Raw genomic sequence first — 56,343 nt, forward strand, 5'->3', positions numbered from 1 at the left:
GCCCATCACTTGCCTCGCATCAGTCTGGGTGGCTGGATTAATGCGCCAGCGACCGGAATGTTTCACGCAGGTGGCGAATACCCGCGATGCCCGTCAGCTTCATCATCAATGCTCCAAAGAACGGAACTTCTCGCGCAAGTGGTTGCGGATGCCGATGGCCGTCAGGTTGAGGCCGACGATCACCGTCACCAGCAGGAAGGAGGTGGCATAGACCAGGGGACGCGCCGCCTCGACGTTCGGACTCTGGAAGCCCACATCATAGATGTGGAAGCCAAGGTGCATGAACTTGCGCTCCACGTGCAGGTACGGGAAGTTGCCGTCCATCGGCAGGGTCGGCGCCAGTTTCACCACCCCCACCAGCATCAGGGGCGCCACTTCACCGGCCGCACGGGCGATGGCCAGGATAAGGCCGGTCATGATGGCCGGGCTCGCCATGGGCAGCACGATACGCCACAGGGTCTCGGCCTGGGTGGCCCCCAGAGCCAGCGAGCCCTGGCGAATGGTGCTCGGGATCCGGGCCAGCCCCTCTTCGGTGGAGACGATCACCACCGGCAGGGTCAGGATGGCCAGGGTCAGGGCCGACCAGATGACGCCGGGGGAGCCGAAGGTGGGGCTCGGCAGCGCTTCCGGATAGAAGAGTCGGTCCAGCGATCCCCCCAGGGTATAGACGAAGAAGCCCAGGCCGAACACGCCGTACACAATGGAGGGCACGCCCGCCAGGTTGATCACCGCGATGCGGATGATCTTGGTCAGGCTGTTCTTGCCCGCGTACTCGTGCAGGTAGACCGCCGCCACCACCCCGAGCGGCGTCACTATGATGGCCATCAGGATCACCATGAAGACGGTGCCGAAGATGGCCGGGAACACGCCCCCTTCGGTGTTGGCCTCGCGGGGCTCATCGGAGACGAACTTGCCGATCTGGTGGAACCAGTGCCCCATCTTGACCATCAGGCTCATGTCGTTGGGCCAGACCACGTCCAGCACCCTGGACATGGGCATGGTCACCAGCTCGCCACGCATGTCCTTGACCGTGATGCTGTCTCTGTCCGCCTGGCTGCGCAGGGAGAAGAGCTCCTTCTCCAGCACCAGGTAGCGATCGTTCAGGGCCTGGCGCTCGCTCGCCAGCTGGGCCTTGAGCTCGTCGGTCAGCTTGTCGTCCAGCTCCGCCTTGCGCTCTTTGAGGCGCAGCCGCTCCAGCTGGTAGTTGATGCTGCCGATATCGCCCTTCTGCAGCTCGTTGGCCTGGCTTGAGAGGTCGTTGGCGCGGGCCAGCACCCGTTGCAGCGCGGGATGCAGATCCTGGGTCAGCTCGCGGCCATCCTCCTTCACTCCCACTATGTAGCCGTAGAAGTTGCCGTTGGTGGCGCGCTCCACCATGGCGAGCTCCGCCGGCTGGGTGCGCGATACGATGTCGGTCTCCAGTACCCAGCGGAAGTCCAGATCGACGAACTCCCGGTTGCCGGTCTTGACCAGGTAACGGGTCAGCTCCTCGCGCTCCTCCCCTGCAAGCTGAAGACCGGAGGCCCGCAGCCGCTCCACCGGCACCAGCTCGCGATCGTTGATCTCGCCGATCAGCACGCTCTTGTTGCCGTTTGCATCGCTCAACTGCCACTCATAGATGGGGTGCGGCCAGAAATAGACCAGACCACGCCAGCCGATCAGCAACAACAGACCCAGTACGGCCACCAGACTCAGGCTGACGGCGCCCCCCGTCATCCAGATCCAGGGGGCCCCCGATTTAAACCACTTACCCATTGTCGATTCCTTAGTCCTTACAGAGAGCTGTACTTTTCACGCAACCGCTGGCGGACGAATTCGGCCAGGGTATTGAACATGAAGGTGAACACAAACAGCACGAAGGCGGCGAGGAAGAGCACGCGGTAGTGGGAGCTGCCCACTTCCGATTCCGGCATCTCCACCGCGATGTTCGCCGCCAGGGTGCGCAGCCCCTGGAACATGGAGAAGTCCATGATGGGGGTGTTGCCGGTGGCCATCAGCACTATCATTGTCTCGCCCACGGCGCGGCCCAGGCCCATCATCACCGCCGAGAAGATGCCCGGGCTCGCGGTCAGGATCACGACGCGGCTCAGGGTCTGCCACGGGGTGGCGCCCAGCGCCAGGGAGCCCTGGGTCAGGTGCTTGGGCACCGAGAAGACGGCGTCTTCGGCGATGGAGAAGATGGTGGGGATCACCGCAAAGCCCATGGCGATGCCGACCACCAGGGAGTTGCGCTGGTCGAACTTGATGCCCATGTCGTGGGTCAGCCAGATGCGGGAATCCCCGTGCATGAAGGCGTTCTCTATGATGGGGCTCAAGGCGAAGGCCCCCCAGCCGATGAACAGCAGCACCGGAATGAGCAGGATGGCGTGCCAGCCTTCCGGCAGCCAGGTACGGCCACGCTCCGGCAGATAGTTCCAGACCAGCGCCGTCAGCAGCATACCCATGGGCAGCAGGATCAGCAGCAGGATCACCCCGGGCAGGGCCCCCTCTATGATGGGCGCGAGCCAGAGACCCGCCAGGAAGCCGAGGATGACGGTCGGCAGCGCCGCCATGATCTCCACCGTCGGCTTGACGTACTTGCGCAGCCCCGCCGACATGAAGTAGGCGGTGTAGATGGCGCCGGCGACGCCGAGGGGCACCGCGAACACCATGGCGTAGAAGGAGGCCTTGAGGGTACCGAATACCAGGGGCACCAGGCTCAGCTTGGCTTCGAAGTCGTTGCTCGCTGAGGTGGACTGCCACACGTACTGGGGCTCGGGATAGCCTTCATACCACACCTGCTGCCACAGGGCAGACCAGGTCACCTCAGGGTGATCGTTCTCCACGTCAAAGACCTTGAAGTCGTCCCCTTGCTGGGTCAGCAACAGGTTGTGGCGGGGAGAGATGGCGACGGCCGCGAGGCTGCCCCCCTCGATCTTCTCGCCGAGCAGCTTGGCCTCCCCGGTGGCATGGAAGAAGTTGATCGCACCATCTTGACTGGCGCTGATAAAGCCCTTGCGGAAGTGCTCCGGGGTCAGCAGCGCGACCGGGCCGTCACCCTTGAAGTCACGGATCTGGGTGAACTGGCGCTTGCCATCCTGAGCCACTTCGAACCACTGGGAGATGACGCCGTTGTCGTTGCCCACCAGCAGGGAAGAGGCGCCGGAGAGCAAAGCCACCTGGGTCACGTTGGCGTTGGGGGCATTGATCTCCATGACGTCGCGCAGGGAGATGTCATTGAGATTGTGGATGTCGTAGACGGAGAGACGGTTGCCCTCGCGCACGAACAGGATGCGCAGGTTCGGGGTCAGCAGCATCTGATCCACGTGGCGCGGCAGGGACGGAATGGCGTAGTTCTCGCTGCTCCACTCCACTTCCCCGGAGAGGAAGTTCTCCTCGCCGCTCATCACCATCAGCACGCCGCGGCCATCTTCAGTCACGGCGGCCGTGGCCATCTTGTCCTTGGTGGCCTCGAAGACCATGCGGGTCAGCGCCTTGCCTTGGGGATCGATCACCACGGGCTCTTCGCCGAAGGGATATTGCAGGCTGGGTTCGATGACGCGCACGTCGTTGGGATAGGAGACCTTGAAATAGGGCTGCACCACCTGGGCCTTGCCATCGGCAAAGCCATAGGCGATGAGCTTCTGGCCAGGTGCAGGGGGCGCCACCGCAGTGATGTCACCGGAGACCTGCGCATCGCCGATCACCTGACCCACCTTGATGTCGCCATCCGCCCGAACGGCAAAGAACTTGACCTTGCCGAGATCGCTGAAGCGATAGCCTATCTCGTTCTGCTCCTCGACACCGAGCCAGGCGGTCTTGCCCTGGGTCGGCAGCTCGAAGGAGGAGGTCGCCTCCATGCTGGCGCCATTGAAGATGGGCTTCACCACGTAGAGCAGATAGAAGAAGATAAGCAGCAGCGCCACCAGCACCAGGGCTCCCCCTGTGGTGACGCCATATTTGGCCAATTTATCCTTGATCCGGCGTTTTCGACTGCCCGCCATGACCAGATTTAACGATTCCGATGACATGCAAGACCTCAATGTGAGCTAGGCTTGGCGGCATTATATGGCGGTTGCATGACAGTTTTGTTACATGAGGGCCATCTTGGCGGGGCTTATCTGCAGGCGAGAAAGCGGCATCACAGTGCCATGAAGAAGGTGGCAAGAGACTGTTTGATAACCTTAAAAAGGTATTAAAAGAGATGCAGGAGCGCACCGGTTGCGCTCCTGCCTGTCAAGTGTCGGCAGCCGGGGTTTGTTGCAGCGCCAACCTGGCCGCCTTCTTCTCGGCGCGGCGCCGCTTGAAAAAATCCGACAGCTGGGCCGAGCAAGCGTCGGCGAGCACCTCCCCCGTTAGCGCCACCCTGTGGTTGTGGCGCGGGTCCAGCAGGATATCGAACACGGACCCTGCCGCCCCCGTCTTGAGATCCCGGGCGCCGTAGACCACCCGCTTGACCCGGCTGTGGATGAGGGCCCCGGCGCACATGCAGCAGGGCTCCAGGGTCACATAGAGGGTGGTGTCGATCAGCCGGTAGTTTTCCAGCCTCTTGCCGGCCTCGCGCAGCGCCATGATCTCCGCATGGGCACAGGCATCGTGGTCGCTGATGGAGCGGTTCCAGCCCTCCCCCAGGATCTCGTCCCCCAGCACCAGCACGGCACCGACCGGGATCTCGCCTATCCCCTCCGCCCTGGCCGCCAGCGCCATGGCGTGGCGCATCCAGCGTTCGTCCTGCTCGCTCTGGCTGGCCTGTGCTGCGACTTCCGATGGTTTCACGCCCTGCTCCTCTCTGGTTGGTTGATGGCGGCAGATTGATGACGGTAGATCATGCTCGATGGGGACAGGGGCGACGGCCCCGCCACAATCGGCATCCCCCGACATGAGATGCCCGCCGGGGGGGCGGCGATTATGCCAAAACTGCTGCCCAGGCCCAAGCCGCATCTTGGTTGAACAATAAAGAAGCAATCGGCATCTCCCTGATAAAAAAGGAGTTGCACCCGTCAGGCCATCCTATTAGACTTCCTCCCCGTCAGCCGAGCTGACTCCGTCGGTGTGTAGCGCAGCCAGGTAGCGCATCTGCATGGGGTGTAGAGGGTCGGAGGTTCGAATCCTCTCACACCGACCAAATTCCCCGAAGATAGCCCAGTCAAACGACTGGGCTATTTTTTTGCTTCGCTTTCCACCTGTGTCTCCCGCGTCATCCCCCTCCATCCGCCCCCCACCGGCATAGATTTTATACAGAACCACTTGAAGCTTTTACAAAGTGCCGCTAGGATACGCAACTTTTCCGCCGGCCAGAAAACAGGGAGGTGGGCGTTAGGGTGATGGACTCACCAACCGGCTTGCAATCAATGAGGCAAGCATCCATGACCCAAGCAGTTGACACTCAGCCCGTTCAGCCCCTGCTCTCCCCTGCCGATCTCGATCCCGCAGAGCACGAATTCGGCGGTTCAGTGCATCTCGATGTGATCGATCTCGCCGCCCCGGATGACGATTACTGAGACGAACAGGCCCCATGTTGCGGTTCAAGACGCCGGTTTTGCTGTCCGGCATCGCCTTCTACCCCTGACGAGACACCGCCCTCACAAATAACGATAAAATGCCATAAAAAGATAAAACTCTGGTTTTATTCACTAGCCGATAACGATGCACATCCCTCCCTCGGGCTCCCGTTCCCTGATACAAACCTACGTTATTGCGCGTCATTTCCCTGCTCTCCCCGTTTCCCCTCCCTCTTCACAGCTTTTCCTGATTCGGTTTTAAACAACAGTTCATCAACCAGTCTCCTTGCAGGCCAGATTAAGGCTGCATTTAACGGATGCATTTCATACAGGTGTTTTTGCCAAGCCTGGAGTAAGGTCGGGATTTATTTTTGCATTTGTAATTTTATTACGTAATTAATTACATTTTCGACACCCGCTTGCCGGCCCGTTCATCCTCCCTGAGGGGCGGCGCAGCCAAGAGCATAACTATCTGTGTAGAGCTTTTATGCTAATCACGTAAATCCTTTTAAAACATCATCTTAACAACCACACCAAAACGCCCGTTTTAAAAATCAAGTTGACGACCCCCCCATTCTTTTGCACCTTATGAGTCGTGTTACCCCGCTGTTACGGGGAGTTTAAGAGAAACGAATATAGACGTTAGTCGTAGTTAGTAAGTTCAAAATGTAACTTTCAAAGGAGTGAACCCTATGTCGGCACCGGCCCAGACCATCAGCAGCCCCCGCCTGCACATCCAAGGCGAGATGCTTCCCGATTACGCGCAGATCCTGACGCCGGATGCGGTGGCCCTGGTATCCGAGCTGGTGGAACGCTTCGCTCCCCAGCGCAATGAACTGCTCAAACAACGGGTCGCCCGTCAGGCCCGCATCGACGCAGGTGAGCTGCCGGACTTCCTGCCCGAAACCGCTCACATCCGCGACGGCCACTGGACCATTCGTGGCATCCCCGCCGACCTGCAGGACAGGCGTGTGGAGATCACCGGCCCGGTCGAGCGCAAGATGGTGATCAACGCCCTCAACGCCAACGTCAAGGTGTTCATGGCCGACTTCGAGGACTCCCTGGCGCCGGCCTGGAACAAGGTGATCGAGGGCCAGCTCAACCTGCGCGATGCGGTCAACGGCACCATTGCCTACCAGAGCCCGGAGGGGAAGGCCTATACCCTGAGTTCCGATCCGGCCGTTCTCGTCTGCCGGGTGCGCGGCCTGCACCTGCCGGAGAAACACATCACCTTCGATGGCGAGCCCATCCCCGGCGGCCTGTTCGACTTCGCGCTCTACTTCCTGCACAACCACAAGGCGCTGCTGGCCAAGGGCTCCGGCCCCTACTTCTACGTGCCCAAGCTGCAGAGCCATCTGGAGGGGCGCTGGTGGAGCGAGGTGTTTGCCTGGACCGAAGACAGGTTCGGCCTGCCCCGCGGCACCATCAAGGCGACCGTGCTCATCGAAACCCTGCCGGCGGTGTTCGAGATGGACGAGCTGCTCTATCAGATGAAGGATCACATAGTCGCGCTCAACTGCGGTCGCTGGGACTATATCTTCAGCTATATCAAGACCTTGAAGAACCACCCCGATCGCGTCCTGCCGGACCGCCAGGTGGTCACCATGGACAAGCCGTTCCTCTCCGCCTACTCGCGACTCCTTATCAAGACCTGCCACAAGCGCGGTGCCCTGGCCATGGGCGGCATGGCCGCCTTTATCCCGGCCAAGGATCCGGCGGTCAATGCCGAGGTATTCGCCAAGGTGAAGGCAGACAAGGAGCGTGAGGCAAACAACGGCCACGACGGCACCTGGGTGGCCCACCCCGGCCTCGCCGATACCGCCATGGCGGTCTTCAACGCCGCCATCCCGGTCGGCGCCAGCAACCAGATCCATGTGCTGCGCGAGCAGGATGCCCCCATCACCGCCACCGATCTGCTGGCCCCCTGCGAGGGGGAGCGCACCGAGACGGGCATGCGCACCAATATTCGAGTCGCCCTGCAATATCTGGAGGCCTGGATAGGCGGCAACGGCTGCGTGCCCATCTACGGTCTGATGGAAGATGCCGCCACCGCCGAGATCTCCCGCACCTCCATCTGGCAGTGGATCCGCCACGGCAAGACCCTCTCCAACGGTCAGGTGGTGACCAAGGCGCTGTTCCGCCAGATGCTGGCAGAGGAGCAGGAGGTGGTCAGACGCGAAGTGGGCGAGGCCCGCTGGCAGGCCGGTCGCTTCGCCGAGGCAAGCGCCCTGATGGAAGAGATCACCTGCGCCGACACACTCATCGATTTTCTGACGCTGCCCGGCTACGAGCGGCTGTGAAACCCGGGCCGGTGACGGCCCCATAACAAGTCAATGGAAACGTGAAATCAATGAAAGAGGGAACTGATATGGCACTGACCCGTGAGCAACAGATCCAGGCTATCGAGAAAGACTGGGCAGAAAACCCCCGCTGGAAAGGGATCAAGCGCGGCTACAGCGCCGAAGACGTGGTGAACCTGCGCGGCAGCCTGCAGCCGGCACACACCCTGGCCCAACGCGGTGCCGACAAGCTGTGGGAACTGATCCACGGCGGCGCCAAGAAAGGCTATGTGAACTGCCTCGGCGCCCTGACCGGTGGTCAGGCGGTGCAGCAGGCCAAGGCCGGCATCGAGGCCATCTACCTCTCCGGCTGGCAGGTGGCGGCGGACAACAACCTCTCCTCCACCATGTACCCGGATCAGTCCCTCTACCCGGCCAACTCGGTGCCCTCGGTGGTGGAGCGCATCAACAACTCCTTCGCCCGTGCCGACCAGATCCAGTGGGCCAACAAGGTAGGCCCGCAGGACAAGGGCTTCATCGACTACTTCCTGCCCATCGTCGCGGATGCGGAAGCCGGCTTCGGCGGCGTGCTGAACGCCTTCGAGCTGATGAAGGGGATGATCGAGGCGGGCGCCGCCGGCGTCCACTTCGAGGATCAGCTGGCCTCAGTGAAGAAGTGCGGCCACATGGGCGGCAAGGTGCTGGTCCCGACCCAGGAAGCGGTGCAGAAACTCATCGCGGCCCGCCTCGCGGCGGACGTCTGCGGCACCACCACCCTGGTGATCGCCCGCACCGACGCCAACGCGGCGGATCTGCTGACCACGGATGCGGACCCCTACGATGCCGGCTTCCTGACCGGCGAGCGCACCAGCGAGGGCTTCTACAAGGTGCAGGCCGGCATCGAGCAGGCCATCTCCCGTGGCCTGGCCTATGCTCCCTACGCCGACATGGTGTGGTGCGAGACCGCCAAGCCGGATCTGGACGAGGCGCGCCAGTTTGCCGAGGCCATCAAGGCCCAGTACCCGGACAAGATCCTGGCCTACAACTGCTCCCCGAGCTTCAACTGGAAGAAGAACCTGGACGATGCCACCATCGCCCGCTTCCAGCAGGAGCTCTCCGACATGGGCTACAAGTACCAGTTCATCACCCTCGCGGGCATCCACAACATGTGGTTCCACATGTATGAGCTGGCCTACCAGTACGCTCGCGGCGAGGGCATGAAGCACTACGTCGAGATGGTGCAGCAGCCTGAGTTCGCGGCCGCCGAGCGGGGCTACACCTTCGTGGCGCACCAGCAGGAGGTGGGCACCGGCTACTTCGACAAGGTGACCACCGTCATCCAGGGCGGGCAATCTTCGGTGACCGCTTTAACGGGCTCCACCGAAGAGGACCAGTTCCACTAAGCTGATGGCTAGAATGGCGCCGACCAGGTGACCCTTTCAGCCAGCTATCCAGGGTGGGCAATCCTCGGTGACCGCGCTGACCGGCTCGACCGAAGAAAATCAGTTCCACTGATAAGCAGAATCCCTTGAGATAGCAAAACCCCGGCCAGTGGCCGGGGTTTCTTTTTATCCGTGGCCTCGGCGTCGCCGAGCCTCAAACCAGCTTGACGGGCTCAGAGCTCGAGTATCTCTTTGACAAAGGGAATGGTCAGCTTACGCTTGGCGCGGAAGGAGGCGTTGTCGAGCCGGTTGAGGGTGGCGAGCAGGGTGCGCATGTCGCGCGACAGCCGGTTGAGCAGGAAGCGGCCCACGTCGATAGGCAGCTTGAAGCCCCGCAGCTCGGCGCGCAGTTGCAGGGCACTGAGCTTGCCTTCGTCATCGAGCTCATCGAGGTGGAAGCTCACTCCCCAATCCAGGCGGGATGCGAGATCCGGCAGCTGCAACCCCAGCTTGCGCGGCGCACTGCAGCCGGTGACCACCAGGGTCCCCTCTCCCTTCTCCTTCCAGCGGTTGTAGAAGTCGAACAGGGCCCGCTCCCACAGGGCGTTGCCGGCGATCGCCTCCAGGCTGTCGAGGCAGACCAGGGGCAGGCTCTCCAGGGCATCCAGCATGCTGGGGTCGAGCTGTTCGAACTGATCGAGGGAGAGATAGGCAGCGGCGGCGTCGCGGGCGTTGACCTCGGCGCAGGTGGCGTGCAGCAGATGGGAGCGGCCCGAGCCTTTGGCTCCCCAGAAATAGAGGAAGGGCGAGCCCTGACCGATGGCCGCGTTCTTGAGGGCGGTGATCAGATGGGCATTGTTGCCGGGATAAAAACTGACGAAGGTTTCATCATCCGGTAGTTGTACGGCGAGAGACAGTTGGGCCGGTTGCTTCACTCGTTGGGCTTTGACTGTGATATTTGCGGGCAAGTGTATCACCAGAGCGGCAGATAGAGAACCGCCCGGGTCATGCCGGGCGGTCTGGAACATCCCCTGAGCTCAGGGCTGCGACCATTGGTAGCGCAGGCCGCTCTCGTTGTCTTCCACCTGGCGCAGGCGGCTCTCAAGCTGCAGACCCCGCACCAGCTCCGCCTTGTCCCCCTGCAGCGAGAGGTTGAAGGTGACCTTGTCTCCCTCCAGCTTGCCGATCGCCACCTTGGTGACGCTGGCCATGCCTTGCAGCATCTTCTGTATCTGGATCATGCCGTCGATGTCGGACAACCCCTCCACCACCAGGGTCTGGTTGGAGGCGACCCCGGAGAGGCGGGTGCCGTACTGCTGCACCAGCCAGCCGGCCAGGGCATCGGCAAACCCCTTGGCCACCTCGGCCTGGGACCCCGAGCCAGACCCCTTGGTCAGTTCGGTCAGCTCCCCCGCCTGGGCACCCGGCTTGACGCCATAGAGGCCCCAGTCGATGCTCCAGCTCTCTCCCTCCGGCGTCAGCTTGCCCAGCACCACCATTTCGGCGCCATAACGCTGGCTCGCCTTGAGCACGGGATCGGCGAAGCGACCCCAGACGTCGGTGGCGTTGACCGCCATGTTGTCGTCGAGATCCATCAGCGGGATGCTGATGGGCAGCCCCATGGCCTGGGCCTGGGTACGCAGGGCGGCGGCCCAGCCATCGCCGGACTGATCTGGCAGGATGCGGCGCTCTCCTTCGTCGACAACCAGCCAGACGCCCAACTGAGGGCGCACGGGGCCCAGCAGGGCAAACTTGCTCTGGGCGACCAGGGCGTTGACCTTGGCCACGTCGAAATCGGCCTTGAGAAACTTCACCGGCCCCACGTCCTGATAACCGTAGTGCTGCACATAGTCACCGGGCGCGGCCAGCGCCTTGACCACGTCCGGCTGGGTCAGAATGTCCCGCTTGCCCGTCACCTTGACAAGCACATCCCCCAGGGCCTGAGCCTGAGCGGCCGTCATGTCGCCGCTGGTGGGTGCCTTGCCCTGATAGAGGTCAGTCACCTGGGCGGCCGACGCCACGAATGGCAGACAGCAGCAGAAGAGCATCGCTAAGCGTTTCAGCATAAAGAAGATTCTCGAAATGGGGGATGGTGCTTATGGTAGCGGCAAGGCCCAGGTGGCAGCAAGCCGGCGGGGGGCATAAACCACGAAGCCGGCGAGAGGCCGGCTTCGCTTGCGCTCTTTTTGAAAGAGCGCCGATGACATCAGGACTTATTTGGTGCCGAATATCTTGTCACCGGCATCGCCCAGACCCGGGACAATGTAGCCCTTCTCGTTCAGGCCCTGATCGACGGCGGCGCAGTAGAGCTCCACATCCGGGTGGGCCGCTTCCAGCGCCTTGATCCCTTCGGGGGCGGCAACCAGCACCAGCACCTTGATGGACTGGCAGCCCTTCTTCTTCAGCAGATCGATGGTGGCGATCATGGAGCCGCCGGTGGCAAGCATGGGGTCGATCACCAGGGCCAGACGCTCTTCGATGTTGCTGACGATCTTCTCGAAGTAGGGGACCGGCTGCAGGGTCTCTTCGTCGCGGTAGATGCCGACCACGCTGACGCGGGCGCTCGGCATGTGTTCCAGCACGCCGTCCATCATGCCGAGGCCGGCACGCAGGATGGGCACGACGGTGACCTTCTTGCCCTTGATCTGGTCAACTTCCACTGGCCCGTTCCAGCCATCGATGGTAACTTTCTCGGTTTCGAAGTCAGAGGTCGCTTCGTAGGTCAACAAACTGCCCACTTCCTTGGCCAGTTCACGGAAACGCTTGGTGCTGATGTCGCCTTCGCGCATCAGGCCGATCTTGTGCTTGACCAGGGGGTGTTTGACTTCAACGACTTTCATTATTATCTCCTCTAACTGCCGCCAAAAAAATCGCGGAATGATACAACAAAAGCCGCCCCTTGTAGAGCTTTTCCATCCAAAAACGCGCAAACGATTTTCTTTCTGCTTTTCCCTGCCCACTGATAGAATACGCCCCGAATTTTACCCTCCACTTCTTTATATGACGGGGAATACGCGTGACTGACAAAACCTCACTGAGCTACAAGGATGCTGGCGTGGATATCGATGCCGGCAATGCACTGGTTGAACGTATCAAGGGCGTGTCAAAGCGCACTCGTCGTCCTGAAGTCCTTGGTGGTCTTGGCGGCTTTGGGGCCCTGTGTCAAATCCCTGCAGGCTACAAGGAACCGGTACTGGTCTCCGGTACCGACGGGGTGGGCACCAAGCTGCGTCTGGCCATCGATCTGAAGAAGCATGACACCGTGGGGATCGATCTGGTGGCCATGTGCGTCAACGACCTCATCGTCCAGGGCGCCGAGCCCCTCTTCTTCCTCGACTACTATGCCACCGGCAAGCTGGACGTGGACACCGCCGCGGCCGTGGTCACCGGCATCGGCGTCGGCTGCGAGCAGTCCGGCTGCGCCCTGGTGGGTGGCGAGACCGCCGAGATGCCCGGCATGTATGAAGGGGAAGACTACGACATCGCCGGTTTCTGCGTCGGCGTGGTGGAGAAGAGCGAGATCATCGACGGCAGCAAGGTCGGCGAAGGGGATGCCCTGATCGCCCTGGCCGCGAGCGGCCCCCACTCCAACGGCTTCTCCCTCATTCGCAAGATCCTGGAAGTCTCCAAGGCAGACGTCCACCAGCCGCTGGGTGACACCACCCTGGCCAACGCCCTGCTGGAGCCGACCCGCATCTACGTCAAGCCCGTGCTCAAGCTCATCGAGGAGTGCGAGATCCACGCCCTGTCCCACATCACAGGCGGCGGCTTCTGGGAGAACATCCCCCGCGTGCTGCCCGCCAATACCCAGGCGGTGATCGACGAGCAGAGCTGGCAGTGGCCGGCGGTGTTCAGCTGGCTGCAGCAGGCCGGCAACGTCACCCGCCACGAGATGTATCGCACCTTCAACTGCGGCGTCGGCATGATCATCGCCCTGCCGGCGGATCAGCTGGACAAGGCCCTGGCCCTGCTCAAGGCGGAAGGCGAGAACGCCTGGCACATCGGCCACATCGCCAAGGCGGCCGATGGCGAGGAGCAGGTCATCATCAAATGATGCGGATCCTGGTTCTGATCTCCGGCAGCGGCAGCAACCTGCAGGCGATCCTCGACGGCTGTGCCAGCGGCAAGATTGCAGGCCAGGTGGTGGGCGTCATCAGCAACAGGGCCGATGCCTATGGTCTGGTTCGCGCCAAAGAGGCGGGGGTGGCCACCGCCATCCTGGCCCAGCAGCAGTTCGCCAGCCGGGAGGAATATGATGCCGCCCTGCTGGCCCTGATGCAGGACTACCAGCCGGATCTGGTGGTGCTGGCCGGCTTTATGCGGATCCTGAGCGGCGATCTGGTGCGCCACTTCGCCGGACGGATGATCAACATCCACCCCTCCCTGCTGCCGAAGTACCAGGGACTGCACACCCACCAGCGCGCCATCGAGGCCGGTGACGACGAGCACGGCGCCAGCGTCCACTTCGTCACCGAGGAGCTGGACGGCGGCCCGGTGATCCTGCAGGCTCGCGTGCCCATCTTCGAGGGGGACAGCGCCGACGAGGTCGCTGCCCGGGTCCAGGTCCAGGAGCACTGCATCTACCCCCTGGTGGTGCAGTGGTTCTGCGAGGGGCGCTTGCAGATGCGAGAAGGGTCTGCCTTCCTCGATGGCAAGCAGCTTGGCCTGGCAGGCTATGCCAGCGAGTAACCGCTAGCAGCAGTAAGACACAACAAGGGAGGCTTAGGCCTCCCTTGTCATTTCTATCGACCAGCGCAATGGCTGCCATCACGTCCGATTACGCCGCTATGCGGCCAGTCGGCCCTACACCGGATTATCGATATCGATAAAGGTGACCTCCAGCCCGTGGACTGTGGCGAGCCACTCCCCCAGCGCCTTGACGCCATAACGCTCGGTGGCATGGTGACCGGCGGCGTAGAAGTGCATGCCCATCTCGCGGGCGGTGTGGATGGTCTGCTCCGAGGCTTCGCCGGAGATGAAGGCGTCTATGCCCTGCTCCGCCGCTTGGCTGATGTAGCTCTGGCCGCCACCGGTGCACCAGGCCACGGAACGGATGAGCTCGGGCCCGCTGTCGCCGCAATGGAGCGGCTCGCGGCCGAGGCGCTCGGCGATGAGCCTGGCAAAGTCGGCCCCGCTCATGGGCTCTTCCAGCTTGCCCACCATGGCGACGCTCTTGCTGTTCCAGGGTTCGAGGCCGCGACGCACCTTGATGCCGAGCAGCCTGGCGAGCTGGGCGTTGTTGCCCACCTCGGGGTGCACGTCCAGGGGCAGGTGATAGGCGAACAGGTTGATGTCGTGGGTCAGCAGGGTCTTGAGGCGGCGCTGTTTCATGCCGGTGATCTGGGCCGGCTCGCCGCTCCAGAAGTAGCCGTGGTGAACCAGGATGGCGTCGGCATTAGCGGCCACGGCCGCATCGATCAGGGCCTGGCTGGCGGTCACACCGGTCACCACCTTGCGAATGCGCTCGCGCCCCTCCACCTGCAGGCCGTTGGGGCAGTAGTCCTTGATGGCGTGGGGTTCGAGCAGGTGGTTGAGCAGGCTTTCCAGTTTTCGATGAGAGATCATGGGCGTCTCCTAACAGGGCTCCCCGCACAGGATCGCAGGGAGCCGGATTCCGATCGTCAGGGGCCCATGATAATCGAGCCGGGCCGGCAAGGCCATGGCACCGGCATCAAGCCTAGGCGGGCAGCTCTATGCCGGCGTCACGCATCTGGGCCAGCTTGTAGCGCAGGGTACGCGGGCTGATGCCGAGCTTGTCGGCTACTGCCTTGCGACTGCCATTGCACTCCTGCAGGGTGTCCAGGATGATCTGGTGCTCCTGCAGCTTGAGCTCGCCGCCGAGCCCCTCCCCCGACAGCCGCTCGAGGGGGCGTACCAGCGTCTCGTCCGTCTCCTCCAGGATCAGGTGCTCGCACCCGATGAGCCCGTCTGGACAGAGGATCAGGGCACGCTGCACCACGTTGTCGAGCTCGCGCACGTTGCCGGGCCAGGAGTGGGCCATCAGGCGTTCGCGGGCCTCCTCCGCGAGCCGCGGCGTCGGCAGCCCCATCTGGCTGGCGTGGAGCGCCAGCAGATGCTCCGCCAGGGGCAGAATGTCCCCCGGACGCTCCCAGAGCGCGGTCCAGCGCAGGGGGAAGACGTTGAGGCGGTAGTAGAGATCCTCGCGGAACAACCCGTCCTGTACCGCTTTTTTCAGATCCCGGTTGCTGGTGGCGATGACCCGCACATCGAGGGGGATCATCTTGCGGCTGCCGAGCCGCTCCACCTCTTTCTCCTGCAAGACCCGCAGCAGCTTGGCCTGGAGCCCCAGATCCATCTCGGTGATCTCGTCGAGCAGGAGTGTACCCCCCTGGGCCTGCTCGAACTTACCGGGACACCCCTGCACCGCCCCGGTGAAGGCCCCCTTCTCGTAACCGAACAGGGTCGCCTCCAACATGTTCTCCGGAATGGCGGCGCAGTTGATGGCAACGAAGGCCTGCTCGGCACGGCTGGAGTTGTCGTGAATGTAGCGGGCCAGCACCTCCTTCCCCGTCCCGCTCGGGCCGGTCACCATCACGGTGGCCTCGCTCCTGGCGACCCGGGTCGCCAGCTGGAACAGCTCGGCGGTCCTGGGATCCCCGTATACCACGGCCCGCCTCTCCACCTTCTGGGCCGGCACATAGCGGCTGACCTGGTTGAGCAGCACCTCGGGGGAGAAGGGTTTGGCCAGGTAGTCGATGGCCCCCTCGCGCATGGCGCGCACCGCGCCGTCGATGTTGGCGTAGGCGGTCATCAGGAGCACAGGCACCTGGGGATACTGCTGGCGGATATTGGCCAGCAGGGTGAGGCCATCCATGCCTCCCATCTGGATGTCGGAGATCACCATGTCGAAACGCTGGCGCGACAGGGCCAGCAGGGCCCGCTCACCGCTGTCCACCTCGCGGCACTCATAGCCACCGAGCAGCAGGGTGTCCACCAGGGCCTCGCGCAGGCCGTTGTCATCTTCCACCACCAGAATACGAGCCTGGGTCATGCTACACCTCCGAGCTGCATCGCTTGCTGATGCAGGGGGAACGACAGGGTAAAGCAGGTGCCCTCACCGGGGACAGAGGCCACGCTGACCTCCCCCTGGTGGGCACGCACCACGGATTGCACCACGGCGAGCCCAAGGCCTGTGCCCTGGGAGCGGGTGGTGAAGAAGGGTTCAAAGATCTGGCCGAGCAAGGCCGCAGGCATCCCCTTGCCGTTGTCGAGCACGCGCATCTCCACCCGGTTGCCGCTGCGCACCGCGCTCACCAGCAGCGAATCGGCGCCGGCCTGGCGCGCGTTGGCGATGAGGTTGTTGATGGCGCCCGCCAGGGCGCTGCTGTTGGCGAGCAGGCAGAGATCCGGCTCCGGCACCTCCAGGTGCAGGGCACAGCCCTGCTGCTGGCAGAAGGCCTCGGCACCGGCCTGCACCTCCGCCAGCAGCCCCTGGACCGAGATGGGGGCCACCACCTGGTTGTCACCGTTGCGGGCAAACAGCAGGATGTCGTTGATCTGCTTCTCGAGATCCTGCAGGCGCGCCATCAGTTTTTGCTGGAACTGGCTGCGGGACTCGGGCTTCAGGGTGCGGTTCGCCAGGTTGGCCGCGTAGAGCATGGCGGCGGAGAGGGGGGTGCGGATCTGGTGCGCCAGGGAGGCGGCCATGTTGCCAAGGGCGGACAGCCGTTTCATGTGGTTGACCCTGTCCTGCAACTGGCGGGTCTCGGTCAGATCGGTGATGAACACCAGCTGGCCGGGCTGATCCGGCAGCGGCTGGGTCGAGAGCTGGACCCGGCGCCCGTCCCGCAGGGAGATCTCGTGGCCGTCGTCTTCCCTGGGCTGGAAGCAGCGGGCGATGATCTGGCGCCAGAAGAGGCCCTCCAGCGGTTCCCCGAGCAAGGCCTGGGCCGCCGGGTTGGCGCGGGTGATCAGCCCCTCGCCGTCGAGCAGCAGCACGCCGGTCGGCAGCGCCGTGAAGATGGCGTAGAGCTGGCTCACTTCGTGTGACTGGAGGGGGTTGTCCTGCTGCGAGATTGTCATAAAGCTGACCTCAAACTGGCGATTGGGTCAGCTTATTCAATTTCCATGCCAGTGATTTATTGCATTAATATCAATGTGTTGACAGCCAAGCGTCAAAGCATTGACCTCAGTTGTCCTTGCTCATGCCGTACTTCTTCATCTTCTCCACTAGCGTGGTGCGGCGCATGCTGAGCAGGTCGGCGGCGCGGGCCACCACCCCGTCCTGGGACTCCAGGGCCTGGCGGATCAGCTCCACTTCGAGGTCGGCCAGCATCTCCTTGAGGTTGACCCCCTCCTGGGGCAGCTGCATGGGCAGGGGCATGGCGATGCCCGGATCCAGCACGGGCGGAGACTGGAACACGGCAGCCAGGGCATCCCGCTCGTCCATCTCGGTGAGGCGCTCATCCCTGGGTTCGCTCGGCAACAGCCGGTAGCGGCCGGGCAGGTCCGCCACATCGACGATCTGGTTCGGGTAGAGGATCAGCAGGCGCTCGATGAGGTTGGACAGCTCGCGCACGTTGCCGGGCCAGGGGTACTGCATCAGGGATTCCATGGCGCGCTGGGTCAGGCGGATGATGCCCCTGTGCTGCTCGGCATGGCGATTGAGCAGCTCCTGCAACAGCAGGGGAATGTCGTCGCAGCGCTCGCGCAGGGGCGGCGTCTCGATGGGGAAGACGTTGAGCCGATAGTAGAGATCCTCGCGAAACGCCTGGGTGCGGATCATCGCCTCCAGATCCCGGTGGGTCGCGGCGATGACGCGCACGTCCGCCTGCACCGCCTTGCCCCCACCGACCCGGTCGAACTGGCGCTCCTGCAACACCCGCAGCAGCTTGACCTGCATGGGCAGCGGCATGTCGCCTATCTCGTCGAGGAAGAGGGTCCCTCCCTGGGCCAGCTCGAAGCGGCCGCGACGGGCGGCGATGGCACCGGTGAAGGCCCCCTTCTCGTGGCCGAACAGCTCGCTCTCCAGAAGCTCTGCCGGAATGGCGCCGCAGTTGATGGGCACGAAGGGGCCCGAGCTTCGGGCGGAGAGCTCGTGAATGGCGCGGGCCACCACCTCCTTGCCGGTCCCGGATTCCCCCAGGATCAGCACGTTGGCATCGGTCTGCGCCACCTGGCCGATGAGGCGGCGCACCTCCTGGATCCCCTTCCCCTTGCCCACCAGCAGGCGCAGCAGGGTCTGACCCTTGTCGTGGATCTGCTGTCTGGGGTGGAGGGAGATGAAGGCCTGGCAGAAGTGCAGATGGCGGGTCAGGGACTCGTAGGTGAAGGGCTCGTCGCTGCCGCCGATGAAGTTGCTGTTGGGGTGATCCGCCGACGTCAGGGAGATGAAGGGGATGCGAGGGTAGGCGGCCAGCAGCTCGGCCAGGGGGCGTTCGAGCAGACTGCCCGCCAGTATCCCCTGCAGCGGACCTGACGATTCGATGGCCACCTCGAGATCGGCCTCCACCACCTCCTGCCAGGGGATCCCCATGAAGGAGAGCACGGTTTCCAACTGCTGACGCCGCGCTTCATCGGCATCCACGATCAGCACACCCATAGCCATCATATCCATATTCTTACACACCTGACGCCAAGTTATTGTTTTTAAACTACTTATGATAGTTAGCTATGTACAATGTCATAAAGGCCACAAAGTGCCAAAATTCTGGCGGATTGTCAAAACTTGTCGCGTTACAGAGTGTCCCGTCGGGACGGGGATCACGCTTCCAGCCAGACAGAGTATCGGAGGAAAATCGGCGCAGGGGGCAACAAGGCGCCGACGACAGCCGGCGCCGAAGGTGGGATCAGTGCTTGACGCTCTCCTGGGGCGCGGCGTAGCGGCACTCGGGGAAACGGCTGCAGGCCAGGAACAGGCGACCGGCGTGGGGACCCTTCTTGGCCTCCCGCTCCACCAGGGGCGCATCACAGCGCGGGCAGTGGGGCACCCGATGGGGATACACCTCCTCATCATCCTCCCCCTCGGCAAACAGATTATCCACCAGCTCGGCATCGGCAGCCGGCAACGGCGCAGGGCGTGGCGACAGTATGGCCTTGACGGGGGCGACGCCCGGGGTACGACCGCCATGGCGGGGCTCTTCCACCTCGACCCGATCCAGCTGCAAGGGGCTGAAGGTCGGCTCGCGGCGATCCCCAGGCAGCAGATCCTCATCCGGGGCAAGGCGGGGGCCGCTTAACAGCGGCAGGATCTGTTCGCGCAGCTCCTCGACCTGATAATGGCTGCTTGCCGGGATCTGCAGCAGCGGCAGACCGGCGCTGTCAAAGGCCGCCTTGAGGAAACTGTCGCGCACCTTGCGCTTCTGGTGGCGATGGGAGCTGTCATCGAGCTCGATGGCGCAGATGAAGGAGAGATCGGAGGGGTGGCAGAGCAGATAGTCCACGTGCTTGGCGCTGATCTTGTTGAACGCCTGCTGCCACTTGCTCTTGCCCATCCCCGTCTCCGGCGTCAGCACATCGGCCACCCGCACCTTGGCAAAGACCCGGGCCTGGTCGCCGACCGCCAGATCCAGCACGCCGAGGAAGGAACGCTCGGCGGGGGTGAACAGGGTCTCCTGCAGATCATAGGGCAGCGCCTTACCCTTCTTGCCCCTGCTCCAGAAGATCGCCAGCAGAAGCAACACCAACAACACGGATCCCGATACGACAAGGCTATTCATACACGCATATCCCGTTCACAAGACATTTCCAGTTCACATCAACACGGAGGGGCCACACTCTACCACGGGGAAAGCGGCACAGGCAGAGCTGAAATCAAACCCGCACCAGCATTCGCGTTTTTTCACTAAATTTGCGCAAGGCGGGCTTCATATGGCCTGTCACAGCAGGCACAATGTCAGAGCCCATGGACGCGCTGGCGCACTCGCCGTCGCTGCCGGACGTCCCCCACGCAGTCCCATTCAAGGAGAGCAGGATGCAAAAGCAATTGGTCGTCACCGTGATCGGCGCAGACAAGCCCGGCATCGTCGAGAGCCTGGCCGATACCATCACCCGACAGCAGGGCAACTGGCTGGCGAGCTCCATGAGTGAACTGGCGGGGCAATTTGCCGGCATACTGCACGTCGCCGTCCCCGACGAGCACTATCGTCCCCTGTGCGAGGCGCTGGTGATGCTGCCGGGCCTCACCGTGAGCTTCGCCGAGGGGCAGCTCAGCCCGGAGCCGGCCCGTCAGGTGATGCTGAGCGTCACCGGCAACGACAGGCCGGGCATAGTCCACGAGGTGGCCAGCATACTGCGCCAGCTCAACATCAACGTGGCCGATCTCACCACAGGCTGCGAGCCGGCGCCCCACAGCGGCGCGCCGCTGTTCTACGCCCATGCCCTGGTGGCCCTGCCACCCCAGCTCGAGCTGGACGATCTCGTCAGCGCCCTGGAGTCCCTCTCCGACGACCTGGTGGTCGACATCGACCAGGACCTGACCGAATAGTGCTGGTTGTCATAAATTTGTCATGGTTTGACGCCATAACTTCCGCGCAGACGCAACCAGAGTACAGAGGCACCAGATGAGCACCGACAGGCAGTATGAAGAGAAAGAGCTGAGTTGGCTCTCATTCAATGAACGGGTGTTGCAAGAAGCCATGGACAAGACGGTTCCGCTCATCGAGCGGGTCCGTTTCCTCGGGATCTTCTCCTCCAACCAGGACGAGTTTTTCAAGGTACGGGTATCGGACGTCAAGCGCCGCATCCTCATCAACGAGGTGCACGGCGGCGATGACGAGGCCAAGGTACTGCTGCGGGCCATCCAGCAGAAGGTGATGGCGCTCGGCGAGGCGTTCGACAACACCTACAAGGAGCTATTGCTCGCGCTGGCCCGCCACAACATCTTCCTGGTGAACGAGAACCAGCTCTCCGATGCCATCCAGCAGTGGCTGCGGGTCTTCTTCCGGGAGAAGGTGCTGCGCCACATCATCCCCATCCTGCTCAACAAGGAGGTCAACCCGGTCAAGTTCCTGAAAGACGAGCACACCTACCTCGCCATCGAGATGAAGAAGAACGGCCAGGTGATCCAGTACGCCCTGGTGGAGGTGCCGACCGACGATCTGCCCCGCTTCTTCCAGCTGCCGCCGGAGGGGACGCGCCGCAAGAAGCAGATCATCATCCTCGACAACGTCATCCGCTTCTGTCTGGACGAGATCTTCAAGGGCTTCTTCGACTACGACGAGATAGCGGCCTACGCGGTCAAGCTGACCCGGGACGCCGAATACGATCTCTCCGACCAGCTGGACCTCAGCCTGGTGGACAAGATGAGTGACGGCCTGAAGCAGCGCCTTACCGCCATGCCGGTGCGCTTCGTCTACGAGCGGGAGATGCCCGCGGCCATGATAAGCTTCCTCAAGCTCAAGCTGCAGATCAGCTCCTACGACGCCATCATGCCGGGCGGGCGCTATCACAACTTCAAGGACTTCATCGGCTTCCCCAACGTGGGCCGGGAATACCTGGAGAACCCCAAGCTGCCAGCCCTGGACTGCCGCGACTTCGACGGCTTCGTCAACGCCTTCGACGCCATCACCCGGCAGGACATACTGCTCTACTACCCGTATCACAAGTTCCACCACTTCACGGAGCTGGTGCGCCAGGCGGCGTTTGACCCGGCGGTCAGTGCCATTCGCATCAATATTTACCGGGTCGCCAAGAAATCGCGGATCATCCACTCCCTCATCGACGCCGCCAACAACGGCAAGAAGGTGACCGTGGTGGTGGAGCTGCGCGCCCGCTTCGACGAGGCGGCCAACATCGACTGGGCCAACATCCTGACCGATGCGGGGGTCAAGGTGGTGTTCGGGGTGCCCAGCCTCAAGATCCACTCCAAGCTCTGCCTCATCACCCGCCACGAGAACGGCGAGGCGGTGCGCTACGCCCATATCGGGACCGGCAACTTCAACGAGAAGACCGCCAAGATCTACACCGACTTCTCCCTGCTGACCCGCCACCCGGACATCACCGCCGAGGTGGAGAGCGTGTTCGAGTACATCGAATACCCGTACCGGCGCTACAAGTTCAACCACCTGCTGGTCTCCCCCATCAACAGCCGCCGCCAGCTCTATCGCCTCATCGACAACGAGCTGGCCAACGCCAAGGCGGGGCAACCCAGCGGCATCACCCTCAAGATCAACAACCTGGTGGACAGAGACCTCATCAACCGGCTCTATGCCGCCGGCCAGGCCGGGGTGCCCATCCAGATGATCATCCGCGGCATGTGCGCCCTGCGCCCCGGGGTGCCTGGCCTGAGCGACAACATCAGGGTGATCAGCATCATCGACCGCTTCCTCGAGCACCCTCGCGTCATGGTGTTCCATAACAAGGGCAACCCCCAGCTCTATATCTCCAGCGCGGACTGGATGAGCCGCAACATCGACGGTCGCATCGAGGTGGGTACCCCCATCTATGACGAGCGGCTCAAGCAGCGCATCCTCGACATCCTCGAGCTGCAGCTCGGCGACACCTGCAAGGCGCGGGTCATCGATGCCGATCAGAAGAACGAGTACGTGAAGCGGGGCAACCGCCGCAAGGTCCGTTCCCAGGTCGCGATATACGACTACCTCAAACGCATAGAGTCAAACCATGGACAATAGTCTGTACGCCGCTGTCGATCTGGGGTCGAACAGCTTCCACATGGTCATCGCCCGTCTCAACGAGGGGCGGATGCAGCTCGTCGATCGCATCAAGGAGCGGGTGCGCCTCGCGGAGGGGATGGACGAGCAGCGCCGGATGTCGGACGAGGCCATGGCCCGGGGCCTCGACTGCCTCGCCCTGTTCGCCGAGCGCCTCACCAACATCAAGCCGGATCAGATCCGCATCGCCGGCACCTACACACTGCGCCGGGCCAGCAACGCCCGCGCCTTTGTGAGCGAGGCGGCCAAGGTGCTCAACCACCCCATCGAGATCATCAGCGGCCAGGAGGAGGCGCGCCTCATCTATCAGGGGGTCGCCCATACCCAGCACATCGAGGGCCAGGTGCTGGTGGTGGACATCGGTGGCGGCAGCACCGAACTCATCATCGGCGAGGGGTTCGAGCCTAAGGCCCTCACCAGCCGCAAGATGGGCTGCGTCAGCTTCACCCAGAGCTTCTTTGCCAACGGCAAGCTCGGCGAGAAGGCCTTCAACAACGCCGTGCTGGAGGCCCAGCACCAGCTCGCCCCCATCATCAACCAGTACCGCAAGCTCGGCTGGCAGAGCTGTCTCGGCAGCTCCGGCTCCATTCGCACCGTGCGCGACGTCTTGCAGGGGGAGGAGTGGACCGATGGCGCCATCACCCTGGCGGGCCTGGAGCGCCTCAAGACCGAGATGCTCAAGCACAAGCGGGTCGACCAGCTCAAGCTGGCGGGCCTCACCGAGGAGCGCCAGGGGGTGTTCGCCGCCGCGGTGGCCATCCTGCTCGGGCTCTTCACCTCCCTGCCCATCGAGCGGATGGAGTACTCCGACGGCGCCCTGCGCGAGGGACTGCTCTACGAGTTCGAGGAGCGGCTGCAGCACCACGACATCCGCGAGCGCACCGCCCTGGCCCTCTCCACCCACTATCGCATCGACAAGCGCCAGGCCACCCGGGTGGAGCAGAGCGTTCTCTCCCTGTTCGATGCCCTGAGCGGCCCCTGGGAGATGCCGGAGGAGCCCTATCGCGCCATCCTCGGCTGGGCGGCCCGGCTGCACGAAATCGGCCTCGCCATCAACTACAGCGGCATTCACCGCCACTCCGCCTATATCCTGCAAAACACCGACCTGCCCGGTTTCAACCAGGACGATCAGGCCCTGCTGGCGGCCCTGGTGCGCTTCCAGCGCAAGGGGCTCAAGCTCTCCGAACTGCCCGCCCTGCCGAACCACGACGAGCAGACGGTGCTGCGCTGCATCCGCATCCTGCGCCTCGCGGTGGCGGCCCACCACAGGCGCCAGGACAACCTGCTGCCCGAGTGGAACGTGCAGGCCGCCGGCGATCAGCTGGTGGTCACCCTGCCGCTCGACTGGTGCGACGAGAACCGGCTCCTGATGCAGAACCTGGAGAAGGAGCACCGCTACTGCCAGGAGCAGGGCTGGCCTCTGCTGTTCCAGCTCGGGTAAGGGTCGGACTCAGACGAAAAAGGCAGCCGATGGCTGCCTTTTGATTTTCTGCCGGTCTCACTGCAGGTCCGGCAGGATCAGCTTGGCTATCTCGAAGTAGATGATGAGGCCGGTGCCATCCACCAGGGTGGCGATGAAGGGCGCCGAGACCACCGCCGGATCGATGCGAAAACGGCGCAGCACCATGGGGATCACCGAGGCGACGGTGGCGCTCCAGAGCACGATGGCGATGATGGTGAGGGTCACCACCATGCCGATCTCCGGGCCCACGCCTAAGCTCCAGGCCCGCACCCAGGCGGCCAGGGCGATGGCCGCCGAGATGAGCAGGCCGGTGGAGATCTCTTTTTTCAGCACGGTGCCGAGGTTCTTCAGGCTCACCTCCCCCACCGCCATGGCACGCACGATCGTGGTGGTGATCTGGGTGCCGCTGTTGCCCCCGGTGCCGATCAAGAGCGGGATGAAGAAGGCCAGGGCGATGGCCGCCTCCAGCTGCTCCTCGAAGGCCCGCAGCACTGTGCCTGTGTAGGCTTCCGCCACGAACAGGATCAGCAGCCAGCCCACCCGCTTGCGCCACAGCTGCCAGGGAGTGGCCTGCAGATAGGGAGTATCCAGGGGAGATGAGCCCCCCTGCAGCTCCGCATCCTCGGTGGATTCGAGCTCCAGGATGTCGGCGGCGTCATCCACGTGGAAGACCCCCACCAGACGACCCTGATCTTCCACCGGCAGGGTCGAGAGGTCGCGGTCGATGAGCAGGCGGGCCGCCAGCTCCCGATCCGCCCGGGCGTTGATGCGCACCGCCTCCCGCTCCATCAGCTCGCTCACGGGCCGCAGAGGATCGGCGATCAGCAGCGACTTGAGGGAGACGCTGCCCTGCAGGCGCCGCTCGCCGTCGACCACATAGAGCTGGCCGAACAGCTGGGCCTGGTCCCAGGCGCCGTGGATCAGCTGTTTGGCGCTCTCCACCGTCGCCTCTGCCGCCACGGCCAGGTACTCGTGGCGCATGTTGGCACCAACCGACTCGCTCGGCCAGGCCAGCAGCGACCGCAGGGCATCCCGTGGGGGCTCGGGCAGACGAGCGAGCAGGGTGCTGCGATCCTCTTCATCGAGCCGGCGCAGCATGGTCAGCAGGTCGCGGCGCGCGATGGCCCCCTGCAGGCCCCCGAGGATGCTGCCATGGAGCCTGAGCAGCAGATGGCCGGCGCACTCCGCGGGCAGGGAGCCGAGCAGGGCGGCCCCCTCGGGGACAGGCAGGGTATCGAAGATGCAGTTGAGCTCTTCCGGGCGCAGGGTCAGCAGCTGATCGGCGCGCTGGACCGGGTCCTGGTTGCGCGCCAGCCAGCTACGCAGGGCGATAGGATCGAGCAGTTGATGACGGTTGAGCAGGGTGTGTGTTTTCTTCATCACAGATGTCCTCATGTGATCCCGGGTCGGGCCCGGGAGCAACCGGTCATGCCGGCTGCCGTTTGCAAGAAAACAGCAATTTGATTGACGAGTAACAGGCAGGAAATGACGCCGTCCGGCGTGTCTTCATCCCCACGTACCAGCTTTAGCACTGCATAACGTATCCGGCGCGCCGGAAGCCACTTGGGTTGACACCTTAATCCGATGAAAACTGTCCTGATCTTGGGCGTCTCTGGACGTCGTGAGATCAGTGGCCTGTGTTTATGCAGGAGCCTCGCCTAACGAGATGCTGCGAATGATGCGCACGGCGGGGCCGTGCGGGCGGCATCATCGGCCCAGGCGCGAGTCGAGTCAAGGCAATCAGGACGCCTGCAACGGGTTGTTACAAATTGCGGGAAGGAGCATGAAATGACGGCTCCCCCGGGCCGGGCCACGGGGGAGCGTGCGGTCAAGGGACAAATCAGCGGATATAGTCGAACAGGGTGAGCTTGCTTATCTTGCTGAAGGCGAGCTGGGAGGCACTCATGGCCGCATCCTCCTTGGAGAGGGTGGCGATCACCTCGTACATGTCGGCCTCCGAGACCTTGGCCCTCGCCTGCTGGTTCAGGGTACTGAGGCCATCGTTCGAGCTCATCACCTGCTCCAGGCTGTTGAGCCGGCTGCCCACTTCCCCCTGTCCCCTGTCCACCTGGGTCCTGGCGTTGTTCATATGGGTGGTGGCATCGGCCACCGCCAGCTGGAAGTCGCTTGCCGGTAGGCTGGGATCCCGCAGGGCCGAGATGAAGTCGGACATGCCGTTGAGGATGCTGTCGTTCTTCGGCGTATCCAGCGCGAAGGTCTGGGTGGCGGACCCCGCGGGCAGATCCAGGGTCAGCTCCAGCCCGTTGAAGGCGATCTTGTTGCCCGCCACATAGTCGCCGCTCTGCAGCAGGGTGCCGCCACTGTCACGGATCTCGTAGGTATCCGGCGGCCCCACCAGGGTGTCGACCGTGAACTGGTTGCTGGCGAGCGAAGGATCGTAGTTGTTGCGATAGAAGCTCTCGAAGTTGCCCTGATCCCCCACCCCCACCTGGATGTTGGCGCTGGTGGCGCTGGCGGTGCGCCGGGTCGCCACCATCTCGAACAGATCGAAACCGGAGTCGTTCGCCGGGATCTTGACCGTGGGAGAGACCTGGATGCTGCGTTGACCCGTGTCCCCCTGGAACACGTAGTTGCCGCTGGCATCCTTGACGAAGGGCTGGGTCTTGCTCTGGTTGCCGCCGAAGATGAACTCCCCCTGGGAGTTCTTGCTGTTCATCAGGTCGAACATCTGCTTTTGCAGCCCCTCCAATTCGCTTGCGATGGCGCTGCGCTCCTCGGCGCCCATGGCGGAGTTGTTCGCCTTCTGGATCAGGGTCTGGGCGCTCAGCATGGCGTTGTTGATGGAGGTGAGGACCGTATCCTCGTGGCCCAGGCTGTTCTCCAGCAGGCTGCCGTTGACGCCGTACTGCTTGAAGAGATCGATCTCCTTGGTCAGCGCCATCTTCTGGCTCATGCCGGAGGGATCCTCGCCGGCACGGGTGAACTTCTCCCCCGTCATCAGCTGGTTGTAGGCGGTGTTCTGACGCTCGCTCACCTTGCTCATGGTGGCCAGGTTGCGGTCGTAGATCATGTTGGTGGTGATGCGCATGACTTACCTCACGGAGGAGAGCAGGGTGTCGAAGATGGTCTTGGCGGTGTTCACTATCTGGGCCGAGGCCGCATAGGACTGCTGGAAGCGGATGAGGTTGGCCGCCTCCTCCTCCAGGTTGACCCCGGAGACGCTCTCGTAGATGCCGGTACTCTGGGTCAGCTTGGCCTCGTTGGCCTGCAGCAGGGTCTTGGCCTGGCTGGTCTTGTTGCCGATCCCGCTCACCAGCCCGGAGTAGGCGTCGTTGAAGGTCATCTTGTCGTTGCTGGTGGCGGCGTTGTTGTTCTTGCGCACCAGCTCCTTGTTCTGCAGCTCCGCCAGCGCCAGGCCGTTGGCGTTGTCGGCGAAACCGTCCTTGTTGTAGCTCAGGGTGAAACTGTCGTTGGCCTCCACCTTGCCGGTGATGCTGAAGTCATAGCCCGGGGTCAGGGCTGGCACTATGGGCGTCCCCAACGGCATCTCGAGGACGGACATCAGGTTCTGTCCCTTGCTGGACGCCGGGGCCACGCCGAGCAGGTTGTTGTTCTTGTCGTAGACCTCGTAGTTGCCGCTGCCGTCGATCTTGATGACCTGGGGAGCGCTCGGATCCAGGTTGTTGGCGCCAAAGCCCGAGCCCGTCCCCGTGTTGTAGACACTGCTCAGCTTGATTTCACCCGAGCCCAGGTTCTGGGCGTTCTTGTCCGCCTTGATGGGGGAAGCCAGCGCGATGTCCTCTGGCCGGGTGATCGCGGCCTCGAGGTTGGCGGCGGCATGCCGGGTGGGTTGCAGCGCTATCTTGTCGCCGGCGGCCGGGGTGCCGGAGAGATCGATCTCGATGCCGTGCCCCGCCACCTCGAACGTGGCGGGGGGCGTGGTGCCGGTCATCAGCGAGGTACGCTTGCCGCTACCGTCGATGGAGAACACCTCATAGCCGGTGGCGCTGCTGAACTGCACCTCGTAGTCGAAGGTGGTCACTTCCGTTCCCTTGCCGGGGACGAAGTTCACCTTGGCGGCGCCGCTGCCGGTATTCTGGCTGTAGGGCAGGCCATCGCTAGCGCCGAGGGAGAAGAGATCCCCACCGAGCTCGTTGTCCAGATCCATCCCCAGCCGGTTCTGCTGGTTCATGGCGTCGGCCAAGGCGACCGCCAGCTGCCCGAGCTCCCGCTTGGCCGGTTCCAGATCCCGGCGCGCGGTGAAGAGGCCGCCGATGGCCCCCCCCACATCCTTGTCGTTGACGTCGGCCTGGTTGGCCCCCAGAGTCAGTTGCAGCGTGACGTCCCGGGAGTCCGGGTTGCCCGCCACCACCTTGAACTGGGCCACGCCGCCGTCCAGCACCAGGGAGTGCCCCGTGCTCATGTTCACCAGCATGCTGCCGTTGGGCTGGGTCACGGTGCGGATCTCCATCTTCTCGGAGAGCTGGCGGATGGCCTCGTCCCGCTGATCGAACAGCATCAGGTTCTCCTCCGGCGTGCCCTGGGTGCGGATGATGGCCTGGTTCAGATCGTTGATGCTATTGAGCAGGCTGTTCACCCTGTCCGTCTCGTCGCTGATGGTGGCGCTGATGGTGTCCCCCTGCTTGTCGAGCTGGGCGGAGAGGGTGTGGAATCTGTCCACCATGCCGCCCAGCTCGCTCAGGGTCGTCTTGCGCCCCCCGATCTCGGACGGCGACTCGTTGGCGGTATGGAAGGCCTTGAAGTAGGAGGTGATGGTGGTGCCCACGCTGTTGCTGACATCGCCGAGCAGGCTGTCGAGCTGGAAGAGCTGATCGTAGCGGGTGCTGGAGGCCTGATAGATGGAGGTATCCCGGCGCATCTCGGCCTGGGCATAGGCGTTGATGATGCGCTCGCTCACCATGTCTCCCGTCCCCAATCCGACGGAATTGGTATAGATCAGGGTGCGTTCACGTACATAGCCCTGGCTATTGACGTTGACGATGTTGTTGCTGGTGGTCTGCAGCAGTCGCTGCTGGGCCAACACACCCGAGGTACCGATTCCAAGCAGATCGCTTGCCATAGCTTACAGCTCCATCTCTGTGTTCCTGGTCGCAGTGCTGCCGGGCATCGAGTAGCCGGCGATGGCATCACTGCGCAACACTTGTTTAAGTTTCCTGGCGTACTGGGGGTCGGTGGCATAACCGGCCTGCTGCAGCGCCTCGAAATAGCTGTCCGGGCTGTCCACCTTGGCCAGGGCACCCTTGTAGCGGGTCCCCGAGGTCAGGAAGTCCACGTAGTCGTTGAAGCTCTCTTCAAACGACTCGTAGGAGCGGAACGCCGCCTTCTGGCGCGAGGCCACCCCCTGCTCGTACTCCAGGGTGCTCACCACCGCCTTGGGCCCTTCCCAGCGCGGATCGGCCTTGATGCCGAACAGGTTGTGGGTTATCTGCCCCTCCCCGTCCTTGATCACCCGCTTGCCCCAGCCACTCTCGAGGGCGGCCTGGGCCACCAGCACCGCCGGGCTCAGCCCCAGCTTGTCCGCCGCCTTCTTGGCGAGCGGCATCAGCCTGTCGACGAACTCCTCCGGACTGTCGAACACCTTGGTGCTCCCGTCCAGGGCCGGCGCCCGCTGGCCCGTGCCCATGGGCGGCACGGTGCGGTGGGGACGCCGGGGCGGGGCCAGACGATGCTCGGCCCCAGCCAGCTCACCCTTCATCTCGCTCTTCATTTCGTTATCAGCAAAATCTTTGCCAACTTTGGAGGCGGCGATCAGATCGTTGGAAGCACTGGGGGGCTGATAGGGCTTGTAGACCCGCTCGGTGCGCTCGGGCAGCTTGAGCACGCGCCCATCCTGATGGGTGAAGGTCTTGTCAGGAGAGAGCTGCCTGGCCACCATTTCGGCGATGCCGAGGCCCCCCTTGCTCGACATGTCGGCAACCCGCTGCTCGTCCAGCATCCCTTCATAGAACTGGGTGTAGCTGCTGTTCATCGGGTTGCCTTCGGTCAGCACCGAGTTGGCCTGGCGCATCCCCTTGAACAGGGTCTGGGTGAAGATGGACTCGAACTGGCGGGCCGCCGCCATCAGGGCCCCCTGCTGCCCCTCCTTGCTCTGGCTCATCCGGCGCAGCTTGTCCAGGTTCTGGACGTCCTGCACCATGCCAAGATTGATACCGCTCTGGGTGTCGAACTCTGCCATAACCTACCTCTTTGCCGCCCGTGGCAACCTCTTGCCGCTCAAGATGTTACAAAATGACCCGCTGGCCCTGCCGGAGGTGCCGCTCGAGGCGGCATTGCCATCCCTCATTACAGAATGACCAGCTGGCCCTGCCGGAGGTGCCGCCCGAGGCGGCATTGCCATCCCTCATTACAGAATGACCAGCTGGCCCTGGATGGCGCCTGCCTGCTGCAGGGCCTCCAGGATCGCCATCAGATCGCCGGGGGCCACCCCCACCTGGTTCACCGCCCGCACCAGGTCGTCCAGGGTCGCGCCGGTATCGAACTTGAACATCCGCCCCGGATCCTGCTGCACGTTGATGGTGGAGTTGTTGGTGACCGCCGTCTGCCCGCCCGCCAGCGGATTGGGCTGGGAGACCTGCTGGTTCTCGGCGATGGTGACCGTCAGGCCGCCGTGGCTGATGGCGGCCGGACGCAGCCTGACCTCGCTGCCGATGACGATGGTGCCGGTGCGGGAATTCACGATGATCTTGGCGGACTCGCTCGCCGGATCCACCTCCAGGTTCTCTATGGTGGAGAGGTAGGAGACCCGCTGGGCCGGATCCCGCGGCGCAAACACCTTGATGGAGGTGGCATCCAGCGCCTGGGCGGTATTGGGCCCCACCAGATCGTTGACCACGTCGGCCACCCGACGGGCGGTGGTGAAGTCGGGCCGGTTCAGGTTGAAGGTGATGGTATCCCCCTGGCTGAAGGAGTTCGGTACTTCCCGCTCCACGGTCGCCCCGTTGGCGATGCGCCCCACGGTCGGGGTGTTGATCACCACCTTGGAACCGTCAGCCCCCTCGGCCCCCAGGCCCCCGACCACCAGGCTGCCCTGGGCCACCGCATAGACGCGGCCGTCCAGCCCCTTGAGGAAGGTCTGCAGCAGGGTGCCGCCCCGCAGGCTCTTCGCCTCGCCGATGGCGGAGACGGTGACGTCTATGGTCTGGCCCGGCTTGGAGAAGGGAGGCAGATCCGCGTGGATCGCCACCGGCGCCACGTCCTTGATCTTGGGCTTGATGTTGTCCGGCACCTTGATGCCGAAGTTGTTGAGCATGGTCCTGAAGGTCTGCTCGGTGAAGGCGTTGTTCTTCTCACCCGTGCCGGGCAGACCCACCACCAGACCGTAACCGATCAGCTGGTTGCTGCGCACCCCTTCCACCGAGGCGAGATCCTTGATGCGGGACGCGTGCGCCAGCCCGAGCGGCAACAGGCAGCACAGCAGGGCAAGCAGACGGAATCGGTTCATGACATCTCCTAACGAAACCACTGTGGCCCGGATCGGCTTGGCGATCCGGGCTGTCGAGTCTTAAATGGGCCACCAGGGACCGTTGAAGAAGCTGGTCAGCCACCCCTGTTCCTGGGTGTTGGCCAGATCGCCGGTCCCGCCGTAATGGATGCGGGCATTGGCCACCTTCTGGGACGACACGCTGTTCTCGGAGCTGACGTCCTCCGGACGCACCAGACCGGTGATGCGGATGTATTCGTTGCCGTTGTTGAGCATGATCCACTTCTCGCCGCGCACCAGCAGGTTGCCGTTCGGCAGCACCTTGACCACGCTGACCGAGATGTTGCCCTGCAGGCTGTTGCTCTGGTCCGCCTTGGCCTGCCCCTTGAACGCGCTGCTCTGATCGACGGAGGCGGAAAGGTTGTAGGGGCTCGCCGTCACCGGCACCCCGCCCAGGCTCACCGGCGACAGATCGAAGCTGTTGTCCTTGCCGCTCTGGGTGTTGGCCTTCTTCGACGCCGAGGTCGACTCCGCCAGCTCGATGGTGATGATGTCACCTATCTTGTGGGCCTTGATGTCCGAGTAGATGCCGTTGACCTGCTCGGGCTGGAAGATGGCCCCGGTCGGGCGCACCGACACCGGCTCGGATTCGCCGTAGACGGGAGCAAATTCCGGATCGTCGGGCTTGGGGGTGTTGGGGGTACTGGCACAACCCGCCAGGGTCAGCAGGCCCAGCATCCATATGGCTTTCATCATGGCTCTCCTACGTCAGGTACGCTGGGTCAGGAAGGACATCATCGAGTCCACCGCCGAGATGACCTTGGAGTTCATCTCGTACACCCGCTGGGCCTGGATCAGGTTCACCAGCTCCTCGGTCACGTTGACGTTGGAGGTCTCCAGCATCCCCTGCTTGATGACCCCTAGCCCGTCCGCACCGGCAGTCCCCTGAATGGGGGCGCCGCTGGACTGGGTCTCGAGGAAGAGGTTCTCCCCCATGGGCTGCAGGCCGGTGGGGTTGACGAAGTCCGTGGTGTTGATCTGGCCCACCACCTGGGACTGGCCGTCCCCCTTGAGCTGGACCGAGACCTGGCCATCCTCCCCCACGGTGACGCTCTGGGCGTTCTCGGGGATCTGGATCTCCGGTTGCAGCGGATAGCCGTTGCCCGGGGTGACTATGGTGCCCTCGTCGTTCAGGGTGAACTGGCCGTTGCGGGTGTAGGCCGCGCTGCCGTCCGGCAGCTGGATTTCGAAGTAGCCGCGGCCGCTGATCATCAGATCCAGGGAGTTGTCCGTGGTCTGGACGTTGCCCTGGCTGTGGTTCTTCTGGGTGGCGACCACCTTGGCCCCCGCCCCCAGCATCAGGCCGGAGGGCAGTTCGGTGTCAGCCGAAGAGCGGCCACCTGGCTGGTTGATGTTCTGATAGAGCAGATCCTCGAAGATGGCGCGGGCCTTCTTGTAGCCCACGGTGCTGGCGTTCGCCAGGTTGTTCGAGGTGACCGAGATGTTGGTCTGCTGGGCATCCAGGCCGGTCTTGCTGATCCAGAGTGCAGGATTCATGGTGTGCTCCTTGATTAGCTGATACGCAGCAGCTGGGTTTGGGCCTCGTCGTTTTCCTCGGCGGTCTTCATGATCTTGACCTGAGTTTCAAACTGACGTTGCAGGCGAATGAGGTTGGTCATCTCGTCGACCACGTTGACGTTGCTCCCCTCGAGGGAGCCGGCGATCAGGCCCACCTCGGCAGACGCGGCCTCCCGCTGGCCATCCTTGCGGCGGAACAGGCCATCCTGACCCTTCTCCACCGCATCCCCCGCCGGGTTGACCAGCTTGATGCGCTGGAAATCCTCAGGCAGGTTGGCGGCAGCCCCCTCGGGGCGACCGCTGATGGTGCCGTCACGGTTGATCTCGATCTTCTCCATGGGCAGCGGCAGCACTATGGGCTGGCCGGCGTCATCCACCACGTTCAGACCGGTGGAGGTCTGCAGGTTGCCGGCGGCGTTGAGCTGCAGGTTGCCCATGCGGGTGTAGGCCTCCGCACCGTTGGGATCCTGCACCGCAATCCAGCCAGGACCGTCGACGGCGACGTCAAGATCCCGCCCCGTGGTCATCAGCATGCCGTGCTGCAGGTTCTGGCCCGGCCGCTCGGTCATGGCGAACACCCGGGTGGGCAGCCCCTCGCCGAACGCCTGCATGCTGCGCGCCTGCTCGAAGTCAGACTTGAAGCCGATGGTGTTGGCGTTGGCCAGGTTGTTGCCACGCACAGCCAGGCTGTTCATGTTCTCCTTGGCCCCGGACATGGCGATGTAAAGCAGGTGATCCATGGGATCCTCCGTCAAACTGATGACTCTCGCGGGGGAACTGCAAGTTGAATGCCAAGAGAGAGAAACACGGCGACGGAGGCGAGGGAAAAAGCGCGGCGCTGAGACGACAAGGGGCGCCGAAGCGCCCCTTGGAACCACAAACACCTTAGCGGATCTGCAGTATGTTCTGCTGCAGGGAGCTGTTCACCTCCAGAGAACGGGAGTTCGCCTGGAAGTTGCGCTGGGCGGTGATGAGGTCCACCAGCTCTGTGGTCAAATCCACGTTGGACTGCTCCAGGGCCGACGACTTGATGGAGCCGAAGGTGCCCGAGTTCGGGGTGCCGGGCAGGGCATCGCCGGAGAGCAGGGACTGGCGCCAGGAGGTGTCGCCCACCTGAGTCAGCCCCTGGGAGTTGGCGAACTTGGCCATGGCCACCATGGCCACCTTGACGGTGGTGGCGTTGCTGTAAGTGGCGGAGACTATGCCGTCCGCGGTGATCTCCACCTTGGTCAGGCGGCCGACGGTGGAACCGTCCTGGGTCAATTTGTTGACTTCGAACGGCGAGGCGTACTGGGTCACGGTGCCGAGCTTGAGCTCGATCTCCTGGGTACCGTCGGCGCCATTGGTGATGATGCCGGCCCCCGCCGCCCCCAGCTGCTCGGTCTTGATGACCGCCGGAGTGGTGGGGGTGACCATCTTGCCGGAGGCGTCGAAGGTCACCCGCGCGCTCAGGGGCGCCTGGCTGACACCGGTGGCCATGGTGGTGGCCACACCGCCCGCGATGTCGATGGGCTTGTCGCCTTGATAGAGGTACATGCGCCAGGCGGTCGGCACCGCCGCCTGGGTCGTGTCGGCCGGGTCGGCTTCTTTCACGAAGTACTGGGTGATGGTGTGGGGCTCACCCAGGGAGTCGTAGACCACCACCGAGGTGGAGGAGGAGTAGGTGTCCGAGTCCTTGGGGTCGAACTTGGAGGCATCGGCGGCGCCGTTGCCCGCGGCCAGCGGCGAGGCGGTGGAGGGCAGGTTGAAACTCGCTTCGATCGTCGAGGTCTGGACCGGTTCACCGGCCCGGTCCGGGATCTGGATGGGCTTGGTCGCGTTGATACTCACCGCCTTGGGGGTGCCGTCTGCGTTGATCTCGTAGCCCTGCAGATAGCCGCCGGAGTTGCTGACCATGTAGCTGTTTTCGTTGAGCTTGAAGGCACCGGCGCGGGTGTAGGTGCGATCCAGGTTGGAAAGGCCGTCCGAGGTCACGAAGAAGCCGTTGCCCTGGATGGCGAGATCCAGCGCGTTGTTGGTGAATTGCAGCGCCCCCTGGTGGAACTGCTGCGCCACCGCCCCCGTCGCCACCCCGTTGCCGACCTGGGTCTTGGCGTTGACGAAGATGGAGTTGGCATAGACGTCGGCGAACTCGGCGCGGGACTCCTTGAAGCCAGTGGTGTTGACGTTGGCAATGTTGTTCGCGGTGACGTTCAGGTCTTTTTGAGCCGCATTGATGCCGCTGAGGGCATTGTTGAATGACATGTCTTTCTCCTTAGATCACTGCGTTAGAGGTCGAGGCCGGGGTCGTGGTCGACTTGCCGCCCGTCCCGCCAATTTCCAATACATCGGTCAGGTAGATGCCGCCCAGCCCCTTGAGCTTCAGGGTGCTGGGATTGGTGCTCGTACCCAGGGTGACGCTCTCCACCTTGGCGTAAGTCAGGGCGGGTACGCTCTCCGACTTGCCATCCACGGTGGCGTGCGCTTCTATCGAATACTTGCCGCTCTTGGCCGCATTGCCGGACTTGTCCTTGCCATCCCACTCGAAGGCCACGTTCCCCTTGTGGTCCCCCTCGAGGGAGAACTCCTTGACCACCTGGCCGCTCTCGTCCTTCACCGTCACCTTGATGTTGCTGCCGCCGTCTCCGGTGGCGATGACGCCGGAGAGGGTGCCTCCCTTCTCCACATACCCCGTGTTGGAGGGGATGAGCACGTTCTGGCCCACCAGGGCCGACGCCTGGAGCGCCTGGCTCGAGGTCATCAGGCTGTTGAGGCTCTCCATCTGGGTGGAGAGGCTGCTGATCCCCTGGGAGGTTGACATCGAGGTCATCTGGGACAACATCTGGGCGTTGTCCACCGGCTTGAACGGATCCTGATAGGAGAGCTGCATGGTCAGCAGCTTCAGGAAGGACTCCTGATCCAGCTCCTTTTTCTGCGTGCTGGTGTTGACCGTACTGGTCTGGGCCGACGTCGTCCGGTTGACACCCAGCAGGCTGTCATAGGTATCTGCCACTTATGCTTCCCCCTCTAGGGCTTGCGATGCCCGGCGTAGGCCGAACAGGCGGTCACGGGTCTCTGTCATCTGGGTTCACCTCTATCAGGACTTGCCGAGGCCGAGCGTCTGCTGCAGCATCTTCTTGGCCGCATCGGCCACCTGGACATTGGTCTGGTAGCTGCGGGAGGCGGCGATCATGTCCGCCATCTCCTCCACCATGTTGACGTTGGGCTTGAAGATGAAGCCATCCTTGTCCGCCATGGGGTGGTTCGGGTTGTACTCCTTGAGCAGGGGGGCATCGCTCTCGACGATACCTTTCACGTCCACCCCCACCGAGGCCTGCTTGTCGGACATGGCCTGATCCAGCTGGGCGGCAAACACTGGCCGCCTGGCGTGGTAAGTTTTTTCCACGCTGGAGCTGACGCTGTCGGCGTTGGCCATGTTGCTCGCCACCGTGTTGAGGCGAACGGACTGCGCGCTCATGGCGGAGCCTGCAATGTCAAAGACCTTGAACAAACTCATCCTTGCTCTCCTTTCAGTGCCTTGAGCAGGCCGCTTATCTTGCCGTTCATGAACTCGAGGGAGGCCTGGTATTCGAGGCTGTTGCGCAGAAACTCGCTGCGCTCCTGCTGCACGTCCACCGTGTTGCCGTCACCGGTATCCGGTTGCAGGGGATTGCGGTACTGGGTAGACCCGGGCGCATCCATCTGCAAGGCGAAGTGCTTCTCGCTGGTGGTGCTGAGCCCGAACCCTTGCCGGCTCTGGGCCTGTTGCAGCGCCTGGGAGAAGTCGATGTCACGGGCCTTGAAGCCCGGTGTATCCGCATTGGCGATGTTGCTGGACAACACCTCGGCACGCTTGGCGCGCACGCTCAGCGTGTACTGGTGAACACCAAATGCCTTGTCGAATGAAATTGCCATAGCACACCTCCTGCTTCACGAATGTTTAGCAAGAGGTGTGCCAAAGAGGGATATAAGGAGGGTTATTTGACCTTGTAGACGATGCCGGGGTTGCAGCGGATCATCTCGAACTTGTCGGTGAGACCGGCCAGGGACTCCGAGGCCCCCAGCATCAGATAGCCGCCAGGGTTGAGGCTGCCGGCGAACTGGTTGAGGATCTTGGACTTCACCTCGGGGGCGAAGTAGATGAGCACGTTGCGACAGAAGATGATGTCAAACTTGCCGAGCAGGCTGTAGCTCTCCAGCAGGTTCAGGGGACGGAAGCTGGTCAATTTTCTGACACGCTCCGATACCCGCATCTTGTTGTCGCCGCAGGGCTCGAAGAACAGCCGCTTGCGCTCGGGGGAGAGGCCCCGGGCCAGTGCCAGGCTGTCATAGACCCCCTCCTTGCACTGGTTGAGCATGGTGCTGGAGATGTCGGTCCCCACTATCTGCACCCCGCCCGGCAGGGTGCCCGGTCGCTTGACCTGCTGCTCCAGCGCCGTCATGGCAATGGAGTACGGCTCCTGCCCGGACGAGGAGGCGGCGGACCAGATCTTGATGGGACGACCGCTCTTGCCGAGTTCGGGGAAAATCTTGTCGCTCAGCAACTGGAACGGATAGGTATCGCGAAACCACAGGGTCTCGTTGGTGGTCATGGCATCCACCACGGCCATCTTGAGTTCCCGCTCGCGCACGTTCATCGCCCGGGTGACCAGATCAGACAGACTCTCGATACCAAACTGAGTCATCAAGGGCGACAGGCGGCTCTTGACCAGATACTGTTTGTTGTCACCCAGCACTATGCCGCTCTGTTGCGCCAGAAAATTGCTGAATTGCCTGTATAAGTCGTCCGAAAGTGTCTTCATGCAGTTGTTCTTCTTGATTAGAGAGCGCCTTGTACGGCCTTGGCCAATTCATCAGGCTGGAATTTGGCAATAAAATTGTTCGCTCCGACTTTCTGCACCATGGCCTGATTGAACACCCCACTGAGGGAAGTGTGCAGGATAACATGCAAATCCTTGAGGGCGGGATTGTTGCGGATCTCGGCGGTGAAGGTGTAGCCGTCCATCTCCGGCATCTCGATGTCCGAAATCACCAGGGCGATCTGATCCTTGATGGGGCCGTTCCTGGACATCTCCAGCAGCATGTTGAGCGCCTCGCGCCCGTCCTTGGCCAGCACGCACTGCACCCCGATCGCCTCCAGCGCCCGCTGCACCTGCTTGCGCGCCACCGAGGAGTCGTCCGCCACCAGCACGGGGCGACCCAGGGGGTTGTGCTCCACGCTCGCCTCCACCAGCTCGGCGCTCACCTCGGTGGAAACCGGCGAGATCTCGTTGAGGATGCGCTCCACGTCCAGGATCTCCACCAGCTCGCCGTCCACCTCGGTGACGGCGGTCATGTAGTTGATGCGCCCCGCCCCCTTGGGTGGCGGCAGGATGGACTCCCAGTTCATGTTGATGATGCGTTCGACCGAGTGGACCAGGAACCCCTGAATGGATCTGTTGTACTCGGAGATGATGATGAAGCACTTGGAGAGGTCCTGGATGGGACGCTTGCCCATCGCCATGCTGAGATCGATCACCGAGATGGTCTGGCCACGGATGTGAGCCACGCCGCGGATGCAGGAGTTGAGCTTGGGCATGACGGTCAAGGGCGGGCACTGCAGCACCTCACGTACCTTGAATACGTTGATGCCAAATCTTTGACGTCCGTTGAGACGAAACAGCAGCAGCTCCAGCCGGTTTTGTCCCACTAACTGGGTTCGCTGGTTGACCGAGTCCAGAATACTCGCCATAAACACTCCCTAAAAATGCTTGGCACTGATCGTGCATGTTATTATGCATGCACATTGGCTTGCATCAGACCAGCGATGTTTCGACAACCGAATTCTGGTGCAAGCATAGTTAACTACGGTGGTATACGTGAATAACTTATCGACCGGTAAGCAAAAATGATTAGTAGACTTTTCCTCATCTTACTGCCGTTTTGCAGCCTGTCTCACGCCATGGCGTCCGAGGTCACCGACTATCTACAGGAACAGGCGCAGGAGTTCGTGTTCGGCCAGCTGGATATGCCCCTCGATGCCCAGGCCGAGGTGAAAGCCGGGACCATTGACGAGCGTCTCCCCCTGACACGCTGCGAGGAGGCCCTGACCATCACCCTCCCGTCCAGGATGGAGATCCGCCGCAACACCACCGTCTACCTCAAGTGTGAAGAAGACAAACCCTGGGACCTCTACCTGCCGGTGCGGGTCAGCATCCAGAAGCCCTATGTCACCGTGGCGGCCCCTGTGGCCAAGGGCGACGTGCTGAGCGAGTCCATGCTGACCCTGGCCTACCAGGATCAGACCCTGATCCGCGGCGACTATCTGACCGACCCGGCCGCCCTCGTCGGGGTACGCAGCAAGCGCGAGCTCAAACCCGGCCAACCCATTCGGCTGACCCAGGTGTGCGTGGTCTGCAAGGGGGATCAGGTGACCCTGGTCGCCGAAAACAGCAGCATGCAGATCAAAACCATGGCCCGCGCCTTGCAAGATGGCAGCTTCGGAGACATGATCCGGCTTGTCAACATTCGTTCGGGCAGAGCGGTGCAGGGCCAGGTCAGTGCCGTGGGATCCGTGGTGGTCACGTTTTGACTGTTTTGTTAACGATCCGATTTTTTTTCTAAAGTTCTGACCGCCGTCACCGATATACAGGTAAGCGAACAGCAAAGCAGACGAAGGTAAACCTTATGGCTATCAACAATATCAACAACTTGGCTAACAACCGGTTGCAAAACAACGGGACCAGTCAAGGTGTAGCCACCAAGTCCGCGACCTCTGGCGAGGGCAACCGCGCGACGACCGTCAAGAGCGACTCTGTCTCCTTGACCAGCGAGGCGCAGCAATTGCAACAGATGCAGAAGACCCTCAACACCGCCTCCACCGGTAACGAGAGCCGCGTCGAGAGCCTGAAGAAGGCCGTGGCCAGTGGGGAGTACAAGGTCAACAGCGAAGCCGTGGCCAGAAAGATGTTCAGCTTTGAAGCCGATCTGGACAAGCGGCTGGGATGATGGATCTCGTCGAGCTGCTGCACGCCCAGGACGACAACCTCTCCCAGATGCAGGGTCTGCTGGCGGAGGAGTTTGATCTGCTCAAGGCTCACCGGGCCCTCGCCTTGCCGGCGCTGGCCGATCGCAAGCAGCAACTGCTGGTGGCCATCGAGACCCTGGACAAGACCCTGGCCGGACAGCCCGACCTGCAGCAGCGACTCGGTGCCTTCCCTGACCAGCTGCAGGTCCTGCAGGCCAAGCTGGAAGCCTGCCAGGAGCAGAACAACCTCAACGGTCGCCTGCTCGAACTCAGCATCGTCTCCAATCGCCGGCTGGCCAGCTTCCTCAGCAAGCTGAAGGACAGCAACTCCCTGACTTACGACGCCAAGGGCAATACCCGCTCCGGCACCCGTTCCCTGGGGATCAAGGCCTGACCCCCTTCCCGCTTCGGCGTTGAGACCCCCCTTTATCCCTCTGTCCTGACCCGCGCGGGTCAGAGCGCCAGCCGCATCAGCTCGGCATCATCGGCGCAGGCGTGAATGCTCATGACACCATCCTCGTAACGGCCGTAGCTGGCCGCCCACTCCCCCCTCGGAAAACAGATGGACCCCGGGTTCATCAAGACCCTCTCCCCGTCCTGCCGCAGCACGGGAAGGTGGGTGTGGCCGCTGATGAAGAGGCTGCCCGCAGGCAAAGGCACCGCCTCCGGCTGATAGAGATGGCCGTGGCTCACGAACCAGCGCCGCCCGTCCATCAACATCTGGTTGTAAGGGGCCGTGATGGGGAAATCCAGCAGCATCTGATCCACTTCCGAATCGCAGTTGCCCCGTACCGCCATGATGCGGGAAGCCAGTGTATTGAGTCGCTCGGCCACGGCCGCAGGGGCATAGCCCTCCGGCACCGGGTTGCGCGGACCGTGGTTGAGCAGATCCCCGAGCAGCAGGTAGTGATCCGGCTGCCAGGGGGAGAGCCGGGCCAGCACCTGCTCCAGGGCAGGCAGGCTGCCGTGTACATCAGAGATAATTGCTATCTTCATCCCACTTTCCTCATGGCTGACTGAAGTAGAGATCCTTGGTGGCGATGGCGCCCTTGAGGTTGCGGCTCGGCAGGCCGCGCAGGGCCGGGTCCACCAGCCGCATCTGGTTGTAGTGATAGACGGGGATGACGGGCATCTCCTCCATCAGCAGTTGTTCCGCCTGATGATAGAGCCCGGTCCGGGCCTTAGCATCCAGGGTCTCCGACGCCTGCTGCAGCAGACCGTCGAAGGCCGGGTTGCAGTAACCGCTCTCGTTCTGGGGATCCTGGCAACGGAAGCTGCCCAGCATGGAGGAGGGCTCCACGTAATCACCGAACAAGAATGAGCGGGCCAGCATGAAGTCGCCGCTGTCCTTAGCCACCTGATAGGCGTTCCACTCCAGGTTGTTGAGGACGACCTCCACCCCCAGCGGCTTCCACATGGCCGCCACCGCCAGGGCCAGTTTCTTGTGGTTCTCCGAGGTGTTGTAGGTCAGCGTCAGCTTGAGGGGATGGGCGCTGTTGTAGCCCGCCTGGGCCAGCAGGGCGGCGGCACGGGCCAGCCGGGTCGGCTGCGCCTCCAGGGCGAGGGGAGAGCCAAGCTCGTCATAATCCGGCATGCCGGGCAGCAGGGACCAGGCGGGACGCTCTCCCTGACCGCTCACCTTCTCGGTCAGCAGGCGGCGATCGATGGCCATGGAGAGAGCCTGACGCACCCGCACGTCCTGCAGCTCCGGGCGATTGAGGTTGAAGGTATATAGGTAGGTGCCGAGCAGCGGCAGGCCCCAGATCCGCTCCGGCGTCTCCTGCATGGCCTTCTGGTAGTACTCCAGCGCCACCTTGTTGGTGAGCTGGATCTCCCCCGCCTCGTAGCGCAGCCGCTCCGCGTGCTGGGAGGCGAGCGGCAGATAGGTCACCCGCTGGATCCGGGTGTGGGCATCGTCCCAGTACTGGGGGTTGCGCTCGGCTTCGATGCGCTCGTTCGGCACCCAGTTCACCAGCCGGTAGGCGCCGTTGCTGACCAGCTTGCCGGGCTGGGTCCACTGCTTGCCGAACTGGCTGACCGCCTTTTCATTGACCGGCACGAAGGGACGCTGGCTGATGAGCTGCAGGAAGTAGGGCACAGGCCGCTCCAGGGTCACCTTCAGGATCTGGTCGCTCTCGGCCTCCACCCCCAGGGCATCGAGATCGAGCGCACCGGCGTAGATGGACTGGGCATTGTTGATGCCGGTCGCCAGCAAGAGACCGGCGGAGGGCGATGCCAGCGCCGGGTTCAGCAACCGCCGCCAGGCATAGACGAAATCCCGTGCGCCAAGGGGCTCACCGTTGGACCACTTGAGCTGGGGGCGCAGGAAGAAGCGCCACACCAGCCCGTCCTCGCTGGTCTCCCAGCGCTGGGCCTGGGCCGGCACTATCCTGCCCTGCCCGTCCTCGCTCACCAGCCCCTCGAACAGGTCCACCAGCACCACCTCCCCCGGGAAGCCGGAACGGATCTGGGCCGGATCCAGGGACTCGGGTTCGGCGCCGTTCCCCTTGACCAGGGTCTGCCGGTCCGACAGCACAGGCTGCTGCCCCACTGTGGTCGCCTGCAGGGGGGGCGCCATCATCAGCCCGAGCAACAGGGAAGGAAGCCAGCGGCGGGCGGGCCGGGCGGTGAAACGGTAAAACATGACATCAACCTCTTTCAATTCTTCTGACTGCAGGGTGGGGAAGGCCGACGGCGCGCCTGAAACCGAATGCATGATGCCGCCCTTGTTATCCCCGAAGACGCCCCGTATTGTATCGGGCTTGCCCGGCAGATGGAGTCTTTCGGGCTATTTTTTTCAGCCGTTTTTGCGCGAGAGCCGCCGCCGGCATGCTTCCACCGCCAGTCTGGCCGTGACGACCGGCTGACAGGGGGGCCATCCGGCGGGTTTCTGCCGTTTCAGGGGTCTTTATGGGATACGAATGGCTGGCGCTGGCCGCCGCCAGTTTATGGGCGGTCGCCGCCCTGATTTCCGTCAAACCGGCGCGCCATCTGGGGGCCTTTGCCTACAGCCGCTGGCGCATGTTCCTGGTCAGCCTGATGCTGGCCAGCGCCAGCCTCGCCACCGGGGGCTGGCAGACGCTCACCGAGAGCGCCCTCCCCCTGCTGGCGCTCTCCGGCCTCGTCGGCATCTTCGTCGGCGACACCGCCCTCTTCGCCTGCATGAACCGGCTGGGCCCCAGGCGCAGCGGCCTGCTGTTCTCCTGCCACGCGCTCTTCTCCGCCCTGCTCGGGCTCTGGCTGTTCGGCGAGCGGCTCGGAGGCTGGCGTCTGGTGGGTGCCCTGCTGGTGCTGGCCGGGGTCATGCTCGCCATCCTGTTCGGACGCCGTGGCGACAATCAGCAGAGCGAATGGGAGCAGGTGCGCGGCAGCCTCGTCGTCGGCATTGCCCTGGGCCTCACCGCCGCCCTGTGTCAGAGCCTCGGTGCCATCATCGCCAAGCCGGTGATGATGGGTGGCACCGTGGACGCGGTGAGCGCCTCCGGCATCCGCATGGGCAGCGCCCTGCTGGCCCACTGCGCCCTGCGGGTGCTGCGGGTGCCGCTGGCCATGCCCCACCACCCCATCAACCGGCAGGTGCTCGGCATGATAGGCATCAACGGGTTTCTGGCGATGGCGCTCGGCATGACGCTGATCCTGGTGGCCCTGCGTCAGGGGGACGTGGGCATGGTGGCCATCCTCTCCTCCACCACCCCTGTCATCCTGCTGCCGCTGCTGTGGTGGCACTCGGGAGTGCGGCCCTCGCTCCCCGCCTGGGCCGGCGCCCTGCTGGCGACCCTGGGCACGGCGCTGGTGCTGGGGGGATCCTGATCCCCCTGTCCCCGGCCTTTCCCCTCGCCCTCAGGGCGAGGGGGATCAGAACCTGGCTACCTCTTCCTCGGTCAGCTCACGGTATTCCCCCGGCGCCAGCTCCTCGTCCAGGGTCAGCTCGCCGATCCGCTCCCGGTGCAGCCCCACCACCTTGTTGCCGATGGCGGCGAACATCCGCTTCACCTGGTGATACCTGCCCTCGTGGATGGTGAGGCGCGCCTCGCACTCCCCCAGGATCTCCAGCTCGGCGGGACGGGTCTTGTCGGCTTCGTTGCGCAGATAGACGCCGTCGGCAAACAGCGAGATGGCGTCCTCGCTCACGGGGTCGGCCAGCCAGACGTGGTAGGTCTTGGCGCACTCGTGCCGTGGCGAGGTGATGCGGTGGGACCACTGGCCGTCGTCGGTGATCAGCACCAGGCCAGTGGTGTCGAGATCGAGCCGGCCCACCACGTGCAACTTGCCCATGGCGGGCTCGTCGAGCAGCTGGAAGACGGTGGCGTGATCCGGATCCTCGTTGGAGCAGACGTAGCCTTCCGGTTTGTGCAGCATGAAGTAGCGATTGCGCTGGTTCAGCGTGAGCGTAACGCCGTCAAACTCGATCTGGTTCTGCTCGTGGATGTGGAAGGCAGGCTGCTTGACCAGGACCCCGTCCACCATGACCTCCCCCTGACGGATCAGCTTGCCCGCCTGGGAACGGGTCAAGTCGGAGCAATCGCAAATAAATTTATCGAGCCGCATGCAAAAACCTCGGAATCCATCTTGATAAGGGGCGTCATTATATCGGCCGAACCCGACAACACCAGCACTAAGCAGGGAGAGCGGCAGATGGTGCCTGACGCCATCCGGCCCCGGTGGTAGACTGCCGCCAGCAGCGTCACACCATGCATAATAATAATCTCAGGACGTCCCCATGAAGCCGACTCAGCCTCATCCCGTCATTCCCGTCAGCCAGTTGCAGCCCGGCATGTATGTCATTGCCATCACCAGCCAGACCGGCACCATGGAAATAGCCCAGATGGGGCTGGTCACCAGCACCAAGCAGATCGAGGCCCTGCTCCGGCGCGGCGTCACCACGGTGCGGGTGGATCTCGCCCGCAGCAAGCTGGCCGGCATAGAGCAACACCTCTCCCCGGCCCCCGTCTCCCCCTCTGCCGGCGCCCAGCCCCCCGGCAGCAGCGCCAGCGGCGAAGGGCGCGAGCTCAAGATCCGCCGCCTCTATCAGGAGGCCCGCGAGCTGCAGGGTAAGTTCATCCGCCACCTCAAGGCGGGGGAACCCATCGACATCACGCCGCTGGCGGCGGTGGCCGAAGAGATGGTGGACACCATGTTCACCCATGGGGACGCCATGCTCTGTCTGGCCCGGATCCGGGCCAAGGACGCCTATCTGATGGAGCACTCCATGAACGTCGCCATCCTGCTGGCGAACTTCGGCCGTTATCTGGGGCTGGAGCGCAGCGTGCTCAGGGAGCTGACCCTGGGGGGTCTGCTGCACGACGTGGGCAAGATCATGACGCCGGACGAGGTGCTCAACAAACCGGGCAAGCTGACGGACGAGGAGTTCGATGTCATGCGCCAGCACGTGGTGCACAGCCACGACATCCTGATCGCCACCGCCGGCATCACCCCCACCATGCTGGAGGTGGCCACCAACCATCACGAGCGCCTCGATGGCACCGGCTATCCAAGACGGCTCAAGGGAGAACAGCTCTCGCTCCATACCCGCATGAGCGCCATCGTCGACGTCTACGACGCGGTCACGGCGGACAGGGTCTACAAGCGGGGGATGCAGCCGACCCAGGCGTTTCGCATCCTGCTCAAGGGGGCCGATCACCACTTCGATCGGGTGCTGGTGACCAAGTTCATCAAGTGCATGGGGGTCTATCCGGTCGGCACCCTGGTGCAGCTATCCAACCAGCGGCTGGCCGTCGTGATGCAGCGCAACGAACAGCAGCCGCTCAAGCCCGTGGTCAAGGTTATCTATCACGCGACCCAGCGCCACTATCTCGAGGTGCAGTGGCTGGATCTCGCCCGAAGCGGAGTGCAGGAGACCATAGAGAACACGGTGGATCCCAAGGAGTTTGGCATCAACCTGGCCCATTTCGTCTAGCGCACCCGGGACTCGGGGGCCTGCTCGCGGCAGTAGCGGATGAGGAACTCCTCATCCAGCGGGGAGAGATCAAAGCGCAGGCAGGCCTCCTCGATGGCCCGGATGTCGTGCAGATGATGGTCGCTTAGCCAGCGCACGGCGCGGCGCAGATCCTCTCCATGGGGCAGCAGGGTATGGTCGCTCATGGTCACCTCCGGTCAGCCATCGTTCCCGGCCCGTCGCGGCGGGCCCTCTCTATCTAGCTTAGCCCGCCTGCCGCCCCTTCATCCTGCCTTCAAGCTGGCTCAGGCAAACGCCCGCTGCCAGTCCTGATCGAATTTCGCCAGCGCCGCGTCCACCGCCGGCACCTGGAGCAGCTGCTCCGCCACATCGAGCGGCAATGTGATGGACCGGCAGCCCGCCAGCAGGCAGTCGAGGGCCTGGCGCGGAGTACGGAAGGAGGCTGCCAGCACCTTGCTGTTCGGGGCGTGCAGCGCCAGCAGCTGCTGCAGCTCCTGCACTGTCTTGATGCCGTCCCCCCCCTGGGCATCCAGCCGGTTGACGTAGGGCGCCACGTACTCGGCCCCGGCCACCGCCGCCAGCCAACCCTGCAGCGGGGTATAGACCGCGGTGCCCAGGGTCGGCACCCCGTTGGCCGTCAGGGTCTTGATGGCCGCCAGTCCTTCCGCACACACCGGGATCTTGATCACCAGGTCCAAGTCCAGCTCACGCAGGGCAAACGCCTCGCGCACCATCTCGGCCTCGGTTTTGCCCATCACCTGGGCAAACAGCCGTCCCTTGGCGCCCAGCACCTCCCGCAGGGCGGGCAGCAGCTCGGGCAGCGGCATGCCGCCGGCCGCGGTGATGGACGGGTTGGTGGTGACGCCGGCCAGCGGCAGGATCCGCGACCAGCGGCGCACCGCGGCCACATCGGCCGTATCGAGATAAAGCTCCATCTCTGACTCCTTATGGGGATGTTCAATCTGTCGCCATTCTAGCGGTTTCTCATTCGCAAATTTATTGATCAACATCAAAATGACTTTCGAATGAAAGCAAATAGAATGAAAAACCAAAAGGAGGCGGTATGATTTTCGACCTACAACGCTACTCGACCCACGATGGCCCCGGCATACGCACCCTGGTGTTTCTCAAGGGATGCTCCCTCGCCTGCCGCTGGTGTCAAAACCCGGAAAGCCGCTCTCCCAGGCCGGAGATCCTGCTCGACCGGCGCCAATGCATCGAGGGATGCAGCCTCTGCAGCCAGGCCTGCCCGGCCATCCTGCGTGACGCTCAAGGCATCCGGCTGATACGGTCCGGCCTCGGAGCCCAGGATGTGGAGCGGCTGCGCGGCCTCTGCCCGAGTGAGGCTTTGCAGGTGTGCGGTCGGGAGGAGAGCCTGGACGCGCTCATGAGCACAATATTGCGGGATCGCCCCTTCTTCGAGCGCAGCGGCGGCGGGATCACCCTCTCCGGCGGCGAGCCCTTTATGCAGCCCGACTTCGCCGCAGAGCTGCTGGCCCGCTGCAAGGCCCAGGGGCTCCATACCGCGGTGGAGAGCTGCCTGCACGTGCCCTGGCACCAGATTGAGCCGAGCCTGCCCCACCTCGACCTGCTGCTGGCGGATCTCAAGCACGTGGATGAGGCGCGTTTCTTCGACTGGACCCGCGGCAAGGTCGCCCTGCCCCTGGCGAACCTCGGGCGTCTGGCCGAGCGCGGCGTGGCCATGCAGATCCGGGTGCCGCTCATTCCCGGCTTCAATGCCGACCGCGAATCGATAAAAGCCATCACCGACACCGCCGCCAGCCTCGGCACTGTGCAGGAGATCCACTTTCTCCCCTACCACACCCTGGGGGCGGGTAAATATGCCCTGCTGGATTTGCCCTACGAGGCGCCAGAGCGACCCCTCGATGACCCGAATTTGCTCGACTTTGCCCACACCTATGCCCAACGCCAGGGGCTGACCCCTGTCACCAGAGGATAAGATCATGACCCAGCTCGATTTGAATACCCTCAGCCCCCGGATCCGCGCTCACAAGGAGAGCCTGATCCACATCGTCCAGCCGCCGGTCTGCACCGAGCGGGCCCGCCACTATACCGAGGCCTATCAGGCCCACCTGGCCAGGCCGCTGCCGGTACGCCGCGCCCTGGCGCTGGCTCATCATCTGAAGGAGCGCACCATCTGGATCAAGCACGACGAGCTCATCGTCGGCAACCAGGGGAGCCAGGTGCGGGCGGCGCCGCTCTTTCCCGAATACACGGTGGGCTGGATCGAGAAGGAGATCGACGAGCTGGCCGACCGCCCCGGTGCCGGTTTTGCGGTGAGCGAGGCAGACAAGCTGGCCATCCACGCCCTCACCCCCTTCTGGCGCGGCCAGACGGTGCAGGATCGCTGCTACGGCCTCTTCACCGACGAGCAGAAGGCGCTGCTGGAGAGCGGCATCATCAAGGCCGAGGGCAACATGACCTCGGGGGATGCCCACCTCGCGGTCAACTACGAGCAACTGCTCGCCCTCGGCCTCGACGGCCTCAAGGCCAGGGTGGCCGAGCGGCGCGGCCGGCTCGATCTGGCGGACTGGGCCGATCTGCAGCGCGAGCAGTTCCTGCAGGCCGTCGCCATCACCTTCGATGCCGTCAGCCAGCACATCGAGCGTTATGCCGCGCTGGCCCGCGAACTGGCGCAGCAGGAGCCGCGTCCCGAGCGCCGCTGTGAGCTTGAGACCATCGCCCTTAACTGCGCCCACATCGCCCACCGGCCGCCGGAAACCTTCTGGCAGGCGCTGCAGCTCTGCTACTTCATCCAGCTCATCCTGCAGATCGAGTCCAACGGCCACTCGGTGTCGTTTGGCCGGATGGACCAGTACCTCTATCCCTGGTATCGCCGGGAAGTGGAGCTGTCGGAATCCCTGCCGCGCACGCGCGCCATCGAGCTGTTGCAGGGGTGCTGGCTCAAGCTGCTGGAGGTGAACAAGATCCGCTCCGGTACCCACTCCAAGGCCTCAGCCGGCAGCCCGCTCTATCAGAACGTCACCATAGGCGGGCAGAACTGGCGCAATGGCACAGCCCAGGACGCGGTCAACGGCCTCTCCTACGCGATCCTGGAGTCCTGCGGCCAGTTGCGCTCGACCCAGCCCAACCTCTCGGTGCGCTACCATGCCGGCATGAGCGAGGACTTCCTCGACGCCTGCATCCAGGTGATCCGCTGCGGTTTCGGCATGCCCGCCTTCAACAACGACGAGGTGGTGATCCCCGAGTTCATCAGGCTCGGGGTGAGCGAGGAGGATGCCCACCACTACGCCGCCATCGGCTGCATCGAGACCGCGGTGCCCGGCAAGTGGGGCTATCGCTGCACCGGCATGAGCTTCATCAACTTCGCCCGCATCCTGCTGGCGGCGCTGGATGGCGGCCGCGATGCCACCACCGGCAAGGTCTTCTTGCCCCAGCCCCAGACCCTGCGCGAGGGCAATTTCGCCTCCTTCGACGAGGTGATGGCCCGCTGGGACGAGCAGGTGCGCTACTTCACCCGCAAGTCCATCGAGATCGACTGCGTGGTGGACAGCGTGCTGGAGGCCCAGGCCCACGACATCCTCTGCAGCGCCCTGGTGGATGACTGCATCGAGCGCGGCAAGACCATCAAGGAGGGGGGCGCCGTCTATGACTGGGTCTCCGGCCTGCAGGTGGGGATCGCGAACCTGGGCAACAGCCTGGCGGCGCTGAAAAAACTGGTGTTCAAGCAGGGCGTGGTGGATCAGCGCGAGCTGGCCGAGGCGCTGGAGCAGGACTTTGCCGGGCTCGAGGGGGAACAGCTGCGCCAGCGCCTCACCCATGCGGCCCCCAAATACGGCAACGATCTGGACGAGGTGGATCTGCTGCTGGTGCAGGCCTACCAGAGCTACATCGACGAGCTCAAGGGGCTGCACAACACCCGCTTCGGTCGCGGCCCCATCGGCGGCACCTACTATGCGGGCACCTCCTCCATCTCGGCCAACGTGCCGTTCGGCGCGGCCACCATGGCCACCCCAGACGGCCGCCACGCCCGCACCCCGCTGGCAGAAGGGGCCAGCCCCTCGTCGGGCTCGGATCGCCTCGGCCCGACGGCGGTGTTCAACTCCCTCGGCAAGCTGCCCACGGCGGCCATCCTCGGTGGCGTGCTGCTCAACCAGAAGCTGAGCCCGGCCAGCCTGGAGAACGAGCGGGACAAGGCCAAGCTGATGAGCCTGCTGCGCACCTTCTTCGAGGTGCACAAGGGGTGGCACGTGCAGTACAACATCGTCTCGCGCGAAACCCTGCTGGCGGCCAAGGCCCATCCCGATCAGTACCGGGATCTGGTGGTGCGGGTGGCGGGTTACTCGGCCTTCTTCACCGCCTTATCCCCGGATGCGCAAGATGATATCATCGCCCGCACCGAGCACAGTCTCTGACCCCCACAGCGCCCGTGCGACCGATGACAGGCAAGCCACCCCCGGGTGGCTTGCCGCTATCTTCCCAACCTGCGAGGCCCCATGAACCCACGCCATCAACTGATCCTCACCCTGGTCCATCAGGCCCGCAAGATGAGCGTGGCCGAGCTCTCCCTACGTACCGGGGTCTCGGAGGTGACGGTGCGCAACGACCTCACCGCGCTGGAGAAGCAGGGGCTGCTCAAACGGGTGCACGGCTCGGCCATGGCGCTGGAGAGCGACGACCCCGACGCGCGGATGAACATCAACTACCTGCTCAAGGAACGCCTCGCCGAGCGGGCCGCCCAGCTGGTGGAGGATGGCGAGACGGTCTTCATCGAGGGAGGCAGTGCCAACGCCTTGCTGGCCCGCCATCTGGCCCTGCACAAGCGGGTCACCATCATCACCATCAGCAGCTACATCGCCCACCTGCTGCGGGACACCCAGGCCCAGGTGGTGCTGCTCGGCGGCCTGTTCCAGCATCAGAGCGAGAGCGTGGTGGGGCCGCTGACGCGCCTGTGTATCGAGCAGGTGCACTTCTCCAAGGCCTTCATCGGGGTGGACGGCTTTCACCCCGAGATGGGCTTCACCGGCCGGGACATGATGCGGGCGGACGTGGTCAACAGCGTGCTGGCCAAGGGGGTGACCAATGTGGTCATCACCGACAGCAGCAAGTTCGGCGCCATCCACCCGAGCCCCCTCGGCGCGCCGGGGCAGATCGGCGTGCTGGTCACCGACGATGCCCTGCCCGCCCCCATGCGGGCCGCCCTGGCGGTGCGCGGCATCACCCTTCACTGCGTCGCCGCCTGATCCCGTCATGGCCGCTCGCGGCCTGACGCCTCCCCCGCCTGGCCGCTTGACGGCGCCCACCCTGACAGGGGTATGCTCGTCCTCTTTCGGCCTCCCCTGGCAGGAGCCGCTCACACAAGGACGTTGCATGCAAACCAAGGACAAGTGTCTGGCCGCCCTGGTCATCCTCTGCTGGGGCCTCAACTTCGTCGCCATCAAGTGGGGGCTGGAGGGCATTCCGCCACTGCTGCTGGGGGCGCTGCGCTTCATCGGGGTGGTCTTCCCCGCCATCCTGCTGGTCCCCAGACCCGCCATGCCCTGGCGCTGGCTGCTGGCCTACGGCGGCGCCATCAGCCTGGGCCAGTTCGCCTTCCTGTTCTGCGCCATGAAGTTCGGCATGCCCGCGGGCATGGCCTCTCTGGTGCTGCAATCCCAGGTGGTGTTCACCCTGCTGTTCGCCATGATCTGGCTGGGGGAGCGCTGGCAGCCCCACCACTGGGTGGCCCTGCCCCTGGCGGGGCTGGGTCTCTACCTCATCGCCACCCATGGCGAGGGTAACCTGACCCTGCTCGGCTTCGTGCTGACCCTGTGCGCGGCCGCCTGCTGGGGACTTGGCAACGTCATCAACCGCCAGATAGGGCTGCGCTACCAGACCACGCTGCCCAGCCTTATCGCCTGGGGCGGCCTGGTGCCCATACTCCCCTTCCTCGCGCTCTCCTGGCTGTTCGAGGGACCGGAGCTGATGGCCAGCAGCCTGCTGAACTTCAGCTGGCAGGGGCTCCTGTGCGTGCTCTATCTCTCCTTTGTCGCCACCTGGCTCGGCTACGGCCTGTGGGGGCGGCTGCTGATGCGCTATCCGGTGGCGCAGGTGGCCCCCCTCTCCCTGCTGGTGCCCTGCGTCGGCATGGTGGCCGCAGCCCTGCTGCTGGATGAACACCCCACCCCCTTGCAGTGGCTGGGCTCCGGCCTGGTGCTGCTCGGCTTTCTGGTGCATCTGCTGGGAGGCAAAATGCGGCTGTTCAGGGTCCAGGCCGAGGATTGACCTCGCAGGGGAAACTTCCCATGATGGTGAAGGCCCTCTTGGGCCCGATCCCCTATCCCGGCCGGACGCCATCATCAGGAGAGCAAGGACATGCGCCACCCTTCACCCTCGGTCATTCCCTCTTTATCACGGGCCATGGGGCTCATGGCCATCGTGCTGCCGCTGTGCTGGAGCCCCTTCGGCTGGAGTGCCAGCCTGCCGGCCGACCTAAAATGGGAGAGCAATGACACCGACCCCGTCTATGCCGATCCAGAGGCCAGGCGGGGCGGCACCTTCCGTGACTTCATGTCGAGCTTCCCGCTCACCCTGCGCAAATACGGGCCCGACTCCAACGGCGGTTTTGCCGGTTATGTCCGCGAGACCAACCTGCCGCTCTTGAGCACCCACCCCGTTACAGGCCATCCCATGCCGATGCTGGCCAACCAGTGGGCCTTCGGCGCGGACCACAAGACCCTCTATTTTCGCATCAACCCCAAGGCACGCTGGTCGGACGGCCAGCCCGTCACCGCCGATGACTGGGTCTTTACCCTCAAGATGATGCGCAGCAAGGAGATCAACGACCCCTGGTACAACAACTACTACAGCACCCAGATAAGCGAGGTGACCCGGTTCGACGACCATACCCTGGCCATCACCAGCGGCACGGAGAAGAGCCGGGAGGATCTGCTGGAATCCCTGCCGTTCAGCCCGGAGCCCAGCCATGCCATCAAGCTGACCAGCGACTGGGTCAAGGAGTACAACTGGAAGGTGTTGCCGGTCACCGGCCCCTACCGGATTGGCGAGGTGAAGAAGGGCAAGGCGATCACCTTCGAGCGGGTCAAGGATTGGTGGGGCAATGACGAGCGCTACTTCCAGCACCGCTTCAACCCGGACCGGATCGAGATCAAGGTACTCAGGGATCAGAACATCGCCTGGCAGCACTTCCTGCGCGGCGAGCTGGACACCTTCCCCCTGGTCATGCCCAACTGGTGGCACGACAAGAGCAAGACGCCGGAGTTCGAGAAGGGCTACATAGCGCGGCTCTGGTTCTACAACCAGACGCCCCAGCCCCCCATGGGGCTCTATCTCAACACCGCGGATCCGCTGCTGAGGGATCTCGACGTGCGGCTCGGCATCCAGCACGCCCTCGCCTTTGACAAGATGATAACCACCCTGCTGCGGGGGGATTACCAGCGTCTCAACACCTATGGCTCGGGCCAGGGGAATTTCACCAATACCGACCTCAAGGCACGCCCCTTCGATCCCAAGCTCGCCCGGGAATACTTCGCCAAGGCGGGCTTCACCAAGACCGGACCGGATGGCATCTTGCGAAACGACAAGGGCCAGCCCCTGACACTGACCATCACCTACACCACGGCGGAGCACGCCCAGCGTCTCACCCTGCTGCGGGAAGAGGCGAAGAAGGCGGGGCTCAACCTCGAGCTCAACCTGATGGATGCCTCGGCCGGCTTCAAGTCCATGCTGGAGAAGAAGCACCAGAGCGCCTGGATGGCCTGGAGCGGCGGCCGTTACCCCGCCTATTGGGAGCACTTCCACAGGGTCAACGCCAACAAGCCCCAGACCAACAACATCATGAACCTCGATGACGAGGCCCTCTCGGCCCTGGTGGAGCAGTACGACAAGGCGTTCGACTTCGGCAAGAAGGCCGAGCTCTCCCGCCAGATCCAGCAGCGGCTCTATGAGCTCGCCAGCTTCGTCCCCGCCTACCAGGTGCCCTATACCCGGGCCGGCGCCTGGCGCTGGGTCCGCCTGCCCAAGGTGCCGGCGACGCCCCAGAGCGATCTGCTCTACTGGCCGCTGGACGGGGGCAACAGCGGCTACAGCTTCGGTGGCCTGCTCTGGATCGACGAAGAGGCGAAGGCGCAGACCCGGGCCGCCATCAAGTCAGGCCAGACCTTCCCGACAGTCACCCTGATTGATACCACCTATCAGCAGAAATGAAGCGGCTTGCGCCGCCTAGCCGCGCCACAAACAAAAGACCCCGCACATAGGCGGGGTCTTTTCTGCAACCGGGGTTGCAGCGGCAAGCGGGGCGATCAGCCGCGCTTGGCCTGCTTTTGCGCGATGGCGTCGGCCACGTCGGCCGGATCCAGCACTATGCCTTCCTGATCCGGCGTCGGGAACACGGCGACGCAGAGTTCGTCCTGCTCCATGCCATCCACCCAGCGCTCCAGCCACACCTTGAGGGTGATGGACTGCGGTTTGCACTCGGCCCACTCCCCTTCGGCCCAGGCCTTGGCGTAGTCGGGATGCGGCCACACCGGGATGCAGTCTTCCTCTTCGGTCGTCAGCATCATGACGCCGTGCTCGTCGGTCAGGACAAACAGCTCTTCGTGCTCGACCAGCTTGCTGATGAAGTGATCAAAGCGGTAATCGGCGTTCAGTTGCAGCGCGGCATTGCGCTCGGTGTCGCTAAGTTCATAGCTCATCGGTCAAGTCTCTCATGAAATAAAGGGCGATATGTTCACATCTTGCCGGCGCCTTGTCCAGCAGGAGTGATCGGTCACCCATTTTTCGCGATCTCATCCCAGCTCCGGGGTCACCAGGGTGATCTCCGCCATCTCGCTGAAACGCTGGCGCAACCAGTAGGCGGACTCCACCTCGACGAAGCAGAGCTGATCCCGTCCGGCCCGCACCCCTTGCATGATCTGCTCGAGGCGCGCCTGTTGCTGTCGTTGCCAGGCCGCCGCCAGCTTGGTGCCATGGGCCTCGTCCACCACCTCGCGGCGCAGCTCGAACAGGTTATCGGTGATCGGGCTGTTTATCTTGGCGGGGCTGTGCCAGTACATCAGCAGGTTGTCCAGCATCTCCTCGTCGTAACTCGCGAGCGCCTCGAGCCCGGGAGTGTCGCCTTCCCCCTGGGCGGCAAAGTCGCACCAGCCCGCCGCCAGCGGAGCCAGGCTCTGCGCACTCGCACCCTTGCCATGCTGACGCAGTGCTGTCACGTCCTCCCCCCTGATGGAAGGCAGCCAGAGATCCCCCTGATGTCCGTCCAGGAGGGGAAGCAGCAAGGAGGGGGCATAAACGGAAAAACGGGGGCCCAGGGAGTGCAGCAGAGATACCAGGGTGACAGTGATCATGAGACGCGCCTTGAACTGAACGACCTGGTGTCATACCCGGCCATGAGGATGAACGAGGGGCCATTCTAGCATGTTTACCAATGCAGAGGCCCAGAACCACGGCCCGGCGAGCGGCGGGCCAGAGCCCAAAAAAGCAGCGTTCGAACCTGAGCCTCCCCGAGAAAGACCAATAGTTTGAGCCAGCGCCCACTAAAGTGGCACCGGGGATGCTAGGTTGCATACATCTTTAGCGTGAGGAGTGCATCCATGAGTGGGATCAACCAGGTTTCTGACGATTTTGTGAATGAGCTGAAAATACTGGCGTGTTTTGATCCGGCCAACATGAGCCTGGGGATCAAGCTGCGCAGCGACATGTCGGAAGCGCTGTGCCAGGCCGCGGCACGCCTGCACAGCCAGGGTCTGATCACGGCGGCGGATGGCGGCTATCTGACCCCCTTCGGCATGACCATGCTGGAACATCTCCAGCACCTGCTGGTCGCACTCAAGCCGAATTGAGTTCCTGCGGGGCCCAGAGCGAAAAGTTGAGCAACTCCCAGTGCGCCCCCTGGCGCAGCAGACAGGCAAACAGCAAAGGACCTTCGGGTCCTTTTATCTTGCCATCGATCACCCACTCCCCCACTCGCTTCACCACAGGCTGCGCCCTGATCTCGTCGGGTTGCGTCGCGCTGCCCAGTCGCACCTGTACAAACTGCTGGCACACGGAGGCGGCTTCACGGGCCACGGGATCGGGTATCGGGACATTGACGGGGCTGGAGAGCGCCGCGCTCAGCAGGAGTGATGGGAGCATAGTGGAGGCCATGGCAAGGATCTGTCATCAAGATGGCACAAAACAAAAAGCCGTGGCACCAGAGGTACCACGGCTTTCTTAAATTCTGTAAGAATTACAGAGCAGTTACGTTCT

Annotated in this window: 53 protein-coding genes, 1 tRNA gene and 1 riboswitch (1 of these 55 cut by a window edge); of the genes, 20 read left to right on the plus strand and 34 right to left on the minus strand. The window is 63.5% G+C overall.

Annotated elements, in window-relative coordinates; genetic code table 11:
• Positions 1-105 precede the first annotated feature (105 nt).
• From pstA to tadA, 3 genes are all read right to left on the minus strand, one after another.
• Positions 106-1,755, minus strand: a complete 1,650-nt coding sequence (pstA, locus tag I6L39_RS19515; RefSeq protein WP_216990581.1) for a phosphate ABC transporter permease PstA — start codon at positions 1,753-1,755, stop codon at positions 106-108.
• A 17-nt stretch (positions 1,756-1,772) separates the two neighbouring features.
• Complete coding sequence (locus I6L39_RS19520) at positions 1,773-4,010, minus strand: ABC transporter permease subunit (RefSeq protein ID WP_042076388.1); 2,238 nt, start codon at positions 4,008-4,010, stop codon at positions 1,773-1,775.
• A gap of 205 nt (positions 4,011-4,215) precedes the next feature.
• The gene (tadA, locus tag I6L39_RS19525) at positions 4,216-4,755 is read right to left on the minus strand and encodes a tRNA adenosine(34) deaminase TadA (RefSeq protein ID WP_084202657.1); all 540 of its coding nucleotides are present in this window, start codon (positions 4,753-4,755) and stop codon (positions 4,216-4,218) included.
• Between the two features lie 272 nt (positions 4,756-5,027).
• Here tadA and I6L39_RS19530 point away from each other — a divergent pair.
• From I6L39_RS19530 to aceA, 4 genes are all read left to right on the plus strand, one after another.
• Positions 5,028-5,104, plus strand: a tRNA-Pro gene (locus tag I6L39_RS19530).
• 241 nt (positions 5,105-5,345) lie between these two features.
• On the plus strand, positions 5,346-5,480 hold the full coding sequence (locus I6L39_RS20365) for a hypothetical protein (RefSeq protein WP_280136283.1): 135 nt from the start codon (positions 5,346-5,348) through the stop codon (positions 5,478-5,480).
• A 692-nt stretch (positions 5,481-6,172) separates the two neighbouring features.
• Positions 6,173-7,780, plus strand: coding sequence for a malate synthase A (aceB, locus tag I6L39_RS19535; protein WP_216990582.1), 1,608 nt, complete (start codon positions 6,173-6,175; stop codon positions 7,778-7,780).
• Between the two features lie 68 nt (positions 7,781-7,848).
• On the plus strand, positions 7,849-9,162 hold the full coding sequence (gene aceA, locus I6L39_RS19540) for an isocitrate lyase (protein WP_039040251.1): 1,314 nt from the start codon (positions 7,849-7,851) through the stop codon (positions 9,160-9,162).
• A 212-nt stretch (positions 9,163-9,374) separates the two neighbouring features.
• Here aceA and hda read toward each other — a convergent pair whose 3' ends face one another.
• From hda to upp, 3 genes are all read right to left on the minus strand, one after another.
• Complete coding sequence (gene hda, locus I6L39_RS19545) at positions 9,375-10,076, minus strand: DnaA inactivator Hda (RefSeq protein WP_039040250.1); 702 nt, start codon at positions 10,074-10,076, stop codon at positions 9,375-9,377.
• A gap of 102 nt (positions 10,077-10,178) precedes the next feature.
• Positions 10,179-11,207: a DUF2066 domain-containing protein gene (locus I6L39_RS19550; protein ID WP_216990583.1), complete on the minus strand. Its 1,029-nt coding sequence runs from the start codon at positions 11,205-11,207 to the stop codon at positions 10,179-10,181.
• Positions 11,208-11,354: 147 nt separating this feature from the next.
• Entirely contained in the window at positions 11,355-11,981 is a 627-nt protein-coding gene (upp, locus tag I6L39_RS19555; RefSeq protein ID WP_039040248.1) for a uracil phosphoribosyltransferase, read from the minus strand.
• A 176-nt stretch (positions 11,982-12,157) separates the two neighbouring features.
• Between upp and purM the strand changes: the two genes are divergently transcribed.
• Together purM and purN are read left to right on the plus strand one after the other, a co-directional pair.
• Positions 12,158-13,195, plus strand: coding sequence for a phosphoribosylformylglycinamidine cyclo-ligase (gene purM / locus I6L39_RS19560; protein WP_039040247.1), 1,038 nt, complete (start codon positions 12,158-12,160; stop codon positions 13,193-13,195).
• Positions 13,192-13,830 (plus strand): phosphoribosylglycinamide formyltransferase, encoded by a 639-nt coding sequence (gene purN / locus I6L39_RS19565; RefSeq protein ID WP_039040246.1) that lies wholly within the window; start codon positions 13,192-13,194, stop codon positions 13,828-13,830. The genes purM and purN overlap by 4 nt, the downstream gene beginning before the upstream one ends.
• A gap of 114 nt (positions 13,831-13,944) precedes the next feature.
• Here the strand turns inward: purN and I6L39_RS19570 are convergent, their stop codons facing one another.
• The 5 genes from I6L39_RS19570 to I6L39_RS19590 form a co-directional block, all read right to left on the minus strand.
• Entirely contained in the window at positions 13,945-14,706 is a 762-nt protein-coding gene (locus I6L39_RS19570; protein WP_209793009.1) for a Nif3-like dinuclear metal center hexameric protein, read from the minus strand.
• Positions 14,707-14,818: 112 nt separating this feature from the next.
• Positions 14,819-16,153 (minus strand): sigma-54 dependent transcriptional regulator, encoded by a 1,335-nt coding sequence (locus tag I6L39_RS19575; protein WP_039040244.1) that lies wholly within the window; start codon positions 16,151-16,153, stop codon positions 14,819-14,821.
• Positions 16,150-17,184 carry a PAS domain-containing sensor histidine kinase gene (locus tag I6L39_RS19580; RefSeq protein WP_216990584.1) on the minus strand — a complete coding sequence of 345 codons (1,035 nt, stop codon included), beginning with the start codon at positions 17,182-17,184 and terminating at the stop codon, positions 16,150-16,152. The genes I6L39_RS19575 and I6L39_RS19580 overlap by 4 nt, the downstream gene beginning before the upstream one ends.
• Before the next feature lie 106 nt (positions 17,185-17,290).
• Complete coding sequence (locus I6L39_RS19585) at positions 17,291-18,712, minus strand: sigma-54 dependent transcriptional regulator (protein WP_042076376.1); 1,422 nt, start codon at positions 18,710-18,712, stop codon at positions 17,291-17,293.
• A 238-nt stretch (positions 18,713-18,950) separates the two neighbouring features.
• Positions 18,951-19,820, minus strand: coding sequence for a DUF2726 domain-containing protein (locus I6L39_RS19590; protein ID WP_216990585.1), 870 nt, complete (start codon positions 19,818-19,820; stop codon positions 18,951-18,953).
• 254 nt (positions 19,821-20,074) lie between these two features.
• Between I6L39_RS19590 and I6L39_RS19595 the strand changes: the two genes are divergently transcribed.
• The 3 genes from I6L39_RS19595 to ppx all read left to right on the plus strand — a co-directional run bounded on the left by I6L39_RS19595 (position 20,075) and on the right by ppx (position 24,213).
• Positions 20,075-20,587: a glycine cleavage system protein R gene (locus I6L39_RS19595; protein WP_209793017.1), complete on the plus strand. Its 513-nt coding sequence runs from the start codon at positions 20,075-20,077 to the stop codon at positions 20,585-20,587.
• Positions 20,588-20,663: 76 nt separating this feature from the next.
• Entirely contained in the window at positions 20,664-22,733 is a 2,070-nt protein-coding gene (gene ppk1, locus I6L39_RS19600; RefSeq protein WP_209793019.1) for a polyphosphate kinase 1, read from the plus strand.
• Positions 22,723-24,213 carry an exopolyphosphatase gene (gene ppx / locus I6L39_RS19605; protein ID WP_216990586.1) on the plus strand — a complete coding sequence of 497 codons (1,491 nt, stop codon included), beginning with the start codon at positions 22,723-22,725 and terminating at the stop codon, positions 24,211-24,213. The genes ppk1 and ppx overlap by 11 nt, the downstream gene beginning before the upstream one ends.
• Before the next feature lie 57 nt (positions 24,214-24,270).
• Here the strand turns inward: ppx and mgtE are convergent, their stop codons facing one another.
• The 14 genes from mgtE to I6L39_RS19675 form a co-directional block, all read right to left on the minus strand.
• Positions 24,271-25,614: a magnesium transporter gene (gene mgtE, locus I6L39_RS19610; protein ID WP_216990587.1), complete on the minus strand. Its 1,344-nt coding sequence runs from the start codon at positions 25,612-25,614 to the stop codon at positions 24,271-24,273.
• Between the two features lie 123 nt (positions 25,615-25,737).
• A riboswitch (M-box (ykoK) riboswitch) is annotated at positions 25,738-25,907 on the minus strand.
• Between the two features lie 167 nt (positions 25,908-26,074).
• On the minus strand, positions 26,075-27,283 hold the full coding sequence (gene flgL / locus I6L39_RS19615; RefSeq protein ID WP_042076366.1) for a flagellar hook-associated protein FlgL: 1,209 nt from the start codon (positions 27,281-27,283) through the stop codon (positions 26,075-26,077).
• Between the two features lie 3 nt (positions 27,284-27,286).
• Positions 27,287-29,275, minus strand: coding sequence for a flagellar basal body rod C-terminal domain-containing protein (locus I6L39_RS19620; RefSeq protein ID WP_216990588.1), 1,989 nt, complete (start codon positions 29,273-29,275; stop codon positions 27,287-27,289).
• Positions 29,276-29,278: 3 nt separating this feature from the next.
• A complete protein-coding gene (flgJ, locus tag I6L39_RS19625) occupies positions 29,279-30,391 on the minus strand; it encodes a flagellar assembly peptidoglycan hydrolase FlgJ (RefSeq protein WP_216990589.1) in 1,113 nt (370 codons plus the stop codon).
• 168 nt (positions 30,392-30,559) lie between these two features.
• Positions 30,560-31,657, minus strand: coding sequence for a flagellar basal body P-ring protein FlgI (locus I6L39_RS19630; RefSeq protein ID WP_042076360.1), 1,098 nt, complete (start codon positions 31,655-31,657; stop codon positions 30,560-30,562).
• A gap of 60 nt (positions 31,658-31,717) precedes the next feature.
• Positions 31,718-32,389, minus strand: coding sequence for a flagellar basal body L-ring protein FlgH (gene flgH / locus I6L39_RS19635; RefSeq protein WP_042076358.1), 672 nt, complete (start codon positions 32,387-32,389; stop codon positions 31,718-31,720).
• Positions 32,390-32,404: 15 nt separating this feature from the next.
• Positions 32,405-33,193: a flagellar basal-body rod protein FlgG gene (flgG, locus tag I6L39_RS19640; RefSeq protein WP_010675290.1), complete on the minus strand. Its 789-nt coding sequence runs from the start codon at positions 33,191-33,193 to the stop codon at positions 32,405-32,407.
• A 14-nt stretch (positions 33,194-33,207) separates the two neighbouring features.
• Complete coding sequence (locus I6L39_RS19645) at positions 33,208-33,954, minus strand: flagellar basal body rod protein FlgF (protein ID WP_042076355.1); 747 nt, start codon at positions 33,952-33,954, stop codon at positions 33,208-33,210.
• Positions 33,955-34,099: 145 nt separating this feature from the next.
• The gene (flgE, locus tag I6L39_RS19650) at positions 34,100-35,458 is read right to left on the minus strand and encodes a flagellar hook protein FlgE (RefSeq protein ID WP_042076354.1); all 1,359 of its coding nucleotides are present in this window, start codon (positions 35,456-35,458) and stop codon (positions 34,100-34,102) included.
• Between the two features lie 10 nt (positions 35,459-35,468).
• A complete protein-coding gene (locus I6L39_RS19655; RefSeq protein ID WP_042076353.1) occupies positions 35,469-36,206 on the minus strand; it encodes a flagellar hook assembly protein FlgD in 738 nt (245 codons plus the stop codon).
• Positions 36,207-36,290: 84 nt separating this feature from the next.
• Positions 36,291-36,710: a flagellar basal body rod protein FlgC gene (gene flgC / locus I6L39_RS19660; protein WP_005329775.1), complete on the minus strand. Its 420-nt coding sequence runs from the start codon at positions 36,708-36,710 to the stop codon at positions 36,291-36,293.
• On the minus strand, positions 36,707-37,108 hold the full coding sequence (flgB, locus tag I6L39_RS19665) for a flagellar basal body rod protein FlgB (RefSeq protein ID WP_042076352.1): 402 nt from the start codon (positions 37,106-37,108) through the stop codon (positions 36,707-36,709). Before flgB ends, flgC begins: the two co-directional genes overlap by 4 nt.
• Before the next feature lie 62 nt (positions 37,109-37,170).
• The gene (locus I6L39_RS19670) at positions 37,171-37,995 is read right to left on the minus strand and encodes a protein-glutamate O-methyltransferase CheR (RefSeq protein WP_042076349.1); all 825 of its coding nucleotides are present in this window, start codon (positions 37,993-37,995) and stop codon (positions 37,171-37,173) included.
• 17 nt (positions 37,996-38,012) lie between these two features.
• Complete coding sequence (locus I6L39_RS19675; RefSeq protein WP_042076348.1) at positions 38,013-38,924, minus strand: chemotaxis protein CheV; 912 nt, start codon at positions 38,922-38,924, stop codon at positions 38,013-38,015.
• Positions 38,925-39,134: 210 nt separating this feature from the next.
• Between I6L39_RS19675 and flgA the strand changes: the two genes are divergently transcribed.
• The 3 genes from flgA to I6L39_RS19690 all read left to right on the plus strand — a co-directional run bounded on the left by flgA (position 39,135) and on the right by I6L39_RS19690 (position 40,593).
• A complete protein-coding gene (gene flgA / locus I6L39_RS19680; RefSeq protein WP_367948257.1) occupies positions 39,135-39,764 on the plus strand; it encodes a flagellar basal body P-ring formation chaperone FlgA in 630 nt (209 codons plus the stop codon).
• Positions 39,765-39,859: 95 nt separating this feature from the next.
• Positions 39,860-40,180: a flagellar biosynthesis anti-sigma factor FlgM gene (gene flgM, locus I6L39_RS19685; RefSeq protein ID WP_042076347.1), complete on the plus strand. Its 321-nt coding sequence runs from the start codon at positions 39,860-39,862 to the stop codon at positions 40,178-40,180.
• Positions 40,177-40,593 carry a flagella synthesis protein FlgN gene (locus I6L39_RS19690; RefSeq protein ID WP_216990591.1) on the plus strand — a complete coding sequence of 139 codons (417 nt, stop codon included), beginning with the start codon at positions 40,177-40,179 and terminating at the stop codon, positions 40,591-40,593. Before flgM ends, I6L39_RS19690 begins: the two co-directional genes overlap by 4 nt.
• A 59-nt stretch (positions 40,594-40,652) precedes the next feature.
• Here the strand turns inward: I6L39_RS19690 and yfcE are convergent, their stop codons facing one another.
• Together yfcE and I6L39_RS19700 are read right to left on the minus strand one after the other, a co-directional pair.
• The gene (gene yfcE / locus I6L39_RS19695) at positions 40,653-41,195 is read right to left on the minus strand and encodes a phosphodiesterase (protein WP_216990592.1); all 543 of its coding nucleotides are present in this window, start codon (positions 41,193-41,195) and stop codon (positions 40,653-40,655) included.
• Between the two features lie 10 nt (positions 41,196-41,205).
• A complete protein-coding gene (locus I6L39_RS19700) occupies positions 41,206-42,843 on the minus strand; it encodes a peptide ABC transporter substrate-binding protein (RefSeq protein WP_216990593.1) in 1,638 nt (545 codons plus the stop codon).
• Between the two features lie 266 nt (positions 42,844-43,109).
• On the opposite strand from I6L39_RS19700, the gene I6L39_RS19705 reads away from it, so the two are divergent.
• Positions 43,110-44,009, plus strand: coding sequence for a DMT family transporter (locus tag I6L39_RS19705; RefSeq protein ID WP_216990594.1), 900 nt, complete (start codon positions 43,110-43,112; stop codon positions 44,007-44,009).
• 45 nt (positions 44,010-44,054) lie between these two features.
• Here the strand turns inward: I6L39_RS19705 and rsuA are convergent, their stop codons facing one another.
• Entirely contained in the window at positions 44,055-44,747 is a 693-nt protein-coding gene (gene rsuA, locus I6L39_RS19710; RefSeq protein WP_042076336.1) for a 16S rRNA pseudouridine(516) synthase RsuA, read from the minus strand.
• Positions 44,748-44,919: 172 nt separating this feature from the next.
• Between rsuA and I6L39_RS19715 the strand changes: the two genes are divergently transcribed.
• Positions 44,920-46,116, plus strand: coding sequence for an HD-GYP domain-containing protein (locus I6L39_RS19715; RefSeq protein WP_216990595.1), 1,197 nt, complete (start codon positions 44,920-44,922; stop codon positions 46,114-46,116).
• On the opposite strand, the gene I6L39_RS19720 is transcribed toward I6L39_RS19715, so the two are convergent.
• Together I6L39_RS19720 and fsa are read right to left on the minus strand one after the other, a co-directional pair.
• The gene (locus I6L39_RS19720) at positions 46,113-46,301 is read right to left on the minus strand and encodes a hypothetical protein (protein WP_042076666.1); all 189 of its coding nucleotides are present in this window, start codon (positions 46,299-46,301) and stop codon (positions 46,113-46,115) included. The two genes, I6L39_RS19715 and I6L39_RS19720, sit on opposite strands and share 4 nt — an antisense overlap.
• 99 nt (positions 46,302-46,400) lie before the next feature.
• On the minus strand, positions 46,401-47,051 hold the full coding sequence (gene fsa / locus I6L39_RS19725; RefSeq protein ID WP_216990596.1) for a fructose-6-phosphate aldolase: 651 nt from the start codon (positions 47,049-47,051) through the stop codon (positions 46,401-46,403).
• Between the two features lie 128 nt (positions 47,052-47,179).
• Here fsa and I6L39_RS19730 point away from each other — a divergent pair, with 128 nt between their 5' ends.
• The 5 genes from I6L39_RS19730 to I6L39_RS19750 all read left to right on the plus strand — a co-directional run bounded on the left by I6L39_RS19730 (position 47,180) and on the right by I6L39_RS19750 (position 54,303).
• Positions 47,180-48,076: a glycyl-radical enzyme activating protein gene (locus tag I6L39_RS19730; RefSeq protein ID WP_216990597.1), complete on the plus strand. Its 897-nt coding sequence runs from the start codon at positions 47,180-47,182 to the stop codon at positions 48,074-48,076.
• Between the two features lie 4 nt (positions 48,077-48,080).
• Positions 48,081-50,513: a formate C-acetyltransferase/glycerol dehydratase family glycyl radical enzyme gene (locus I6L39_RS19735; RefSeq protein WP_216990598.1), complete on the plus strand. Its 2,433-nt coding sequence runs from the start codon at positions 48,081-48,083 to the stop codon at positions 50,511-50,513.
• 81 nt (positions 50,514-50,594) lie between these two features.
• Entirely contained in the window at positions 50,595-51,341 is a 747-nt protein-coding gene (locus tag I6L39_RS19740; protein ID WP_216990599.1) for a DNA-binding transcriptional regulator YciT, read from the plus strand.
• A gap of 127 nt (positions 51,342-51,468) precedes the next feature.
• Positions 51,469-52,362, plus strand: a complete 894-nt coding sequence (locus tag I6L39_RS19745; protein ID WP_216990600.1) for an EamA family transporter — start codon at positions 51,469-51,471, stop codon at positions 52,360-52,362.
• A 135-nt stretch (positions 52,363-52,497) separates the two neighbouring features.
• The gene (locus tag I6L39_RS19750) at positions 52,498-54,303 is read left to right on the plus strand and encodes an extracellular solute-binding protein (RefSeq protein WP_216991851.1); all 1,806 of its coding nucleotides are present in this window, start codon (positions 52,498-52,500) and stop codon (positions 54,301-54,303) included.
• A 95-nt stretch (positions 54,304-54,398) separates the two neighbouring features.
• On the opposite strand, the gene I6L39_RS19755 is transcribed toward I6L39_RS19750, so the two are convergent.
• A complete protein-coding gene (locus I6L39_RS19755) occupies positions 54,399-54,791 on the minus strand; it encodes a DUF2750 domain-containing protein (RefSeq protein WP_042076678.1) in 393 nt (130 codons plus the stop codon).
• A gap of 93 nt (positions 54,792-54,884) precedes the next feature.
• On the minus strand, positions 54,885-55,442 hold the full coding sequence (locus tag I6L39_RS19760) for a hypothetical protein (protein ID WP_042076680.1): 558 nt from the start codon (positions 55,440-55,442) through the stop codon (positions 54,885-54,887).
• 246 nt (positions 55,443-55,688) lie between these two features.
• Here I6L39_RS19760 and I6L39_RS19765 point away from each other — a divergent pair, with 246 nt between their 5' ends.
• Positions 55,689-55,937 (plus strand): TIGR02647 family protein, encoded by a 249-nt coding sequence (locus I6L39_RS19765; RefSeq protein WP_010675310.1) that lies wholly within the window; start codon positions 55,689-55,691, stop codon positions 55,935-55,937.
• Here the strand turns inward: I6L39_RS19765 and I6L39_RS19770 are convergent.
• Together I6L39_RS19770 and I6L39_RS19775 are read right to left on the minus strand one after the other, a co-directional pair.
• Positions 55,924-56,229, minus strand: a complete 306-nt coding sequence (locus I6L39_RS19770; protein WP_042076764.1) for a hypothetical protein — start codon at positions 56,227-56,229, stop codon at positions 55,924-55,926. The genes I6L39_RS19765 and I6L39_RS19770 overlap by 14 nt on opposite strands.
• 94 nt (positions 56,230-56,323) lie before the next feature.
• A protein-coding gene (locus I6L39_RS19775; RefSeq protein ID WP_005302803.1) for a cold-shock protein crosses the window boundary here: on the minus strand, positions 56,324-56,343 show its 3' portion. 190 nt of this gene lie beyond the right edge of the window; 20 of the gene's 210 nt are visible here — the last part of the coding sequence; its start codon lies off the right edge, out of view — the gene reads right to left on this strand; its stop codon occupies positions 56,324-56,326.

Source organism: Aeromonas sp. FDAARGOS 1409, assembly GCF_019048705.1.
Lineage (GTDB): Bacteria > Pseudomonadota > Gammaproteobacteria > Enterobacterales > Aeromonadaceae > Aeromonas > Aeromonas sanarellii.

Excerpts from the sequence above, each read along its gene's own strand:
- purN (WP_039040246.1), top strand. The coding sequence starts at position 13,192 with ATGATGCGGATCCTGGTTCTGATCTCCGGCAGCGGCAGCAACCTGCAG.
- I6L39_RS19595 (WP_209793017.1), top strand. The coding sequence starts at position 20,075 with ATGCAAAAGCAATTGGTCGTCACCGTGATCGGCGCAGACAAGCCCGGC.
- I6L39_RS19550 (WP_216990583.1), bottom strand. The coding sequence starts at position 11,207 with ATGCTGAAACGCTTAGCGATGCTCTTCTGCTGCTGTCTGCCATTCGTG.
- I6L39_RS19730 (WP_216990597.1), top strand. The coding sequence starts at position 47,180 with ATGATTTTCGACCTACAACGCTACTCGACCCACGATGGCCCCGGCATA.
- flgE (WP_042076354.1), bottom strand. The coding sequence starts at position 35,458 with ATGTCATTCAACAATGCCCTCAGCGGCATCAATGCGGCTCAAAAAGAC.
- I6L39_RS19570 (WP_209793009.1), bottom strand. The coding sequence starts at position 14,706 with ATGATCTCTCATCGAAAACTGGAAAGCCTGCTCAACCACCTGCTCGAA.
- I6L39_RS19590 (WP_216990585.1), bottom strand. The coding sequence starts at position 19,820 with ATGAATAGCCTTGTCGTATCGGGATCCGTGTTGTTGGTGTTGCTTCTG.
- I6L39_RS19585 (WP_042076376.1), bottom strand. The coding sequence starts at position 18,712 with ATGATGGCTATGGGTGTGCTGATCGTGGATGCCGATGAAGCGCGGCGT.
- mgtE (WP_216990587.1), bottom strand. The coding sequence starts at position 25,614 with ATGAAGAAAACACACACCCTGCTCAACCGTCATCAACTGCTCGATCCT.
- pstA (WP_216990581.1), bottom strand. The coding sequence starts at position 1,755 with ATGGGTAAGTGGTTTAAATCGGGGGCCCCCTGGATCTGGATGACGGGG.
- I6L39_RS19670 (WP_042076349.1), bottom strand. The coding sequence starts at position 37,995 with ATGAAGACACTTTCGGACGACTTATACAGGCAATTCAGCAATTTTCTG.
- ppx (WP_216990586.1), top strand. The coding sequence starts at position 22,723 with ATGGACAATAGTCTGTACGCCGCTGTCGATCTGGGGTCGAACAGCTTC.
- I6L39_RS19700 (WP_216990593.1), bottom strand. The coding sequence starts at position 42,843 with ATGTTTTACCGTTTCACCGCCCGGCCCGCCCGCCGCTGGCTTCCTTCC.
- fsa (WP_216990596.1), bottom strand. The coding sequence starts at position 47,051 with ATGGAGCTTTATCTCGATACGGCCGATGTGGCCGCGGTGCGCCGCTGG.
- I6L39_RS19575 (WP_039040244.1), bottom strand. The coding sequence starts at position 16,153 with ATGACCCAGGCTCGTATTCTGGTGGTGGAAGATGACAACGGCCTGCGC.
- I6L39_RS19705 (WP_216990594.1), top strand. The coding sequence starts at position 43,110 with ATGGGATACGAATGGCTGGCGCTGGCCGCCGCCAGTTTATGGGCGGTC.
- yfcE (WP_216990592.1), bottom strand. The coding sequence starts at position 41,195 with ATGAAGATAGCAATTATCTCTGATGTACACGGCAGCCTGCCTGCCCTG.
- I6L39_RS19645 (WP_042076355.1), bottom strand. The coding sequence starts at position 33,954 with ATGGATCACCTGCTTTACATCGCCATGTCCGGGGCCAAGGAGAACATG.
- ppk1 (WP_209793019.1), top strand. The coding sequence starts at position 20,664 with ATGAGCACCGACAGGCAGTATGAAGAGAAAGAGCTGAGTTGGCTCTCA.
- I6L39_RS19750 (WP_216991851.1), top strand. The coding sequence starts at position 52,498 with ATGGGGCTCATGGCCATCGTGCTGCCGCTGTGCTGGAGCCCCTTCGGC.
- I6L39_RS19580 (WP_216990584.1), bottom strand. The coding sequence starts at position 17,184 with ATGACAATCTCGCAGCAGGACAACCCCCTCCAGTCACACGAAGTGAGC.
- I6L39_RS19715 (WP_216990595.1), top strand. The coding sequence starts at position 44,920 with ATGAAGCCGACTCAGCCTCATCCCGTCATTCCCGTCAGCCAGTTGCAG.
- I6L39_RS19740 (WP_216990599.1), top strand. The coding sequence starts at position 50,595 with ATGAACCCACGCCATCAACTGATCCTCACCCTGGTCCATCAGGCCCGC.
- I6L39_RS19760 (WP_042076680.1), bottom strand. The coding sequence starts at position 55,442 with ATGATCACTGTCACCCTGGTATCTCTGCTGCACTCCCTGGGCCCCCGT.
- I6L39_RS19770 (WP_042076764.1), bottom strand. The coding sequence starts at position 56,229 with ATGCTCCCATCACTCCTGCTGAGCGCGGCGCTCTCCAGCCCCGTCAAT.
- flgH (WP_042076358.1), bottom strand. The coding sequence starts at position 32,389 with ATGAAAGCCATATGGATGCTGGGCCTGCTGACCCTGGCGGGTTGTGCC.
- flgJ (WP_216990589.1), bottom strand. The coding sequence starts at position 30,391 with ATGGCAGAGTTCGACACCCAGAGCGGTATCAATCTTGGCATGGTGCAG.
- flgG (WP_010675290.1), bottom strand. The coding sequence starts at position 33,193 with ATGAATCCTGCACTCTGGATCAGCAAGACCGGCCTGGATGCCCAGCAG.
- I6L39_RS19630 (WP_042076360.1), bottom strand. The coding sequence starts at position 31,657 with ATGAACCGATTCCGTCTGCTTGCCCTGCTGTGCTGCCTGTTGCCGCTC.
- aceB (WP_216990582.1), top strand. The coding sequence starts at position 6,173 with ATGTCGGCACCGGCCCAGACCATCAGCAGCCCCCGCCTGCACATCCAA.
- I6L39_RS19745 (WP_216990600.1), top strand. The coding sequence starts at position 51,469 with ATGCAAACCAAGGACAAGTGTCTGGCCGCCCTGGTCATCCTCTGCTGG.
- flgL (WP_042076366.1), bottom strand. The coding sequence starts at position 27,283 with ATGCGCATCACCACCAACATGATCTACGACCGCAACCTGGCCACCATG.
- I6L39_RS19720 (WP_042076666.1), bottom strand. The coding sequence starts at position 46,301 with ATGAGCGACCATACCCTGCTGCCCCATGGAGAGGATCTGCGCCGCGCC.
- I6L39_RS19755 (WP_042076678.1), bottom strand. The coding sequence starts at position 54,791 with ATGAGCTATGAACTTAGCGACACCGAGCGCAATGCCGCGCTGCAACTG.
- I6L39_RS19735 (WP_216990598.1), top strand. The coding sequence starts at position 48,081 with ATGACCCAGCTCGATTTGAATACCCTCAGCCCCCGGATCCGCGCTCAC.
- I6L39_RS19765 (WP_010675310.1), top strand. The coding sequence starts at position 55,689 with ATGAGTGGGATCAACCAGGTTTCTGACGATTTTGTGAATGAGCTGAAA.
- I6L39_RS19620 (WP_216990588.1), bottom strand. The coding sequence starts at position 29,275 with ATGGCAAGCGATCTGCTTGGAATCGGTACCTCGGGTGTGTTGGCCCAG.
- flgM (WP_042076347.1), top strand. The coding sequence starts at position 39,860 with ATGGCTATCAACAATATCAACAACTTGGCTAACAACCGGTTGCAAAAC.
- I6L39_RS20365 (WP_280136283.1), top strand. The coding sequence starts at position 5,346 with ATGACCCAAGCAGTTGACACTCAGCCCGTTCAGCCCCTGCTCTCCCCT.
- upp (WP_039040248.1), bottom strand. The coding sequence starts at position 11,981 with ATGAAAGTCGTTGAAGTCAAACACCCCCTGGTCAAGCACAAGATCGGC.
- flgC (WP_005329775.1), bottom strand. The coding sequence starts at position 36,710 with ATGAGTTTGTTCAAGGTCTTTGACATTGCAGGCTCCGCCATGAGCGCG.
- I6L39_RS19675 (WP_042076348.1), bottom strand. The coding sequence starts at position 38,924 with ATGGCGAGTATTCTGGACTCGGTCAACCAGCGAACCCAGTTAGTGGGA.
- I6L39_RS19520 (WP_042076388.1), bottom strand. The coding sequence starts at position 4,010 with ATGTCATCGGAATCGTTAAATCTGGTCATGGCGGGCAGTCGAAAACGC.
- rsuA (WP_042076336.1), bottom strand. The coding sequence starts at position 44,747 with ATGCGGCTCGATAAATTTATTTGCGATTGCTCCGACTTGACCCGTTCC.
- aceA (WP_039040251.1), top strand. The coding sequence starts at position 7,849 with ATGGCACTGACCCGTGAGCAACAGATCCAGGCTATCGAGAAAGACTGG.
- flgA (WP_367948257.1), top strand. The coding sequence starts at position 39,135 with ATGGCGTCCGAGGTCACCGACTATCTACAGGAACAGGCGCAGGAGTTC.
- I6L39_RS19690 (WP_216990591.1), top strand. The coding sequence starts at position 40,177 with ATGATGGATCTCGTCGAGCTGCTGCACGCCCAGGACGACAACCTCTCC.
- flgB (WP_042076352.1), bottom strand. The coding sequence starts at position 37,108 with ATGGCAATTTCATTCGACAAGGCATTTGGTGTTCACCAGTACACGCTG.